This is a genomic window from Streptomyces sp. TLI_053 (genome assembly GCF_900105395.1).
Classification (GTDB): Bacteria; Actinomycetota; Actinomycetes; order Streptomycetales; family Streptomycetaceae; genus Kitasatospora.
This window is the reverse complement of record NZ_LT629775.1, coordinates 6546317-6602970: the sequence shown is the minus strand read 5'-3', so window position 1 is coordinate 6602970 and position 56654 is coordinate 6546317. Positions and strand designations below refer to the sequence as shown.

Genomic DNA, 56654 nt, shown 5'->3' with positions numbered 1-56654 from the left:
TCCCTGTTCCTGGGGATGGTCCCGGAGGTGCTCCGGGGCGGAGCTCAGGTCGGTTGCGGCTCCGACTACTTGTTGTAGTTGATCCGCGGGCCGTCCTGCTGCTGCGGCGCGGCGTCCTGCGGGCGACCCTGCTCGATCGCCTGCGGGGCGGCCGGGGAGCCCCCGGTCAGCTCGGCCTTCATCCGGGCCAGCTCCAGCTCGACGTCGGAACCGCCGGCCACCCGCTCCAGCTCGGCCTCGATGTCGTCCTTGCGGCCGAGACCGCTGGCGTCGTCGAGCGCGCCGGAGGCCAGCAGCTCGTCGATCGCACCGGCCCGGGCCTGCATCTGCGCGGTCTTGTCCTCGGCCCGCTGGATCGCCAGACCGACGTCGCCCATCTCCTCCGAGATACCGGAGAAGGACTCGGCGATCCGGGTCTGCGCCTGCGCCGCGGTGTAGGTGGCCTTGATCGTCTCCTTCTTGGTGCGGAAGGCGTCGACCTTGGCCTGCAGCCGCTGGGAGGCGAGCGTGAGCTTCTCCTCCTCGGCCTGGAGCTGCTGGTACTGCACCTCCAGGTCGTTGATCTGGGACTGCATGTTCGCCTTGCGGGTGAGGGCCTCGCGGGCGAGGTCCTCCCGGCCGAGCGAGAGCGCCTTGCGGCCCTGGTCCTCGTACTTCGCCGACTGCTGCTGCAGCTGGGTCAGCTGGAGCTCCAGACGCTTGCGCGAGGTGGCCACGTCGGCGACGCCACGACGCACCTTCTGCAGCAGCTCGAGCTGCTTCTGGTACGAATAATCGAGCGTCTCACGCGGATCCTCCGCCCGGTCCAAGGCCTTGTTCGCCTTGGAGCGGAAGATCAGCCCCATACGCTTCATGATTCCGTCGCTCATGGGCCTCGGGTGCCCCCTTCTCCGGCCTGCGGTATCAGTCTCTTACCAGACACGACGAGTGTAGTTGCAGCGAGCCCGTCGCCGCAGTGCACCTGCCTGCAACAAGCCTGCTACAGGTCGGTCCCGGGAAGCCTCATCCGCGGGGTGGATCCCGCCCTCATTCCACCCGCCGGTCAGCGGAGTGATCCCCTACGGGACTCCCCCCGTGGCTCCCCCCGCGGTCCCCCCGCGGTCCCCCCCGGGAGCCGTCGCGGCCGGTCCGGGACGCGATCGATACGCGTTCGGTTCCCGGGGGGCCCGGAGAAGCGTCGCCGCACCCCGTAGGCTGGTGGTGTGTTCCGACGCCGTTCAGATGATGCCGCCGCCTCCGCCACCGTGCTGGAGAAGCAGGACGGCAAGACGCAGACCCGCGACCCGCAGGCGAAGAAGGGACGGCCCACGCCCAAGCGCAGTGAGGCCGAGACCAACCGCCGGACCAGGGTCACTGTGCCCAAGGACCGCAAGGAGGCCTCCCGCCAGGCCCGCGAGCGGATGCGCTCCGAGCGCGAGAAGCAGCGCCAGGCGCTGATGGACGGCGACGAGCGCCACCTGCCGGCCCGTGACAAGGGCCCGGTGCGGAAGTTCACCCGCGACTACGTGGACGCCCGCTGGTCGCTCGCCGAGTTCTTCCTGCCCGCCGCCGTGCTGATCCTGGTGCTCAGCATCGTCAAGGTGCCGGCCCTGCAGCTGCTCTCCACGCTGCTGTTCCTGCTCTTCTTCGTCCTGGTGATCCTGGACTTCGTCCGGCTCGGCTTCGGCCTGCGCAAGCAGCTCGCCGAGCGCTTCGCCGGGCAGAACACCCGCGGCGCGGTCGCGTACGGCCTGATGCGCATCCTGCAGATGCGCCGGCTGCGACTGCCCAAGCCGCAGGTGCGGCGCGGGGAGAAGCCCTGACCGCCGAACCGGTGGACTCCGGCTGGGCCCCTCCCCTGTGGGACGGGCCCGGCCTCTACGCGCTCCCCGGCCAGGGGGGCGGCGGCCACGACCGGATCGCGCAGGAGCGCGACGGGTACGAGCGGCACGGCCACGAGCGGCGGCTGCCCTCGCGCAGCGGCTCCTTCGCCGGCGGCACCGGCCCCGCTCCGGGACGCTCCGGCACCCTGCGCAACCTCGTCCGGCAGGAGATGGTCGCCCGGCAGCTCGCCGAGCAGCTCACCGGACGGGCCGCCCAGCGCGTGCTCGACATCGGCTGCGGCCAGGGCACCCAGGCGCTGCGGCTGGCCCGGGCCGGCCACTACGTCACCGGCATCGACTCCGACCCGGCCGCGCTCGGCGCCGCCCAGGAGACGCTGGCCGGGGAGCCCGACGCCGTACGCGAGCGGATCCAGCTGCTGATCGGCGACGGGCACCAGTGCGGGCGCTGGTTCGGGGCGCGCAGCTTCGACGTCGTGCTCTGCCACGGCGTGCTGATGTACCTGCCGGACCCCGATCCGATGATCGCCTCGCTGGCCCGGCTGCTCGCCCCGGGCGGGCTGCTCTCGCTGGTGGTCCGCAACCGCGACGCGCTCGCCCTGCGGCCCGCGGCCGCCGGCGACTGGCGCGCCGCCCTGGAGGCCTTCGACAGCGACCGGTACTACAACCGGCTCGGTCTGGCCGCCCGTGCCGACCGGATCGGCGACCTCGCCGTCACCCTCTCCGAGGTGTCCGTGCCGCTGCGGCACTGGTACGGCGTCCGGGTCCTCACCGAGAGCACCCCCGACGACGCGCCGCCCGTGGACGGCCGGCAGCTCGCCCAGCTGCTGGAGGCCGAGGAACGCGCCGGGCGCACCGACCCGTACCGGCAGGTCGCCGCGCTGCTGCACGTCGTCGGGATGAAGTAGCCCCGCCGGGGCGGGCCCGGCGGGGGCCGCCCGCGCACCGGCGGGCGACCCTCGCTCCTTCGGACCGGATCAGCCCTCGTGCAGGCTCATCGTGTAGATCTCGCGGTCGTCGTCCAGCAGGACCGCGCGGTCCACCCCGTCCTCGGCCAGCTGCTTCCAGTTCTCCCCGATCCACGTCTCCGCGTCGCCCTGGCCGGCGAACTCCTCCGCCTGCCCGCTGCCCGGGGCCACCACCGTGCCGTCCGCCTTCTCGTACCGCCACGTCCAGACCATGCCCGGCTCCTCCCGCCGACGACCAGCGATGCGCTCTGTGCTGCGCACCCTAAGCCCTCAGGTTGCCCGGCCGGATCTTCGGTATGCGCCGTGCGCGAGGATGGGTGCATGACACCAGACGCACCGCTCCCCCGCACCCTGCTCCTCGGCGGCGCGCGGTCCGGCAAGTCGACCCGGGCCGAACAGCTGCTGGCCCGGTACGACGACGTGCTGTACGTGGCCACCGGCGGCACCCGGGACGGCGACGCGGAGTGGGCGCAGCGGGTCGCCCTGCACCGGGACCGGCGCCCGGCGAGCTGGCGCACCGCCGAGACCTGCGAGTTGGAGGCCGTCCTGGCGGACACCGCCGACCCGGCGCCGGTGCTGGTCGACTGCCTGGCGCTGTGGCTCACCTCGGTGATGGACGAGTGCGGGGCCTGGGACGACGCGGTCTGGGCGGACGGCGGCGAGGCCGGGGTGCAGCGGCGCTGCGCGGCGCTGGCGGCCGCCTGGGCGGGGACCCGGCGGCAGGTGGTGGCGGTCAGCAACGAGGTCGGTATGGGCGTCGTCCCGGCCACCGCGGCCGGCCGCCGGTTCCGCGACACCCTGGGCCGGCTCAACATGGCGGTGGCGGACGCCTCCGAGCGTGTGCTGCTGGTGGTGGCGGGGCAGGTCCTCACCGTCAAGCCCGCCGCCGGGTGAGGACCTGCCGCCCGGTTCCCTCCGGGACGCTCGGCCCGGCGCCGACGGTCGGCGGGCACGGCGCCGCCTCCTTCGTCGGGGGCTCCGGGCCCTGCTCCCTTTCGGCACCGGCGCCCCTCCGGTGAACACGTACGGCGTGTAGCCTTCCGGACGATGGACACGACCGTGGATCTCGATACGTTCTCCTCGCTCGTCGAGCGCCCCGACGAGAGCGCCCGGCGCGCCGCCGAGGAGCGGTGGCAGGAGCTGGACCGGCCGCCGGGCGGCCTCGGCAAGCTGGAGGAGCTGGGCGCCTGGCTGTCCTCCGTGCAGGGGCGCTCCCCCGTGCGGCCGCTGTCGGCGCCCAAGGTGGTGCTGTTCGCCGCCGACCACGGGGTGGCCCGGGTCGGGGTCTCCCGGCTGCCCGCCGGGGGCGGCACGGCCGCGCGCGTGCGGGCCGTGCTCGACGGCACCGCGCCGGTCGCGCTGCTCGCCCGGCGCTTCGGCGCCGAGGTGCGGGTGGTGGACGTCGCGGTCGACGCCGAAGCCGCGGACTTCCCCGACGAGGTGACGGCGCACCGGGTGCGGCGCGGCTCCGGGCGGATCGACGTCGAGGACGCGCTGAGCCCCGAGGAGACCGCTGCGGCGTTCCGGGCCGGGATGGCCGTCGCCGACGAGGAGGCCGACGCCGGGACCGACCTGGTGGTGCTGGGCGACCTCGGGGTCGGTTCGACCACGGTGGCGGCGGTCCTGGTCGGCGCGCTCTGCGGGACGGACGCGGCGGCGGTCACCGGACGCGGCTCGGGCATCGACGACCGGGTGTGGATGGTCAAGTGCGCGACCGTGCGCGACTCGCTGCGGCGGGCCCGGCCGGTGCTGGGAGACCAGTTGGCGCTGCTCGGGGCCACGGGCGGCGCGGACTTCGCGGCGATCACCGGCTTCCTGCTGCAGGCCGCGGTGCGGAAGCTGCCGGTGGTGCTGGACGGGGTCGTCTCGGCGGCCTGCGCGCTGGTCGCGCAGCGGATCGCGTTCCGGGCGCCGGAGTGGTGGCGGGCCGGGCAGACCAGCGGCGAGCCGGCCCAGGCCAAGGCGTACGACCGGCTGACCCTGACGCCGCTGCAGGAGCAGGGGATCACCATGGGCGAGGGCGTCGGCGCGCTGATGGCGCTGCCGCTGCTCCAGGCCGCGGCGGACACGCTGGCCGACGAGCCGCCGACGGCGTACGTACCGGCGGCGCCGAAGGAGCCGGCCCGGCTGCCGACGGCGGCGGAGCTGCTGGGCAAGCTGTAGCGAGTACGTCAGGAAGGGCCGGGGGCCCGGGATCCGTCGCGACCGACGGGCCCCGGGCCCCCGGCACGCGCGGTGCCCGGCCGGGCACCGGACGGGAGTGGGTGGTTGACGGTGCGGGACGGGCTGCGGGAGGGACTGCGGGACGGGCTGCGGTTCGCGTTCGGGACCCTGTCGGTCCTGCCGGTGCGGGTCGACCGGTGGGACCGGGCGTCCGGGGGGCGGGCGATGGTGGCCGCGCCGCTGGTCGGGGCGGTGCTCGGGACGCTCGCCGGGGCGACGGGGGCACTGGTCGCCTGGCGGGCGGGCGGGCCGCTCGGGGCGGTGGCGGCGGTCGCCCTGCTGGCGGTGCTCACCCGGGGACTCCATCTGGACGGCCTGGCGGACGTCGCGGACGGCCTGGGCAGCGGCAAGCCCGCCGAGGACGCGCTGCGGATCATGAAGCAGTCGGACATCGGCCCGTTCGGCGTGCTCACCCTGGTGCTCGTGCTGCTCGCGCAGGTGGCCGCGCTGGCCGGGCAGTTCGCGCATTCCCCGCTGCGGGGCGCGCTCGCGGTGCTCCTGGCGGCGGTGGCCGGGCGCTGCGCGCTCGCCTGGGGCTGTCTGCGCACGGTGCCGGCGGCCCGGCCGGGCGGACTGGGCGCGATGGTGGCGAGCACCGTGACGCCGGGTGCGGCGCTCGCCTCGACCGGGGCCGCGGCGGCCCTGCTCGGCCTCGCCGGACTGCTCGACGGATGGTCAGCCCTCCTGCTGCCATTGGCCGTTGTGATCGGAACCGCCGCCGCCGGGCCACTGCTGCTGCGGTGCGTGCGGCGGTTCGGCGGGATCACCGGGGACGTGCTCGGCGCGACGGTGGAGACCGCCGCGACGGGTGCGCTGCTGGCACTGGCCCTGCTGCGCGGATGACGGCGCCGGAACCCCGGCGTCGAAAGGCGACGGACCGGGCGGCGCGTGATCCCACCATGCGGACTACCATGCGGGGAGCACCGCAGCCCTGCACCGTCGCAGGTCCTGCCCGTCCGGCGCCCGTCGCGGCGCCGGGGCCTCTGGTGTGCGCGACCGCCGCGGCGGTGGGCGCGCGCAGCCAGGGGTCCCGGGTCCGACACCGTCGGCCGGTCGGCCTCGCCGGCGGTTCCGGGCTGCGCCGGTGCGGCATTCGCGCCGCGACCGGTCGTGGACCGCGAAAGAACAGGACGCATTACGTGACTGCATTGTCTGTGAGCACCTCCGCCGCCGCCTCGCTGCGCGCGGACGCCCTGGTGATCGGCGTGGCGAAGGGCTCCAAGGGCATCGTGCTGGCCCCGGGCGCCGAGGCCGTGGCCGAGGCGTTCGAGGGCAAGCTGGCCGAGGTTCTGGCCACCCTGGGCGCGACCGGCGCCGAGGGCGACGCCGTCAAGGTGCCCGCCCCGGCCGGCCTGAAGGCCTCGCTCGTGCTCGCGGTCGGCCTCGGCGACGCCGTCGAGGGCGCGTACGGGCTGGAGGCCCTGCGCCGCGCCGCCGGTGTCGCCGCCCGCACCCTGGCCGGCAGCAAGAAGGTCGCGCTGGCGCTGCCGGCCGAGTCCGCCGAGGAGGTCGAGGCGGTCGCGCTGGGCGCGCTGCTCGGCACCTACGCGTTCGGCACCTACAAGCAGAACGGCAACGGCGGCAAGGAGCCGGTCGGCGAGCTGCTGGTGCTCTCGGCCCGCAAGGGCAGCAAGGAGGCCAAGGCGGCCGTCGAGCGCGCCCTGGCCGTCGGCGAGGAGATGAACCGCGCCCGCGACCTGGTCAACACCGCGCCGAACGACCTGACCCCGAAGTCCTTCGCGGCGATCGCCCAGGCGGCCGGCAAGGAGCACGGCCTCAAGGTCGAGGTGCTGGACGAGAAGGCCCTGCTCAAGGGCGGCTTCGGCGGCCTGCTGGGCGTCGGCAACGGCTCGGCCAACCCGCCGCGGCTGGTCAAGGTGGCCTACACCCACCCGAAGGCGAAGGCCACCCTGGCGTTCGTCGGCAAGGGCATCACCTACGACTCGGGCGGCATCTCGCTGAAGCCGGCCGGCCACAACGAGACCATGAAGTGCGACATGGCCGGCGCCGCCGCGGTGTTCGCCGCCGTGGTCGCCGCCAAGCGCCTCGGCCTCCAGGTCAACGTCACCGCGTGGCTGGCGCTGGCCGAGAACATGCCGTCCGGCACGGCCACCCGCCCGGGCGACGTGCTGCGGATGTACGGCGGCAAGACCGTCGAGGTGCTGAACACCGACGCCGAGGGCCGTCTGGTGCTGGCCGACGCCATCGTGCGGGCCGGCGAGGAGAACCCGGACGTCATCGTCGACGTGGCGACCCTGACCGGGGCGATGATCCTGGCCCTGGGCAACCGCACCTTCGGTGTGATGGCCAACAACGACGAGCTGCGCGCGGACCTGCACGCGGTCGCCGGCGAGGTCGGCGAGCCGTCCTGGCCGATGCCGCTGCCGGCCGAGCTGCGCAAGGGCATGACCGAGTCGACCATCGCCGACCTGGCCAACATGGGCGACCGGATGGGCGGCGGCCTGGTGGCCGGCCTGTTCCTGAAGGAGTTCGTGGCCGAGGGCATCGACTGGGCGCACCTGGACATCGCCGGTCCGGCGTTCCACGAGGCCGCGCCGTTCGGCTACACCCCGCGGGGCGGCACCGCGTCGGCGGTCCGCACCCTGGTCCGCTTCGCCGAGCAGAAGGCCGCCGGCGGCAAGGCCTGACGGACGGGTACGACCGAGGACGGGGTCCGGCGCGCACGCGCCGGGCCCCGTCCGGCTTCCACCGCCGGTTACCTGCCGGTAGGGGACGCGGGCGCGCGCCGCACCCGTGTTCGCTGCGGGCGAAACTTTGTTCCACAGTGCGGAACCGCCGGCCGCAGGGGTCCCGGAAAACCCCCTCCCGGCCCCTGTCAACCCCGCCCTGAGCTGCGACGATGCCCCTCCGTCCGGGGTATTCCCACCCCTGCGACCACCACTCGGGACGCCTCCGGGGCGGACCCGGACATCAGTCGCCGCGAACAAGTGCGAAGATGTATTTCCGGCACGACTGGGCGCCCCACAAGGGCTACCGACCCACCGGACCGCGACCGGCCCGGCGATCCACATCCCATTGCATGGAGGACGTGACGTGGCGAACGACGCCAGCACCGTTTTCGACGTAGTCATTCTCGGAGGCGGAAGCGGCGGTTACGCCGCGGCGCTCCGCGGCGCCCAGCTGGGCCTGAGCGTCGCCCTGGTCGAGAAGGGTGAGCTCGGCGGCACCTGCCTGCACCGCGGCTGCATCCCGACCAAGGCGCTGCTGCACGCGGCCGAGATCGCCGACGAGACGAAGGAGGCCGCCGAGTTCGGCGTGCTGGCCACCTTCCAGGGCATCGACATCAACGGCGTCCACAAGTACAAGGACGACGTCGTCGCCGGCCTGTACAAGGGCCTCCAGGGCCTGGTGGCGTCCCGCAAGGTGACGTTCGTCCAGGGTGAGGGCAAGCTCTCCTCGCAGACCTCGGTGGACGTCAACGGCCAGCGCATCGAGGGCCGCCACATCCTCCTCGCGACCGGTTCCGTGCCGCGCTCGATCCCGGGTCTGGAGATCGACGGCAACCGCGTCATCTCCTCGGACCACGCCCTCAAGCTCGACCGCATCCCGAAGTCGGCCGTCATCCTCGGCGGCGGCGTGATCGGTGTCGAGTTCGCCTCGGTCTGGAAGTCGTTCGGCGTCGACGTCACCATCGTCGAGGCCCTGCCGCACCTGGTCCCGCTGGAGGACGAGAACTCCTCCAAGCTGCTGGAGCGCGCCTTCCGCAAGCGTGGCATCAAGTTCGAGCTCAAGGCCCGCTTCTCCGGCGTCGAGTACACCGAGACCGGTGTGCGCGTCTCCACCGAGAACGGCAAGCAGATCGACGCCGACCTGCTGCTCGTCGCCATCGGCCGCGGCCCGGTCTCGGCCGGCCTCGGCTACGAGGAGAACGGTGTCGCGATGGACCGCGGCTACGTCCTCGTCGACGAGTACATGCGCACCAACGTGCCGACCGTCTCGGCCGTCGGCGACCTGGCCCCGACCCTGCAGCTGGCCCACGTCGGCTTCGCCGAGGGCATCCTCGTCGCCGAGCGCCTGGCCGGCCTCAAGCCGGTGCCGATCGACTACGACGGCGTCCCGCGCGTGACCTACTCCAACCCCGAGGTGGCCTCCGTCGGCATCTCCGAGGCCAAGGCCGTCGAGCTGTACGGCAAGGAGAAGGTCGTCACCGTCAAGTACAACCTGGCCGGCAACGGCAAGAGCAAGATCCTGAAGACCGCCGGCGAGATCAAGCTCGTCCAGGTCAAGGACGGCGCCGTGGTCGGCGTCCACATGGTCGGCGCCCGCATGGGCGAGCAGGTCGGAGAGGCCCAGCTGATCTACAACTGGGAGGCTCTCCCGGCCGAGGTCGCGCAGCTCATCCACGCGCACCCGACCCAGTCCGAGGCCCTGGGCGAGGCGCACCTGGCGCTGGCCGGCAAGCCGCTGCACGCGCACGACTGATCGCGCCCCCCACACCCCCCATCTTCCAGTTCGCAAGACTTGAATAGGAGTCGCTGAAACCATGGCGGTCTCAGTAACACTGCCCGCGCTGGGCGAGAGCGTTTCCGAGGGCACCGTCACCCGTTGGCTGAAGGCCGAGGGTGAGCGCGTGGAGGTCGACGAGCCGCTGCTCGAGGTGTCGACCGACAAGGTCGACACCGAGATCCCGGCCCCGGCCTCCGGCATTCTGGCCTCGATCAAGGTCGCCGAGGACGAGACCGTCGAGGTCGGCGCCGAGCTCGCGATCATCGACGACGGCTCGGGCGCGCCGGTCGCCGCCGCGGCTCCGGCCGTCGCTGCCCCGGCCCCGGTCGCGGAGGCCCCGGTCGCCGCTCCGGCCCCGGTCGCCGAGGCACCGGCCGCTCCGGCCGCCCCGGTCGCCGCCGCTCCGGCGGCCCCGGCCGCCGACGCCACCCCGGTGCTGCTGCCGGCCCTGGGCGAGTCGGTCGCCGAGGGCACCGTCACCCGCTGGCTGAAGGCCGAGGGTGACACGGTCGAGGTCGACGAGCCGCTGCTCGAGGTCTCCACCGACAAGGTCGACACCGAGATCCCGTCGCCGGTCGCCGGCACCCTGGTGAAGATCCTGGTCGGCGAGGACGAGACCGCCGAGGTCGGCGCCCAGCTCGCGCTGATCGGTGCCGCGGGTGCCGTCGCCGCTCCGGCTGCTCCGGCTGCTCCGGCCGCTCCGGCTGCTCCGGCTCCGGTCGCCGCTCCGGCCCCCGTTGCCGCTCCGGCTCCGGTCGCTGCCCCGGCCCCCGTTGCCGCTCCGGCTCCGGTCGCCGCTCCGGCCCCCGTTGCCGCCCCGGCTCCGGTCGCCGCTCCGGCCCCCGTTGCCGCCCCGGCTCCCGTTGCCGCCCCGGCCCCGGTCGCCGCTCCGGCCGCTCCGGTGGCCGACGCCGGTGACGCCTACGTCACCCCGCTGGTGCGCAAGCTCGCCGCCGAGCACGGCGTCGCGCTGACCGCTGTCACCGGCACCGGTGTCGGCGGCCGCATCCGCAAGCAGGACGTCCTGGCCGCCGCCGAGGCCGCCAAGGCCGCGCCGGCCCCGGTCGCCGCCGCCCCGGTCGCGGCCGCCGCCGCGCCGAAGGCCGCCGCCGCCCCGTCGGCCCTGCGCGGCCAGACGGTCAAGATGACCCGCATGCGCAAGGTCATCGGCGACAACATGATGAAGGCCCTGCACGAGCAGGCGCAGCTCACCAGCGTGGTCGAGGTGGACGTCACCCGGATCATGTCGCTGCGCGCCAAGGCCAAGGACTCCTTCCTCGCCCGCGAGGGCGTGAAGCTGTCCCCGATGCCGTTCTTCGTCAAGGCCGCCGCCCAGGCGCTGAAGGCCCACGCGGTCGTCAACGCCCGGATCAACGACGCCGAGGGCACCATCACCTACTTCGACACCGAGAACATCGGTATCGCGGTGGACTCGGAGAAGGGTCTGATGACCCCGGTCATCAAGGGTGCGGGCGACCTCAACATCGCCGGCATCTCGAAGAAGACCGCCGAGCTGGCCGGCAAGGTGCGCGACAGCAAGATCACCCCGGACGAGCTGTCCGGCGCCACCTTCACCATCAGCAACACCGGCTCGCGCGGCGCGCTCTTCGACACCGTCATCGTGCCGCCGAACCAGGCCGCCATCCTGGGCATCGGCGCGACGGTCAAGCGCCCGGTCGTCATCGAGGCCGACGGCGGCACCGCCATCGGCATCCGTGACATGACCTACCTGTCGCTCTCCTACGACCACCGCCTGGTGGACGGCGCCGACGCCGCCCGCTACCTGGTGGCGGTCAAGGAGATCCTCGAGGCCGGCGAGTTCGAGGTCGAGCTCGGCCTGTAGGGCTCCCGCCCGAGGGTCTCCCTCCGGCAGCACCGGAACCCCGCGTCGTCCCCGGACGGCGCGGGGTTCCGCGCGTCCGGGGCGGGGTGACGGTGGGCGGGGTGACGGTGCGCGGGGGCGGACGGCAGGAGGGGGCGGACGGCGGGCATCTTCGCGCCGTTCCGGGTTTTTCGTACCGTTCCGGGCGATTCACCCGCTCTTCGCATGCGCGCGTGCGACCGAACAGGGATGCTGGAGCGGTGATGGACGAGACCGACTTCTGGCAGATCATCGACGACACCCGGGAGGACGCCGAGGGCGACCCGGACGAGCAGGCGGACCGTCTGGTGGAGCGGCTCGTCGAGCTGACCCCGGACGACGTCATCGACTTCGCCCGGCTCTTCGAGGCCCGGTTCCAGCGCGCCTACCGCCACGACCTGTGGGGCGCGGCCTACCTGTTGCTGGGCGGGGCCTCCGAGGACTCCTTCGACTACTTCCGGTGCTGGCTGATCGGCCAGGGCCGGGACGTCTTCGAGGGCGGGCTGCACGAGCCGGACGACCTGGCCGACCTGCTGCCCGGCTTCGACGAGGAGGAGGACGGCGAGGCCGAGGACCTCGGCTACGCGGCCGACGAGGCGTACGAGCAGCTGACCGCGCTGCCGCTGCCCGAGGTGGGCGGACGCCAGCCCGCGCAGCCGTTCGGGGCCGGGTTCGACTTCGACGACCCCGAGGTCATGGCGAAACGGTTCCCCAAGCTCTGGGAGCGGTACGGGGACTGACCCGCCGGAGCGGAGCGGGCGGGCCGGGGAGGGGCGGGAACGCACCGGCCGGAGCCGGGGCGGGCGGGCCGGGCGGACCCGGGTCGAACAACCCCGGTTGCCGCCGGCCCACCCGCCCGGGCGGGGGCTCAGGTGTCGGAGCCCGCCGCCGCGCTGGTGTCCTGCTTGATGCCCTTGAGGATCTGGTCCAGCACGGACGGGTCGGGCGCGCCCGCCGCGTCGTCCACCCCGCCCTCGAAGGCCACGAAGCCGCCGCCCTTGGCGGGGACGGCCACCATCAGGATGTAGCCCTTGCTGCCGTCCGAGGTGGTGATGTGCCAGCGCACCGCGTAGCCGGAGATCCCCGCGACGGTGGTGCTGGACGAGCCCGCGTCGGTGTGCCCGGTGATGTTGTTGAAGATCGCCGCCGCGTAGGTCGGCATGGCCGCCTCGGCCGCCGCCCGGGCGGTGGTGCCGGCGATGGTGTCCTTCTCCACCGAGAACTGGCCCCGGATGCAGTTGCCGCCACCGGGGCAGGTGTACTGGCCGCTGCCGAGGAAGACCGTGGAGTGGGACCCGCTGGTGTTCGCCTCCCAGCCCTCGAACACCGGCACGGTGATGGCGTGCTGCGGGTCCGCCACGGTGTCCTTGAGCACCGGGCTCGGCTTCGGCGGCGTGGTCGGCGGCGGCGGGGAGGACCTGGTCGGGCTGGGGGTGGTGGCGCTCGGGCTCGGCGTGTCGGTGACGGTGACCGTGGTCACCGGCGGGGTCGGCTTGGCGATGGGGCCGTCACCGCCGCTGTTGAGTGCCACGGCGGCCACCACACCGACCACCGCCAGCACGCCGACCACGATGCCGACGGCCGTCCCGGTCCTGATCCGGTTCGGCCGCTCGGGCGGCGGATAGGCGGCCGGCGGGTAGCCGTAGGCCGGCGGGTTCTGCGCCGGGTAGCCGTACCCGGGCTGGCCCTGCTGCGGGGCTCCGTAGCCGTAGGCCGGCGGCGCGGGCGCGGAACCCCCCGAGGGGTTCTGCCAGGCGACCTGCGTCGGGGCGTCGGCAATCGGGCCGCCGCCCGCCTGGACGGGGCGCACGTCACTGGTCCAGGCCGCGCCGTCCCACCAGCGCTCATGACCGGCCGTGCCGTCCGCACCCGGTACCGGGTACCACCCGGGAGGCGTCGAGTTGCTCACGGCCGTAACCTACCCGTCCGGGTGACGCTCCAGACAGGGCGGGTCTGTCACGACTCTGCACCACCCGCGCACGTGATCTGACGGTGCGTCAGTGAAGCGGAACGGGTCGTGCGGGAACGGTCCGGCGGGCTGCTCGGCCGGACGGTCGGGCGGTCGGGCGGTCGGGCGGTGGCTCAGCCGGTCGGCCGGTCGTCGAGGGACCGGGCCATCCAGATGTCGTCGACGTAGGTGCCGTCGATCAGGAACTCCTCCTTGAGCGAACCCTCGACCACAAAGCCGCAGCGCTCGTAGAGGGCGCGGGCCGGGACGTTGTGGCCGAGCACCCGCAGGGTGATCCGGCGGGCGCCCTGCTCCCGGGCGATCCGGCAGGCGGCCTCGACCAGTGCGACGCCGATGCCCCGGCCGCGCACGGCGGTGTCGACCGCGAGGCCCTGGATCTGGCGCACGTGCCGGTTGCTGGCCAGCGGGGTCGGCGGCACGACCCGCACGTAGCCGACCGCTCGGCCGTCGAGCAGGGCCAGCAGGAACTGGTCCGGGGTGTGCCGCTCGTCGAACACCTCCGCGTCCTCGTCGGGCCTGGGGGCGACCTCGGCCAGCGCGGTCCAGGTGGCGCGGTTGAGGGCGGAGAGTTCCTTCTCGTCCTCGGCCCGGGCCGGACGGATGATCAGCTGATCGTTCTCGTGCATGCGCCGCATGCTAATCACCCCCGGCCGGGACGTGCGCGGCATTTCCCGCGGCCCCGCCGGACCGCCGCTCCCCGGAAGGCCTCCGGCCGACTGCGAGGATGGGCCCATGAGAATCGCGGTCACAGGATCCACGGGACTGATCGGCGCGGCACTCGTCGGCTCGCTGCTGGCGGACGGGCACGAGGTGGTGCGGCTGGTCCGGCACCGCTCGCGGACCGGGCCCCGGCCGGACGGCACCACCGCCATCGGCTGGAACCCGCTGCTGGGCCAGATCGACCGGGCCGGGCTGGCCGGGGTCGAGGCGGTCGTGCACCTGGCGGGCGCCGGTGTCGGCGACCGCCGGTGGAGCGAGTCCTACAAGCGGGAGATCCGGGAGAGCCGGGTCCTGGGCACCGAGACCCTGGCGACCGCCCTGGCCGGACTGGCCGAACCGCCGAAGGTGCTCGTGAGCGCCTCGGCCGTCGGCTACTACGGGCAGACCGGGGACGAGGTGATCGACGAGTCCTCGCCCGCCGGGGACGACTTCCTGGCGGAGGTCTGCGTGGAGTGGGAGGCCGCCGCCCGGCCGGCCGAGCGGGCCGGGATCCGGGTGGTGCACCCGCGCACGGGGCTGGTCCTCTCCGCCGCCGGCGGCGCGGGCGGGCGGCTCTTCCCGCTCTTCCGGCTGGGCCTCGGCGGCCGGCTCGGCGACGGCCGGCAGTACTGGAGCTTCATCTCGCTCGCCGACGAGATCGCGGCCCTGCGCTTCCTGATCGACCGGGAGGACATCGACGGGGCGGTGAACCTGACCGCTCCCGAGCCGGTAACCAACGCCGAGCTCACGGCGGCGCTCGGGCGGGTGCTGCGCCGACCGACGCCGTTCCCGGTGCCGAAGGCCGTACTGGACACGGTGCTGGGCGAGCTGTCGGTCGAGGTGGTCGGCAGCCACCGGGTGGTGCCGCGCCGGCTGCTGGACGCGGGCTTCCGCTTCGCGCACCCGGACGTCGACTCGGCCGCTCGGGCGGCCCTCTGACCTTCGGGGCGGCTCCCTGGCGCTCGGGCCCTCTGACGTTCGGGGCGGCCCCCTGGCGCTCGGGGCGGCCCTCGAGTCCGGGAGTCCGACCCGGGCGGGGCCGGGCGCGCGCGGTCGCGTCCGGCCCCGTCGCGTAGACGCGCTACGACGTCCGCCCTGGCCAGGGGCATATGCGCGGCGGACTCCGGGCGACCGCGGCGCAGGGCTCCGAAAGGGGGCGCACGGGAGCACACGGCGGGCGCGCTGCGCGCCCCTGGTGACCGTGCGCGCCCGTCGGACGGAAACACGGGCGAGGAGGATGACAGTCCGTGACCGCGCCGCCACCGGATGCGGCCACTCCCCTTCCCCACCGGGTTCGGGGTCCGTGCGCCTGTCTGACGCTCGTACTGACTGGGCATCACACCGGTCGGACCGTGTCCCAGCACCCTGCTGCCTGCACCGGCCCGAAATCCCGGGACCAGGGAGGGAGCCACCCGTGCCCACGTACGACTTCACTCGCCGCACCCGCCGACAGTCCGACCCGGACGTCGTCGTGGTGGGAGCCGGCCTCGCGGGCCTTGCCGCCGCTCGCGTACTCACCGCCCACGGCCTCGCCGTTCAGGTCCTGGAGGCCGCGGAGCGGATCGGGGGCCGAGCGGCCTCCCACGAACTCGACGGCTTCCGGCTCGACCACGGCAGCCATCTGCTGAACACCGCCTATCCCGAGCCCCGCCGCGTGCTCGACCTCGACCGCCTCGATCCGCGCCCGCTCACCTCGGGCGTGCTCGTGCACAACGGCGGGCGCCGGTACCGGGTCGGGGACCCGCAGCTGACCACCGCCCGGCAGGCCGCCGCCCGGGCACCGCTGGGCAGCCCGCTGGACAAGGCGCGGCTCGGCAGCTGGCTCAACCGCCTCGCCAACACCCCGCCCGCCCGGCTGAAGGCCCGGCCGGAGACCACCGCCGCCCGGGCCCTCGGCGACCGGGGCCTCGCCCCGCGCACCGTCGACGGCCTGCTGCGGCCGCTCCTCGGCGCCCTGCTCAGCGACCCCGCGCTCGGCACCAGCAGCCGGGTCGCCGACCTGGTGCTCCGCTGCTACGCGCGCGGCCGGCTCTGTCTGCCCGCCGGCGGGATGGCGGCCGTGCCGGCCCAGCTGGCCGCCGCGCTGCCCGCCGGCACCGTCCGCACCGGAGTGCGGGTCACCTCGATCGCGGCCGACGGTGTGGAGACCGCCGGCCACGGGCGGATCGGCGCGCAGGCCGTGGTCGTCGCGACCGACCCCCGCTCCGCCGCCGACCTGCTGCCCGGTCTGCGGCTGCCGGACTTCCACCCCGTCACGACCTTCTACCACGCGGCCGACCGCACCCCCCTGGGGGAGGCGGCCCTGCTGCTGGACGGCGACCGGCCGGGCGGGCAGCCGTCCCTGGTGTCGCACTCGCTGGTGCTCAGCGAGCTGCACCCCTCGTACGCCCCGACCGGACAGGCGCTGATCGCCACCACCGTGCTCGGCCGCCGCACCTTCGACGCCGGCGGCCCGGCGGCGCTGGAGCCCGCCGTCCGGGCCCGGCTGGCGGAGCTGTACGGCACACCGACCGGTGGCTGGCACTTCCTGAGCGTTCGGCACCTGCCGGACGCGGTGCCCGCCATGCCGCCGCCGCACAACACCCGGCGACCGGTCCGGCTGCTCGCCGGGCTCTACGTCTGCGGCGACCACCGGGACACCAGCAGCGTGCAGGGGGCGCTGGTGTCGGGGCGGCGCGCGGCCGAGGCCGTGGCGCGCGACCTCGGGCTGCCGATCGCCGTACGGGAGGCGGAGGCGGCCTGAGGACGGACGGTGCCGGGGGGTGTCCTGTGCGGGTCACCCCCCGGCACCGCTCGGCGTGCACGCGGGCGTGCGGTGCCGGGGGGTGCATGCGGTGCGTGCGGTGCGTGCGGTGCGTGCGCCCGGACCGCGGCACGCGGCCCGGCTGCCCGGACGGCGTCGGTCCGCGTGCCAATATGCCGATATGACCGCTGATCGGACGATCTCCGCACCTCCGTCGGCCGCCCGGTGAGCGCCCGGTGAGCGCCGACTTCGAGGTCCAGCCGCTCTCGCTGATCCTGGTCCCCGCCGCCGCGGTGGCCGCCCCGCTGATCGCCGACCGGCTGCTGCGCTGGCTCGCCGTCCCCACCGTCGTGTTCGAACTCCTGCTCGGCGTGCTGATCGGCCCCGACCTGCTGAACTGGGTGCACGTGGACGACCTGATCGACGCGCTGTCGCAGTTCGGTCTGGCGATGCTGATGTTCCTGGCCGGCTACGAGATCGACTTCGCCGAACTGCGCGGCGGACCGCTGCGCCGGGCCGGCACCGCGTGGCTGATCACCGTGGCGGTCGCCCTCGTCGTGGGCGCGATCGTCAACCCGGACCCCCTGGACGGCGCCTTCACCGGGCTCGTCCTGACCACCACCGCGCTCGGCACCATCCTGCCGATCCTGCGCGACGCCGGAGAACTTCCCACCCCGTTCGGCGCGCTGGTCATGGCCACCGGCGCGGTCGGCGAGTTCGGGCCGATCATCGCCGTCGCGGTCCTGCTCAGCGGCAACAGCGCGGGCCGCACCGCCCTGATCCTGGCCGCCTTCGCGGTCATCACCGCCGTCGCCGTCGGCGGCGCCCGGCGGCCGCGACCGGCCTGGATGACCCGGCTGATCCGCCGCACCCTGCGCACCTCCGGCCAGTTCGCCGTCCGGACCGTGATCCTGGTGCTCGCGACCATGGTGGCCGCCGCCATCTGGCTGGAACTCGACATGCTGCTCGGCGCGTTCACCGCCGGCATCGTCTCCCGGCTGCTGCTCTCCGACATCCCCGAGGAGGCCGAGGAGGTGATCGAGGCCAAGCTGGAGGGCATCGGCTTCGGCTTCCTCGTCCCGGTGTTCTTCGTGGTCAGCGGGATGAACTTCGATCTGGACGCGCTGCTCGGCGATCCGGGCACCCTGCTGCTCGTCCCGGTCTTCCTGCTCCTGCTGCTGGCCGTGCGCGGGCTGCCCGCGGCGCTGCTCGCCCCCGCCGGCCTGGGACGGCGCGACCGGGGAGCACTCGGCCTCTACGCCTCGACGGCGCTGCCGCTGGTCGTGGTGATCACCACGATCGAGGTGGACGCCGGCCATCTGCCGTCCTCCACCTCGGCGGCCCTGGTCGGTGCGGGCATGTTCTCCGTACTGCTGTTCCCGCTGGCCGCGCAGCGGCTGCGCGGGGACGTCCGGCCGCCGGCCGCCGTGGAGGGCGACCGGCCGCGGGTGAACGCCGAGAGCTGGTGACTCCGCCGGTCCGGTCGGAGCCCCCGGTTCAGATCACCCCCGCCTGACGGGCCGTCTCCTCGAACGCCCGGGCCACCGGGCTTCCCCGGTAGGGCGTGAGGCGGCGGTGGAAGTCGCGCACGTACTCCAGCGACCGGGCCGAGCGCATCTCCCCCGCCGCCCGCAGGGCGTCGGTCGCCATGCCGCAGGCCTCGTCGAGGTCCCCCATGCCGAGCCTGGCGGTGGCCAGCACGAGCCGGCAGAAGATCCGGCTCCGGGCATAGGCGGGCGAACGCAGCCGCAGCGACTTCTCGGCGTGCTGGGCGGCCGTCCGCCACTGCTGGAGGTCCCGGTAGCAGTGCGCGAACTCGTCCGAGAGCTGCGCCTCGTCGAAGAACCGCGCCCAGGCCGGCAGTTCGTCGCCGGTGCGGGCCGCCGCCAGCGCCCGTTCGGCCCGGACCAGCGCCGTGGTGCAGGAGCGGACGTCGCCGAGCAGCCCGTGCCCGCGCGCCTCGGCCGCGTGCAGCAGCGCCTGCACGGTCGGCGGCACCGCCGTGCCCACCCCCTGCTGGGCCACCCGGGCCAGTTGGACGGCCTCCCGGCCGTGGCCGAGGTGCACGGCCTGCTGGCTCATCGTCACCAGGACGTACCCGCCGAGCGCGCGGTCCCCGGCGGCCTGGGAGAGCCGCAGGGCCTGGACGAAGTAGCGCTGGGCCAGACCGTGCGCGGCGATGTCGAAGCTCGTCCAGCCGGCCAGCCGGGTCAGGTCGGCGACCGCGCCGAACAGGGCCCGGCCGATCTGCTCGCCGTAGCGGCCGCGCAGCATCGGCTCGGCCTCGCTCTCCAGGTAGCGGACCAGCGCCTGGCGGGCGTGGCCGCCGCCGTAGGCGTGGTCCAGCGCGCGGAACAGGTCGCCGACGGCGCGGATGGCGGCGATGTCGCCCCGGCCGACGCGCAGGGCCGGGCGCGGGTCACGGGCCGGGTCCTGGAACGGCGGCTCGACCGCGATCGGCGGGCGGCGGCTCTGGGTGGGCACCCGGGCCCCGAACGCGGCCGCCCCGGCGGCGGGGCCGGTCGTCGGGCCGCCCGCGGGCGCGGCGACCGGTCCACCGGCGGGACCGGCCGCGGTGGCGGCGGTCCGGGCGGCCTGGGCGCCCGGGGCGGCCTGGCCGCGCGTCGCGGGGCCGGCCGGCGCGTCCGTCCCCGGGTCGGGCCGGGCCAGGGTGGAGCCGTCACGGGCGACCCGTTCGTCGGTCCGGCCGATCAGCCAGTCCCGGCTCGGCACCACCAGGCCGGCCGGGGTGAAGGCGATCCGGCGCAGCTCGGACTGCGGTCCGTTGTCCTTGCGCCACATGCTCGCGACGATGTCCACCGCTTCCTGCGGCGTCTCGGCGAACTCCAGGCCCGCGTAGACCGGGGCACAGGCGTCCAGGCCGAGGTCCTGCGCGGTGAGGCGGCGGCCGAGCCGTCGGGTGAACACCTCCGCGATCAGGGCCGGGGTGGCGCCGCGGGGCTGCTGGCCGCGGAGCCAGCGGGTCACCGAGGTCTTGTCGTAGCGCAGGTCGAGGCCGTGCTCCAGGCCGAGCTGGTCGACCCGGCGGGCCAGACCGGCGTGCGAGAAGCCGGCCTCCTCGATCAGGGCGGCCAGGTGGAGGTTCTGGGTGCCGGCCGTCTGGTGCCGTTCGGCGGGCGCCCGCTCGGGGACGTGGCGCTCGGGCCGGGCGGGAACGGTCCGGGCCGGCGGTGACTGGCCGGGCGCGTGCCGCTCCGCTGCGGGCGTGTGCCGGTCCGGACCGGGCCGGTCGAGGGCGTGCCGGTCGGGCGTGGCCTGCTCGGGCAACCGCAGTTCGTCGGCGGCCGGGGCGTCGGGGGCGTCCGGAAGGGCCCGGCCGACCGGACCCCGGTGCTGGTCGAGCGGGTCGAGCGGTCCGTACGCCGGGCTGTCGGTTGCAGGCCTTTGGGGCATAGTCAGTCAACACCTCTCGGACGCCGCACCGGCTCCACCAGCGGTTCGGCTGCCTGTGGCGACGCCCCCTGTCGGGAATCGGCGTGAATGTAGCGAGCATTCGGGCGCTATGGGTGGTTCTGACCGAGCAATCCTCCGAACGGGTGAAGCATCCGCGCCCATTGTGGGGAAGACCCCTCAGAGCGGGTTTGGCTTTCGGGGCGTCTTCCGGCCGTCGACCGTCATGGCGGAGAACGCCACTGTTCTCCCTGGTGCTGTGGAGGACCACCACATGGGAGCCCGGCCGTCGGGTTCCTACCGTTCTCGGCCATGGACACCACTTCAGCCCGCCCGCTCGACGGCCGCACCGCCCTGGTCACCGGGGCCGCCTCCGGCATCGGCCGGGCCTGTGCCGAGGTCCTCGCCGGGGCCGGCGCCCGGGTCCACGTGGTCGACCTCGCCGCCGACCCCGCCCGCCGGCTGGCCGAGCGGATCGGCGGCGTCGCGCACGTCACCGACCTCGCCGATCCGGAGGCCGTGGAGGCCCTGCCGGCCGACGCCGACATCGTGGTCAACAACGCCGGCCTCCAGCACGTCGCCCCCGTGCACGAGTTCCCGCCCGAACGCTTCGTCCAGATCCAGCGGGTGATGGTCGAGGCCCCGTTCCGCATCCTGCGCCGCACCCTCCCCCACATGTACGCGCGGCGGTGGGGCCGGGTCGTCAACATCTCCTCCGTCCACGGGCTGCGGGCGAGCCCCTTCAAATCCGCCTACGTGACCGCCAAGCACGCCCTGGAGGGCCTCAGCAAGACCGTCGCCCTGGAGGGCGCGCCGCACGGCGTCACCAGCAACTGCATCAACCCCGGTTACGTCCGCACCCCCCTGGTGGAGCACCAGATCGCCGCCCAGGCGGTGGCGCACGGCGTGCCCGAGGAGGAGGTCGTCGAGCGCGTGCTGCTCGAACGCACCGCCGTCAAGCGCCTCATCGAGCCCGTCGAGGTCGCCCGGCTCGCGCTCTACCTGTGCCTCCCGCACGCCGCCTGCCTCACCGGCGCCTCGCTCCCGCTCGACGGCGCCTGGACGGCGCACTGAGCGGAAGAGGTGATGGTTCCTCCGACCATGTCGGCAGAGCCGGGTATGTCGGCCGGTCACATAGTCCGGGACACCGCGGCTCCCTACCTTGTGGCGACGTCCCCGCTCCTCCCCCGCTGTCCCTCCCCCGTCCTGTCCTGTCCCCGGCCCGGAAGTGGTGACCCCATGACAACCGCCGTCTCGGATCGAGCACGGAGCCGCTCACTGCCCAGAGTCGTGGCGGCGAGCCTGATCGGTACCACCATCGAGTGGTACGACTACTTCCTCTACGGAACCGCCGCGGCCCTGGTGTTCGGGAAGGTGTTCTTCCCGAACAGCGACCCGCTGACCGGCACGCTGCTGTCGTTCCTCACCTACGCGATCGGGTTCGCGGCGCGCCCGCTCGGGGCGCTGGTCTTCGGACACTTCGGGGACCGGGTCGGCCGCAAGCGGCTGCTGGTGGTCAGCCTGCTGCTGATGGGCGGCTCGACCACGCTGATCGGGTGCCTGCCGACCTACTCGTCGGTCGGGGTGACGGCGCCGGTGCTGCTGACGCTGCTGCGGCTGGTGCAGGGCTTCGCCCTCGGCGGCGAGTGGGGCGGCGCGGTGCTGCTGGTGTCGGAGCACGGCGACGCCCGGCGGCGCGGCTTCTGGGCGTCCTGGCCGCAGGGCGGTGCCCCGGCCGGGAACCTGCTGGCGGCCGGTGTGCTCTCGCTGCTGACGGGCATCCAGTCGGAGGCGACGTTCCTGGCCTGGGGCTGGCGGGTGCCGTTCCTGCTCTCGGCGGTACTGGTCGGGGTCGGCCTGTGGATCCGGCTGGCCGTGGACGAGTCGCCGCTGTTCAAGGAGGCACTGGCCCGGGCGGCCGCACGCGGCAAGGCCGAACAGCCGCCCCTGGTCGGGGTCCTGCGGCACCACTGGCGCGAGGTGCTGGTCGCGATGGGCGCACGGATGGCGGAGAACATCTCGTACTACGTGATGACCACCTTTGTGCTCGCGTACGCCGTCTCGCACGTGCACTTCCCCAAGCAGACCGCCCTGAACGCGGTCCTGATCGCCTCGGCGGTCCAGTTCGCGCTGATCCCGGTGTTCGGGGCGCTCTCCGACCGGGTCGGGCGCAAACCGGTGTACCTGGTGGGCGCGGTCGGCGTCGGGGTGTGGGCGTTCGTCTTCTTCGGGATGGTGGACACCGGCTCGTTCGGCTCCCTGGTGCTCGCGGTGACGGTCGGACTCGTCTTCCACAGCGCCATGTACGCGCCCCAGGCCGCCTTCTTCTCCGAACTGTTCGCCACCCGGATGCGCTACTCGGGCGCGTCGATCGGCGCGCAGTTCGCCTCGGTGGCCGCCGGCGCCCCCGCACCCCTGATCGCCACCGCGCTGCTGAAGGACTACGGCAGCTCGACCCCGATCTCGGTGTACGTGGCGATCGCCGCCGCGATCACCGTCCTGGCGGTGCTGTGCGGGCGGGAGACCCGCGGGCACGACCTGGCGGAGGTGACGGGCGCCCGGCCGGCCGAGGACGGCGCGGAGCCGGGAGCGGCGACGGTGGCGAAGGCGGCCACCGCCTGACGCACCGTCCGGCCCGCCGGCGCCCGTCACGGTACGGGCGCCGGCGGGCTACGGCCGCCCGGGCCGAGCGGCTAGCATCGCGCTTCCCTCCCCGGGACACGAACACCCACTGCCGATTGGCGGCCGTACCATGAACGACCTCCACGCCGGCTCGGCGCCGGCACTGCGGCGGCTGCTGGACCTGCTCGCCTCCGGCGCCGCCACCGAGGACTTCGCCGACGTACTGGCCGACGCGCGCCGCCGGGGCGCACCCGCCGACGTACTGGGCGAGATCGACGACGCGACCTGGCAGGCGCTGCGGGTCCACCGGACCCTGCGCCAGCACCGGCGCCGGGAGGCCGAACTGACCGCCCTCTTCGACACCGCCGGCGACCTCGCGGCCTCCCGCGACCTCGACGCCGTCCTGCAGGCGATCGTCCGCCGGGCCCGGATGCTGCTGGGCACCGACACCGCCTACCTCACCCTCCCGGACGAGGCCGCCGGCGACACCTACATGCGGGTCACCGACGGCTCGGTCTCGGTCCTCTTCCAGACCCTGCGGCTCAGCCTCGGAGACGGCCTCGGCGGCCTGGTCGCGCAGAGCGCCCGTCCGTACGCCACCCCCGACTACCGCAGCGACGACCGCTTCCACCACACCGACGTCATCGACGCGGGCGTGGTCGACGAGGGCCTGGTGGCGATCATCGGTGTCCCGCTGCTGCTCGGCGGGCGGGTGATCGGGGTGCTGTTCGCCGCCGACCGCTCGCCCCGCGCGTTCTCCCCCGACGAGGTCGCGCTGCTCTGCACCCTGGCCGCGCACGCCGCGATCGCGCTGGACACCGCCAAGGCGCTCGCCGACACCCGGGCCGCGCTCGCCGAGCTGAACAGCGCCAACGAGCTGATCCGCGCCCACTCCGCCGCCGTCCAGCGGGCCCAGCGGGGCCACGACCGGCTCACCGACCTGGTCCTGCGCGGGGCCGAGGTTCCGGACGTCGCCGCGGCCGTGGCCGCCCTGCTCGGCGGGGGGATAGCCGTACTGGACGCCGAGGGCGAGCCGCTCGCCGGCCGGGCCGCCGCGCCCGGCGCCGGGCCGGCCGAGGCGGCGGCGGCGTCCCGGGCCGAGGGGCGGGCGGTGCGCCACGGCGGGGCGTGGGTGTGCGCCGTGCTGGCCGGGCAGGAGCAGCTCGGCACGCTGGTGCTGCGCGGCAGGCCGGACCTCGACGACGCCGACCGCAGGCTGTTCGAACGGGCCGGGGTGGTGACCGCGCTGCTCCTGCTGCTGCGGCGGTCGGTCGCCGAGACGGAGAACCGGGTCCGCGGCGAGCTGCTGGCCGACCTGCTCACCGCTCCCGACCGGGATCCGGCCGGGCTGACCGCGCGGGGGCGCCGACTGGGAATCGATCTCGGCCGGCCGCACCTGGTGCTGGTCGCCGAGCCGGGTCGCGGCGGGGCCGGCGGGGGTGCGGGTGCGGGTGCGGGTGCCGTTCGCTCGCGGCTGGCGGGGGCGGCAGGGCGGTACCTGTTCGGCGCGCGGGGCATCAGTGCCGAGCACGGCGAGGCGGTGGTGCTGCTGGTGCCGGACGGGAGTGGCGGCGGGGCCGGGGACGGGACCGCGGCCGACGTCGGGGCGTCGCGGGAGCCCGGGGCGTCGCGGGAGGCCGGGGCGTCGCGGGAGGCCGGGGCGTCGCTCGGGGCGGCGACGGCAGGCCGGGCCGCGGCCGGGGACGTCGCCCAGCGGGCGGCGGAACAGGCCGCCGAGCGGCTGGCCCGGCTGGCGGGCTTCCCGGTCACGGTGGGCGCCGGCCGCCCCGCCGCCGGGCCGGTCGCGCTGGCCACCGCGTACGCCGAGGGGCTGCGCTGCGTCCGGGCGCTGCGGGTGCTCGGCCGGGACGGGGAGGGCGCCTCCGCGGGGTCGCTCGGTTTCCTCGGGGTGCTGCTCGGCGACGGCCACGACGTCTCCGGATTCGTCGCCGCGACGCTGGGGCCGCTGCTGGACTACGACGCCCGGCGCGGCACCGAACTGGTCCGCACCCTGCGCGCGTACTTCGACTGCGGCGGCAGCCTCACCCGGGCGAAGGACGAGCTGCACGTCCATGTGAACACCGTCGTCCAGCGGCTGGACCGGGTCGAGGTGCTGCTGGGCGGGGACTGGAACGGTCCCGAGCGCTCGCTGGAACTCCAGCTGGCCCTGCGGCTCCAGCTGCTCTCCGGGGCCTGAGCGGGGACCTGGACGGTCCGTACGGGCCGGGGCGTACAGTGGCGAGGTTGGTCTCGAACGCCTGGCAAGGAGCAGCAGCGGTGAGCGAGAACGTTCGGTTCGTCCGGATGGGCATCGGCGAGGGTGCCGTCCCGTACCAGGAGGCCTGGGAGGAGCAGCAGCGGCTGCACGCCCTCCGGGTCGCCGACGAGATCCCCGACACGGTGCTGCTGCTGGAGCACCAGCCCGTGTACACCATGGGCAAGCGCACCAATCCGGCGGACCTGCCGCTGGACGGCACCCCGGTGGTCGAGGTGAACCGGGGCGGCGAGATCACCTGGCACGGCCCCGGCCAGCTGGTCGGCTACCCGATCGTGAAGCTGCCCGACCCGATCGACGTGATCGCGTACGTGCGGCGGCTGGAGGAGGCGCTGATCCGGGCCTGCGGCGCGTTCGGCGTGGAGACCACCCGGGTCGAGGGCCGCAGCGGTGTCTGGGTGCTGGGCGGGGACATCCCGGACGCGGTGGTGGACCCCGCGCAGGTCGTGGACATCGGCAGGCTCACCCTGCGGATGGGCCTGCCGCTGGGCATCGACCCCCGACTGGCCGGTCCGGAGTACGCGCCGTCCAACGCGGGCCAGCGCGGCGACGACCGCAAGCTGGCCGCGATCGGCGTCCGGGTCGCGCGCGGGGTGACCATGCACGGCTTCGCGCTGAACTGCGACCCGGACATGACCTGGTTCGACCGGATCGTGCCCTGCGGCATCCGGGACGCCGGGGTCGCGTCGCTGGCCGGCGAGCTCGGGCGGGCCCTGCCGGTCGCCGAGGCGCTGCCGCTGGTCGAGAAGCACCTCGCCGAGGTGCTCGCCGAGCTGCCGGAGCCGGTGGCCGGGCGCTGAGCCCGGACGCCGGGCCGGATCCCGGGTCCGGATGTCCGGTTCGGCGCGTTCGCGCGTCCGCGCGCTCGCGCCCGGGAATCTACTTGCCGGTAGCCCTGTTGCCCTGCGATTGCGGGGTCACCGCCCCGGCGAAGGCCGTACAAGCACAGGCGTACCCTGGGGGTACCCCGTCTAGTTCTAGGAGTCGCACGTGTCCGCTGTCGCGCCCGACGGCAGGAAGCTGCTCCGCCTGGAGGTCCGCAACAGCGAGACCCCCATCGAGCGGAAGCCCGAGTGGATCAAGACCCGCGCGAAGATGGGGCCGGAGTACAACGCCCTCCAGTCGCTGGTGAAGAAGGAGGGGCTGCACACGGTCTGCCAGGAGGCCGGCTGCCCCAACATCTTCGAGTGCTGGGAGGACCGCGAGGCGACCTTCCTCATCGGCGGCGACCAGTGCACCCGCCGCTGCGACTTCTGCCAGATCGACACCGGCAAGCCCGCCGACTTCGACCGGGACGAGCCCCGCCGCGTCGCCGAGTCCATCGTCACCATGGACCTCAACTACGCCACCATCACCGGCGTCGCCCGCGACGACCTGCCGGACGGCGGCGCCTGGCTGTACGCGGAGACCGTGCGCCAGGTGCACGCGATGACCGCCTCCCGCGAGGCCGGACGCACCGGCGTCGAGCTGCTGATCCCGGACTTCAACGCGGTGCCGGAGCAGCTGGCCGAGGTCTTCTCCTCCCGCCCCGAGGTGCTGGCGCACAACGTCGAGACCGTGCCGCGGATCTTCAAGCGGATCCGCCCGGCGTTCCGCTACGAGCGCTCGCTGAACGTCATCACCCAGGCGCGCGAGGCCGGGCTGGTCACCAAGTCCAACCTGATCCTGGGCATGGGCGAGACCCGCGAGGAGGTCAGCCAGGCGCTGGCCGACCTGGTCGGGGCCGGCTGCGAGCTGATCACCATCACCCAGTACCTGCGGCCGTCGCTGCGCCACCACCCGGTGGAGCGGTGGGTCAAGCCGCACGAGTTCGTCGAGCTGCAGCAGGAGGCCGAGGAGCTCGGCTTCGCCGGGGTCATGTCCGGACCGCTGGTCCGCTCCTCGTACCGCGCCGGGCGGCTGTACCGGCAGGCGCTGGAGCACCGTGAGCGCCAGAACGGGACCGCCGCCGCGGCTCCTGCCGCCACGACCCCCGTCGCGGCGGTCTGACGGGCAGCGGCGACGGTTTCACGCCATCGGAGGGGCGGGGCTTCGGCTCCGCCCCTTTCGCTTCACCGGACTTTGACCACCTGGTCACGGACTGGTAACACGGAGTGGGGACGATGGCGTCTCCAAGAGTGTTCGATTTTTCTCGGCCACACCTCCGAGCACGACCGCACCTCCGCGCGCATCCGGTCACGGGTCCGCCCGCGCGTCCGCTCGGTCCGAGGGGAGCTGTTTCGGCATGCGGGTCGATTTCCGGGTGGAACTCCGGTCGGTGGGCACCGCGCTCCGGCTGGCCGAGAGCGTGCTGCTGGCGGGCGGACAGCGCCAGGCGCGGCGGAACGCCTGGGCCGCCGTCTGCGAGAACCGCAGGCACGCGGCGGCGCGGGAGCTCGACGGCGGACCGGTGGGCGCCCCGGCGGGGGGACCGGCGGGCGCCCCGGCGAAGGCCGCGCGCCGCTGACGAGGGCGGGCGGGCCGGGGCGGGCGGGCCGGGGCGGGCGCTCCGGGGACCGATCGGAGGTCGTTCGGGGGTGTTCCGGGGGCACTCCGGGAGCACTTCAGGCGCACTCCGGGGGGCCGGAACACCGGGCGGAACAGGGGCAGCCGGGTCACGGTTCGGGGCGAACGGGTACCCGGGCTTGGATATCCCGTACCCGCGCCACGTACCATGAGCGTTATGGCGAGGGAAACATCCGAGAACCCCGGGCGACTGAAGCAGATCCGCCTGGCATACACCATGACCAAGAAGGTCGACACCAAGATCGGCCTGATCATCGCCGGCGTCGGCCTGCTGACCTTCGGCGTGTTCCTGGCCATCGGTTTCGCGATCGAGCACCCCGTCTACCTGGGCATCCTGGGCTTCATCGTGGCCTTCCTGGCCATGGCGATCGTCTTCGGGCGCCGGGCGGAGCGCGCGGCGTTCGGGCAGATGGAGGGGCAGCCGGGTGCCGTCGCCGCCGTGCTGAACAACATCCGGCGCGGCTGGAGCGCGAGCTCCACCCCGGTGGCCGTCACCCGCAGCCAGGACGCGGTCTACCGCGCCGTCGGCCGGGCCGGCATCGCGCTGATCGGTGAGGGCAACCCGAACCGGGTCCGCCAGCTGCTCGCGTCCGAGAAGAAGAAGATGGCCCGGGTCGTCGGCGACGGCGTGCCGGTGCACGACATCGTGGTGGGCGACGGCAAGGACGAGGTCCCCCTCAAGAAGCTGCAGATCCACCTGATGCGTCTGCCGCGCGCCATCACGCCCGCCCAGGTCACCGAGACCAACGACCGGCTGCGCGCGCTCGGCGACCTGCTCTCCAAGGCGCCCATCCCCAAGGGCCCGATGCCCAAGGGCGCCCGGATGCCCAAGGGCGGCCAGGTTCGCTGAGCCCCTCCCCCGTCGACACCAGAACGGCCCCGCCGCGGAGCTTCCGCGGCGGGGCCGTTCGGCGTTCCGGCCCTCGCGGCCGGCTCGGGCCCGGGCCCGGAGGCTCTCAGACCCGCACCTCGACGGTGCCGACCGCCTTGTCGTGCAGCCCCCGGGTGTCGCGGTCCCAGACCAGGGCCGGCACCACCAGGAAGAGCAGCGCCGTCCGCAGCAGCACCTGCGGGATGGTCGCCCGGCCGCCGTCGAGCCGGACCACCCGCAGGCCGAACAGCCGCTTGCCGAAGGTCGTCCCGGTGGTCGAGAGCAGCAGCACGATGACGGCGAAGAGCAGCGGAGTGGTCCACATGTTCGCCGAGCCCGCGGAGCCGTTGCCGAGCAGCCCGTAGGCGACCAGGGCCACCAGCCAGCCGTCGACGAACAGGGCACCCAGCCGGCGGCCCGGGCCGGCGATCGAGCCGGGACCCTCCTTGGGCAGTCCGAGGCGCTCACCGCGGTAGCCGAAGTCGGCTCCCATCTTCTCGGCGGCCGCCTTCGGGCCGTCGATCCACGATCCCAACGCTTCTCTGGTGTCCACGAATCCACATTAACCGGGCGAACGCCGGGAGCGGCCACCGCCTCCCCGGCCCGAGCCGTGCCGCCCGCCACCGGAGAGTGAATCGGCCGCCCGCGGCTTTCCCCCGGCGCTCCCAAGTGGTCCAGACCACTTCACCTCCCCCACCTGGCCGGGCAAGGCGTTTTGTCCATGACCGTACGGCTTTGCCACCCGCACGACCACGCCGGTTAACATTCAGGAAACGACTGGGTCACCGGCCGGAAACGGCCCATTCCTATGGTGAGCCCCATTCGCTACGCCGAGGAGGATGGATGTTCAACAACGCCGCCGAAGTGAAGCAGTTCATCCAGGACAACGACGTGAAGTTCGTCGATGTCCGCTTCTGCGACCTGCCAGGCGTCCTGCAGCACTTCTCCGTACCCGCGGCGACGTTCGACCCGTCCGAGATCCTGATGTTCGACGGCTCGTCGATCCGCGGCTTCCAGGCCATCCACGAGTCCGACATGGCCCTGGTCCCCGACCTCGCCACCGCTCGGCTCGACCCGTTCCGCCAGGAGAAGCACCTCAACATCAACTTCTTCATCCAGGACCCGGTGACCGGCGAGGCCTACAGCCGCGACCCGCGCAACGTCGCCAAGAAGGCCGAGGCCTACCTCGCCTCCTCCGGCATCGCGGACACCGCGTTCTTCGGCCCGGAGGCCGAGTTCTACGTCTTCGACTCGGTCCGGTTCGACACCAGCGCCAACGCCTCGTACTACCACATCGACTCCGAGGCCGGCGCCTGGAACTCCGGCTCCACCGAGGGCGACGTCCGCGGCTACAAGGTCAAGTACAAGGGCGGCTACTTCCCGGTCCCGCCCGTCGACCACTTCGCCGACCTGCGCGCCGAGATGTCCCTGGAACTCGCCAAGGCGGGCCTGGAGGTCGAGCGCCAGCACCACGAGGTCGGCACGGCCGGCCAGGCGGAGATCAACTACAAGTTCAACACCCTGCTGCACGCCGCCGACGACCTGATGCTGTTCAAGTACATCATCAAGAACGTCGCCTGGCGGGCCGGCAAGACGGCCACCTTCATGCCGAAGCCGATCTTCGGCGACAACGGCTCGGGCATGCACGTCCACCAGTCGCTGTGGACCGAGGGCGTACCGCTCTTCTACGACGAGCAGGGGTACGCCGGGCTCTCCGACACCGCCCGCTACTACATCGGCGGCCTCCTCAGGCACGCGCCGTCGCTGCTCGCCTTCACCAACCCGTCGGTGAACTCCTACCACCGCCTGGTCCCCGGCTTCGAGGCCCCGGTCAACCTGGTCTACTCCCAGCGCAACCGCTCCGCCGCGATCCGGATCCCGATCACCGGCTCCAACGCCAAGGCCAAGCGCATCGAGTTCCGCGCCCCCGACCCCTCCTCCAACCCCTACCTCGCCTTCGCCGCCATGCTGATGGCCGGCCTGGACGGCATCAAGAACAAGATCGAGCCCCTGGAGCCGGTCGACAAGGACCTCTACGAGCTGGCCCCCGAGGAGCACGCCAACGTCCCCCAGGTCCCGTCCTCCCTCCCCGCCGTCCTGGAGGCCCTCGAGGCCGACCACGAGTACCTCCTCGCGGGCAACGTCTTCACCCCGGACCTGATCGAGACCTGGATCGACTTCAAGCGCACCAACGAGATCGCCCCCATCGCCCTCCGCCCCCACCCGCACGAGTTCGAGCTCTACTACGACCTGTAGGTCTCCTGCGGGGTGGCCGGCACCTGGTGGCGGCCACTCGGCGAAACGGCCCGGGCTCCTGTCGTTCCTCGACAGGAGCCCGGGCCGTTTCGCCGGGCCGGGGACCGTCGCGGGCCGGGCGGGACTCTCCTCCGTCGCTTCCGCGGGGAGCTTCGGACCACACCCGCCGCCCACCGGCGCGCCCTCCGCGCGAAGCGGTCCGGGTCAGGCGGTCGCGGTGGTGAGGAGGGCGGTGATGCGGGCCTCGGTGGCGGGGGTGAGGGCGGTGAGGGCGAAGGTGGTGGGCCACATGGCGCCGTCGTCGAGGGTGGCCACGTCGCTGAAGCCCAGCGTCGCGTAGCGGGACTTGAACTTCTGGGCGCACTGGAAGAAGCAGAGGACCTTGCCGTCCTTGGCGTAGGCGGGCATGCCGTACCAGAGCCTGGGGGTGAGGGCGGGGGCGGCGGCCCGGACGAGGGCGTGGACGCGTTCGGCGAGGGCGCGGTCGGCCGGCTCCATCTCGGCGATCTTGGCGAGGACTTCCTGCTCGGCGTCCGCCTTGGCGGTGCGCGGGTCGCGGCGGGCCGCGGCCTTGAGCTCCTTGGCGTGCTCCTTCATGGCCGCGCGCTCGTCCTCGGTGAAACCGTCGAAGGGCTGCGCGGCGGCCTTGGCGGTCGTCGTCCTGGCGGTCGTGGTCTTCGCGGTGGCGGTCATGGTGGGCTCCTCGGTGGGGCTGGTGGGGCTGGACGGTTTCATGGTGGCGCGACGGCGCCGGGGAAGGCTTCTCAGGAACTGACCGGTTCGTCGAGCCAGCGGCCGTCGCGCATCAGCTCGCGGCCGGCCAGCTCGTTCTCCTCGCGCCAGGCCTGGACGCGGCGGGGCACGGCCAGGAACCAGCCGTACCGGACGGCCGAGGCCCGCGGGTCGAAACCGGTGCGGGCGGCGAAGCGGTCGCCCCGCTCGCTCGGGAGGGCGTCGAGGTCGAGGGCCCGGACCTCGGCCTCGATCATGCAGACGTCCCGGGTGTGGCCGAGGGCGAGGCGGACGGTGCCGGCCGCGGCGAGGTTGCGGCCGGTCGGGCTGCCGACCGGGGTGGCGAGCAGCAGGGCGCCGCCCTCGTACGCGAAAGAGAGCGGCACGAGGTGGGGCACGCCGTCCGGCGAGGCCGTGGCCACCCACACGTCGATGTCCTCGGCGAGGCGGCGCTCGATGTCGTCGCGGCGCTCGGCGGGGGTGCGCGGTCCGGTCATGCTCTCTCACTCCTGTGCTCGTCCTCGGCGTTGGTCACAGCCTCCCTCGAGCGGGGTGGGGGCCACATCCGTGGCGAGCACGGAACGGGCCACGGAACGGGCCACGGAACGGGCCACGGAACGGGCCACGGAGCGGGCCACGGAACGAACCGCGGAGTCGCCCCGCATAATGACGCGGTGCCGACTCCTGTGATCTCGCCCCGTGAAGCCGATGTGCTCGCGCTGCTCGGCGAACACCTCAGCAATGCCGAGATCGCCGCTCGGCTGTTCATCTCCGTGCGCACCGTCGAGTCCCACACCTCCTCGCTGCTGCGCAAGTTGGACCTGCCGGACCGGCGGGCGCTGTCCCGGCGGGCGGTCGAACTCGCCCGCACCGAGCGGCCCCGGCCGGTGCCCGCGCTGCCGGCGCCGCTGACGGCGTTCGTCGGGCGGGAGCGCGAACGCGCGGCGCTGGCGGCGCTCCTGGCGGACCATCGGCAGGTGACGGCGGTCGGACCCGGTGGTGTGGGCAAGACCAGGCTGGCGCTGGCCGTCGCCGCCGCGGCGGCCGGTGGGTTCACCGACGGGGTGTGGTTCGTCGACCTGGCCCCGGTCGCCGCCGCGGACCGGGTGGCAGCGGCGGTCGCGGCCGTCCTGGGGGTCGGGGAGCAGCCGGGGCAGGGCCTCGACGAGGCGGTGTGCGCCGCGCTGGCCGAACGCCGGACGCTCCTGGTGCTGGACAACTGCGAGCAGGTCAGGGAAGGTGTCGCGCCGTTCCTGGAGCGGTTGTTGGCCGCCTGCCCGGAGGTGCGGGTCCTCGCGACGAGCCGGGCCCGGCTGCTGGTTCCGTTCGAACGGGTCTTCCCCGTACCGCCGTTGTCCCGGGACGGCGGCGGGACGTCGGAGGCGGTCGCGCTGTTCGTCGAACGGGCCACCGCGGCGGCCGGGGCGGCCCCGGACCCGGCGCTCCGGGACGGCGTCGCGGCCCTCTGCGAGCGGCTCGACGGGATGGCGCTGGCGATCGAGCTGGCGGCCGCCCGATGGCCGACACTCGGGCTGGACGGGCTCCGGGCCGGGCTGTCCGACCAGTTGCGGATCCTGGCGGGCGGCCCGCGCGCCGACGACCGGCATCGCTCGGTGCGGGCGGTCCTGGACTGGAGCCACGAACTGCTGGAGCCCGCCGACCGGGCGCTGCTGCGGCGGGTGTCGGCGTTCGTGCTGCCGTTCACGGCCGGGGCCGCGGTCGAGGTGGCGGGCTTCGCTCCGCTCGACGCGGGCGCCGTCGCCGACGGACTCGGCCGGCTCGCCGAGCAGAGCCTGCTCACCGCCGTGCCGTCCGCGCACGGCACCCGCTACCGGGCGCAGGAGACGATCCGGCAGTACGGCGCCGAACGGCTCGACGGGGCCGGGGAGTCGGCGCGGACGCGGGGGCGTCACCTCGACTGGTGCCTGAGCGGCGCGGACGGACTCGCGCGGGCGGCGGACGAGGAACCGCGGGTGCGGGAGGTCGATCGGCAGACCGGGTTCGACGCGCTGGCCGAGGAACTGCGGGCCGCGCTGGCCTGGGCCGCCGAGCGCCCCGAGCGGCGGCCCGACGCCCGCCGCCTCGCCCTCGGCCTCGCCGGTCTCGCCTTCGACCGCCATCTGCTCGGCGAGGCCCAGCAGCGGCTCGAACAGGCCGCCGCCCTCGCCGACGGCTCCCCGGACGACGGCTCCCCGGGCAGGGGTTCCAGCACCGACGACTCCCCCGCGGACGGCGCCGCCGCGCTGCGGGAGGCCGCCCGGGTGGCCGGGTGCCGTCGCCTCGGCGACGACATGTACCGCCTCCACCGCGCCGCCGCGGCGGCCGCGCTCGACGCCGGGGACCGGGCCGGGGCCGCCTGCGACCTGGCGGCCGCCGCCACCGTCGCCCACCGCTTCTCCAGCACGTTCGCACGCCTCCCCGCCGCCGCGGAGGTGACCGCCCTGCTGGCGCGGGCCGGTGAACTGTCCGACGGCTCCCCGGCGGCCTCGGCCGCCCTCGCCCTCGCCGAGGCGGCCGTGCTCGCGGACGCCTACGGCTCCGTCCAGGGCAGCCCGGACAACACGGCCCGGGAGACGGTCGGGTACGCCGAACGGGCCGTCGCCCTGGCCCGGCGCACGGGCGACCCGGTGGCCGAGTCCGCCGCCCTGGACGCCCTCTCCGGAGCGCACAGCTGGGCCGGGCAGCCGTTCGCGGCCGCCGAGGCGGCCCGCCGCCGGGTCGAGCTGCTGGCTCTGGCACCGCGCACCCCGGCCACCGCGCACGAACAGGTCGACGCGCTCGCGATGGCCGCCGCGACCGCGATCGGCGTCGGCGAACCGGACCGGGCCCGGCAGTGGGGCCGGCAGCTCGCCGAACACCCGCTGACGGCCGAGGTGGGGCACCACGCCACGTCCTGGCTGCTGGTCGCGGACGCGTTCGCCGGGCGGGAGGAGAACGTGCTCGCGGGCGGGGCGCGGTTCCTCGAAGCCTGGGAGCGGGGCGGGCGGCCGCGTTCGTTCTCGCTCGGCCCGGCGGCCGCGGCGGTCGCCATGGTCCACGGGCTGCGCGGCGACGACGGTGCCCGGGCCTCCTGGCTGCGCGTCGTCGGCCGGGCGGGCACCGAGGAGGAGCACCGCCACGGCTACGGCGCGGTGTTCGACGCCACGGTGCTGCTCCACCGGGGGGAGGCGGGGGCCGCGCTGGAGCGGCTCTCGCCCGCTCCGGAGGAGGTCTGGAAGTGGGTTTCCTGGGTCTGGCTGCACTGGTACGCGGCGGCGCGGGTCGAGGCCTCGGTGCTGGGCGGCCACCCGGAGGCGCGCGAGCGGCTCGCCGGGGCCCGCGCCACGGTCGCGGGAAACCCGGTCGCCGTGGCCCAGCTCGACCGGGCGCAGGCGCTCCTGGACGGCGACCCGGCCCGGGTGCGGGCCACTGCGGCCGCCTTCGCCGCGGCCGGCTGTCACTACCAGTCGGCCCGCAGCCTCCGACTCGCCGATGCGGCCGGGGGCGGGGACGGGAGCGTGGGTGAGGACGGGAGCGGGGACCGGCGGCGGCCCAGCGGACGGTGACGGCTCAGCGGACGGTGACGGGGAGGGACTCGTAGCCGCGCAGGACGAGGCGGTCCCGGCGGACCGGAACACCGGCCGGGGCCAGCCGGGGGAACCGGTCCAGCAGCGCCGGGACGGCGATCTCCGCCTCGAGGCGGGCGAGTTGGCTGCCCAGACAGAAGTGCGGGCCGCCGCCGAAGCTGAGCGGCTGGCTGTCGGTGCGGGTCGGGTCGAACCGGTCCGGGCCGGGGTAGCGGGCGGGGTCGTGGTTGGCCGCGCCCAGCATCACCAGCACCACGGTGCCGGTCGGCGCGGGCAGGCCGGCCACCGTGAGGTCCGGGGCGGAGGAGATCCGCGAGGTGAGCTGGACCGGGGAGTCGTAGCGCAGCACCTCGTCCGTGAACAGCGCCGGGTCGAGCCCACCGGTGCGCAGGCCGTCGGCGGCACCGGGGTGGCGGAAGAGCAGGCCGAGGCCGTTGCCGAGGAGGTTGGTGGTGGTCTCGAAGCCGGCCACCAGGAGGAGGGCGAGGTTGCTGAGCAGTTCCTCGCCGGAGATCCGGTCCGGGGATTCGGCGGCGGTCCGGGCCAGGTCGCTGATCAGGTCACCGGTCGGCCGGGCCAGCCGTTCGGCGACCAACTCCGCGAAATAGGACTCCAGTTCCTCGGCGGCGGTGTCGGCGGCGGCCAGTTCGCCGAGGTCCTGGACGAGTTCCAGGGCGATGGTGAGGTCCGAGGCGAGAGCGCGGAAGCGGTGGCGGTCGCCGGCGGGGACGCCGAGCAGTTCGCAGACCACCTCGACCGGCAGGCGGAAGGCGAAGGCGTCCATGAAGTCGACGGGCGAGCCGTCGGCGCCCCGCGCCTCCAGTTCGTCGAGCAGCCGGGCGGTCGTCGCCTCGATCGCCGGGCGCAGGGCGGCGACCCGGCGGGCACTGAAGGCCGAGGCGACGAGCGAGCGGACCCGGCCGTGGTCGGGAGCGTTGAGCTGGAGCACCGAGCGGCCCAGCAGCAGGACGGACGGATGGGCGAGCAGGTCCGCGTTGTCGAAGGTGAGGGCCCTGGTGTCCTCCACGACGAAGGCGGGGTTGCGCAGGACCTGGTTGGCGGCGGAGTGCCCGACCACGAGGACCGCCGCGGGGCCGGCCGGGACGGCGGCCCCGAGTTCGTGCGCCCGCGCGTAGAGCGGGTAGGGGTCGAAGCGCCCCTCGGCGGTCATGAGACGTTCGATGATCGACGCACCGTCCATGCGGAATTCCCCTCCTGCTGATCCAACTCCCGCACGGACAACTGTCGGTGGACGGAGGGGAGTTCCCGGACCGGGCGGCGGACCCGGGCGGGGCCCGGCGGCGCCGGTCCCGGGCGACGGCCGGCGCGGGGGCCGGGGCAACGGCCGGGGCAACGGCCGGCCGGGCGGCGCGGGCGGCCGGGCGGAGTGGGCCCCGGTCGGTAGGCTGGTGGGATGGAGATCTGGATCAACCCGCGCTGCGGGAAGTGCCGCAGCGCACTGAACGAGCTGACCGGCGCGGGCGCCGAGTTCACCGTCCGGCGCTACCTGGAGGACCCGCCGACCGTCGCCGAGCTGGAGCAGGTGCTGGTACGGCTGGGCCTGGAACCGTGGGACATCGCCCGGACCGAGGAGCCCGTGGCGAAGGACCTCGGCATGAAGCAGTGGGGCCGGGAGGCCGGTGACCGGGCTGGCTGGCTGGCTGCGATGGCAGAGCACCCGATCCTGATCCAGCGCCCGATCATCACCGCGGACGACGGGCACGCCGTGGTGGCGCGCACCCCGGAGGCGGTCCGCTCCGTCCTGCCGTAGGGGCGACGGCGGCCGGAACCGGGCGGTACCGGCCGCCGGGTGTCAGCGGCGCTCGAACCGCCGCACCGGCTCGCCCGGCCGCCAGGAGGCGATCCGCACCGCGTCCCCCTCGACGGTGGTGTGCACGACCTGCTCCAGCTCCAGCCGGAAGGCGTCGTAGGGGCCGGGCGGCGGCTCCGGGAGCTCGGCCTCGTAGGCGGCGCGCTCGGCCTCGTCGGTGATCTCCACGGCGTGGCCGGAGAGCTTGGAGTCCCCGCCGGCCAGCGTCTCGTCGCTCGGGTTGCTGTGCAGCGCGAAGCGGGCGTCGCGGCGGAGGTCCCGCACCTTCATCGCGTCGCGCATCGAGCCGAGCAGGACGTCCGCCCCGAAGAAGTTCACCTCGATACCGCTCACCCGGGGTGACCCGTCGCTGCGCAGCGTCGCCAGGACGTGGTGCTTGTTGGCCTCGAAGCGGGCCCGCACCGCGGGGGCGAGGTCCGGCGCCTCCTGCTCGAAATCCTGCCAGGTAGCCATGCCGCCAGTGTGGCACCGGGCACCGACAACCGCCGGGCGTGCCGTCGCGCGGCGCCGCCCTCCGTTCCCGTCGTCCGACGTCGCGCGCCCTCACCCGGCGTCGCGCGGCGCCGCGCGGTGTCGGTGCCCGGTGCCACACTGGCCGGGTGACCACTACGACCACCTACATCGCCTTCCTGCGCGCCGTGAACGTGGGCGGCCGGACGGTACGGATGGAGCGGCTGCGCGCGCTCTTCGCCGAGCTGGGCCTGGAGCGCGTCGGCTCCTACATCCAGAGCGGCAACGTGTTCTTCACCGCCGGGGCCACCGACGCGGCGGCCCGGGCCGCGCTGACCGGACGGATCGAGCGGCACCTGGCCGAGCAGCTGGGTTTCCCGGTGCCGGTGCTGCTGCGCACGGTGGACGAGGTCCAGGCACTGCTGGACGCCGAACCGTTCGCGGGGGTGGAGGTCACGCCGGACGTCCGGCTCACGGTGAACTTCCTCTCCGAGCCGCTGCCCGCGGACTTCCCCCTCCCCTACACCTCGCCGAAGGGCGACTACGAGGTGCTCGGCGCCGATCCCGGCACCGCGTTCGTCGTGGTGCACCTGAGGAACGGGAAATGGGTCACCCCCGCCAACCTCTTCGGGAAGTCCTACCAGGGGTCGGCGACCGCGCGGTTCCTGCACACCACGGTCAAGATCGTGGCGGCCGCGCGGAAGACCTGAGCCCCGCGGCGGACCGGCGGCGCCGGTGGCGAAGCGACGGACCGGTGGCCCGGGGAATCTGGACAGCCCGGGCGGGGGCGGCCGAGAATCGGTCCATGATGTCGCGTGAGAACCGGACACAGGTGGTCCGGCCGTCGGAGGCCGAGCGGGAGCGGGCCCTCGACGCGTTGCGGGAGGGCGCCGGGAACGGCCGGCTGTCGCACGACACCTTTCTCGGCCGGCTGGACCTCGTCCTCCGGGCGAGCAGCCGCGCGGAGCTGAAGTCCGTGATGGCCGACCTGCCGGCCGGGAACCCGGTCGGACGGTTCGTGCTGCGCGCGGTGGGCCGGGTCTCCGCGTTCGGCGTGCGGCTGGGCGGGGCCTGGCGGGCCGAGCGGCTGCCCGGCCTGAGCCTCCCCCACACCGGGGGCGGGCAGTTGACGATCGGCCGGTTCCCCGGGTCCGGGCTGCGGCTGAACGACGCGTCGGTCTCGCGGCACCACGCCGAGCTGCGCCGGGAGGGCGACGGCTGGGTCCTGTACGACCTCGGTTCGACGAACGGCACCCATGTGAACGGGTACCGGATCGTCGGTGGCATCCGGGTCCGCCCCGGCGACCAGGTGCGCTTCGGCAACCTGGAGTTCCGCCTCGCCGGCGGCTGACCTCCGGCCGTCCCGCCCGGGACGGGACGGGACGGTCGCGCGGGCCCGGCGGCCGGCCCCGGGGGGCGTCAGTGGGGGAACTGCCGCGGTGGCCGCCGGACGGGCAGCGATTCCTGGAAGTCGCTGATGACGGTGGCGACCTGGCGCATCAGTACCGTCGGTTCGAGCCGGTCGAGGTAGCGGTGCTCGGCGGCCAGCGCCTCCACGGTGACCCCGAAGTAGAGCGTCATCAGCGGATTGACGAAGAGCTTGCCGCCCCTGGTGCGGTCGGTGAACCGGACGTCGCCGAACAGGCCGCGCAGCGCCGCCGCCACCGAGCCCTGGACGATGCTCGGGTGCTCGGGGAACGCCGCCCGGGCGTGCTCCACGGCGTCCAGGTAGAGCTTCCCCTCCCGGCTGTCGCGCGGGACGGAGAAGGCGCCGAGGTAGCCGCCGGCCCGGTCGATCGCGGCGAGGTTCTCCAGGACCAGGGAGTGGTTCACGCCGTGGTAGGCGTCGATGCCGAAACCGAGGCAGGCGACCAGCCGTTCGGGGATGCCGGTGAGCCCGGCGACGGCGGCGAGGCTGGTCATGTCCTCCTCCGGTGTCCCGAGGCCCACCTCGTCGCCGCGCATCAGGATGTCGGTGCCGCCGTCGACCAGCAGGACGGCGTCGACGCCGAGGCGGTCGACCAGGGACCGGTAGGCGGCGCGCAGCGGCTGCACCCCGGTCCGGGGGAACGCCCAGACCTGGTCGGGCATGCCGTGCAGCCGGAGCCAGCGGGCGAGCGTCCGCTCGGGGAAGTAGCCCTCCGGGGCGGGGGTGTCGGGCCGGACCAGAGCCAGGTCGGGCTCCTGCCAGACCTCGGCGGGAAGGGCGTGGAGCTCGCTGAAGGAGAGGTTGGCCAGGTGCACCTCCTTGCCCGCGGACCGCAGGGCGAGGGCGAGCGGCAGGCCCGCGTAGACGTCGAACCCACCGCCGGCTCCGGCGATCAGGACGCGTTCGGCGGCGAGCAGACGGGTGATCAGCGGAGGCTGCAGAAGCGAGGTCACCGGGGGACGGTAGCAGCGGTCCGGACGCGGCGGCCGTTGTCGGAGGCGGGTGCTTGGATGCGGGTATGGACCAGCAGACCGTACAGAGCACCCTTGCCGACGAGGTACTGCGGGACGCCGGGGAGCGGGCCCGCGAACTGATCCGGTGCGGCTTCCAGGAGCCGGACGAGATAGCCGAGTCCCTGGTCGAGGTCCTCGACGACCAGGGACTGACGATGGAGGAGGCGGAGCGGATCGTCGCTCCGCTGTGGCGGGAGCGGTTGGAGGAGCAGGCCACCTGGCCGGGGACGACCGACGTCGACCGGCTGGAGGCCGCCTTCGACGCCCTGGAGGAGCTGGGCATCGTCGCCGCGATGGACTTCACCTGCTGTGCGAGTTGCGGTTACGCCGAGATCGGGGGCGAGGCCGAGGAGGACTCGCGGGGGTTCGTGTTCTTCCACCAGCAGGACACCGAACGGGCCGCCGAGGGTGGTGCGTTGATGCTGCGGTACGGCGGGTTCCAGCTGGACGGCGAGTCGACGGAGGCCGCCGTGCGGCGCACGACCGAGGTCGGGCGCGCGGTGGTGGCGGCACTGACGGCGGCCGGGCTGCCCGCGGAGTGGGACGGTACGCCGGAGACGGCGATCGCGGTCACGCCGATCAGCTGGCTCAACCGACTGCCGGAGTAGCGGCACTCCGCGGCACCCCGCGGGCGCCCCGGCCCGCACCGGCCCGACGGCCGGGTGCCGCCCGGGCCGACGGGCGGTCAGCGGACGACGTGGAGTTCGGCGGTGTGGTCGTGCGCATCGGCGTGGCGCAGGGTGATCCTCGCGGAGCCGACGGTGGTCTCGACGTCCTCGGTGAGGGTCCTGGTCTCCTCGCCGAGCTTGACCTCGGCCGTGGTGTCGGTGATCCGGCCCACGGTGAGGGTCACGGCCTTGTCGCCGCCGAACACCTCGACCGTGTGGGTGCCGTCGGCCTTGTCGGTGCGGACGGCGACATCGCAGCTGTCGTCGTGGAGGCAGAGCGAGACGCCGCCCTTGCAGGCGGTGAGGCCGCTGCCCAGCAGCAGCGCGGCACCGACCGCGAGGGCGGCCGACCGGACGACCGGCCTCCGACGGCGGCCGGTGGGAACACCGGCGGAAGAGCCGATGGGAAGACCGCTGGGAAGACCGGCGCGAAGGCCCGCGGATCGGCGAGCAGGCCGGCCGGCGGGCAGGTCGGTGGAGCGGGGTCCGGGGCGGTGCTCCGGGGGCGGGTTCGCGGGTGCACTCGTCATGGTTCCGACGGTAGGCGCGGGCCGCCGACCGGCCATCGGCCGTCGGCGGTACCCGGCCCCTGGCCCTCCCCCGACCCTCCGGCCCACCGCCACCCGGACGCCGTGCGGGGTCAATCCCCTAGGGGAAAGCGGGAGTTGCCGGTCAGGACGGTTCCATCGACGATGACTCCGGGCGGAGCGTGGCCCCGATGCCGGCCACGACGATCGCCAGACCGCGCTCGAAGCGCCGCTCGAAGTCCCCGAAGAGCGCCGGGCTCGCGGCCGCGGCGAGCGGGTGCCCGGGGTCGATGGCGGCGGCCCGCCGGTCCGGGTCGTAGCCGGGGGCCCGCTCCCCCGGCACCGGGTGGACGGCCTGCTCCTCGATCACGAACCCGACCGTGAACGCGTACGCGGTGGTGAAGGCCAGGACGGCGTCGGCGAGTTCGAACCCGGCCCGACGGAACGCGGTCAGCAGCACCTCCTGCCCCTCGGCGTGCCCGTAGTCGGTGAGCCGGGTGCCGCTGAAGACCTTGGCGCCGTCCCGGTAGCCGAGCAGCCCGCTGCGCAGGGTGCGACAGGTGGCGGTGATCGCCTCCTGCCAGTCCGCCGGGACGGCGACCGGCCCGGCGTGCATCCGGCGGAGCATCTCGGTGGCCATCTCGTCCAGCAGCGCCTGCTTGTTGGCGAAGTGCCAGTACAGCGCGGGTGCCTTGACGTCCAGCCCGGTGGCGATCCGGCGCAGGGTGAGCCCCTCCAGCCCGGTCTCGTCGAGCAGCCGCAGGGCGGCGTCGACCACCTGGGCGCGGTCCAGCTTCGGCGGCATGTCGCGCCCTTCCTTCCGTGGTGGCCGGCCGCCCTCGCGACGACGGGGCGTCCGGTACGACCGCCCGGTACGACCGTGCATTTCGACCGTGCGGCACTGCCGTCCGGTTTCGACCGCGCGGCATTGACAACTTAACACCGTTAAGCCCATGCTTCCGGACGTCAGCAACTTAACGACGTTAAGGAGAGTGTGCGATGGCGCACGCCCCGACCCGGACCGACGTGCTCGTCGTCGGCGCCGGCCCGACCGGCCTGACCCTCGCCTGCGACCTCGCCCGGCGCGGAGTCTCCGCACTGCTGGTCGAGCAGGCCGGAGCGCTGTTCCCCGGCTCGCGCGGCAAGGGGCTCCAGCCCCGGACCCAGGAGGTCTTCGAGGACCTCGGCCTGCTCACCGCCGTCCGTGCCGCCGGCCGCCCCTACCCCCGGATGCTGAACTGGGAGGACGGCGAGCGGCAGGGCGAGTGGGACCTCGTCGGGGGCCCCGGGCGGGCCGAGCCGGACCCGACCGTGCCGTACCCGTCGGTCTGGATGCTCCCGCAGTGGCGCACCCAGGAGCTGCTGCACGAGCGGCTGCGCGAACTCGGCGGCGAGGTCGTCCTCGGCACCGCGCTGAGCGGCCTCGAGCAGTACCCGGACCGGGTCGAGGCCCGGCTGACCGGCCCCGACGGCGCCGAACGGACCGTCTCCGCCCGCTACCTGGTCGCCGCCGACGGCGGTCGCTCCACCGTCCGCCGGGCGGTGGGCATCCCGATGGCGGGCGGACCGGTCGACCCGCACCCCGCCCTGGTCGCCGACCTGGAGATCGACGGCCTGGACCGCGGGAACTGGCACGTCTGGCCGAAGGCACCCGGCGGCCCGCTGCTGCTCTGCCCGCTGCCGAGCACCACCGCGTTCCAGCTGTTCGCCCGGTTCGACGGGGGAGGCGCGGCAGCGGGCGGAACGGGGGGCGGCCGGGAGAACAGCCGGGAGAGCGGCCCGGAGGAGCCCGACACCTCGCCGGAGGGCGTGCGACGGACCGTCGTGGCCCGCACCCACCTGCCGGAGTCGGCGCTCGGCCGGGTGCACTGGGCCTCCGGCTTCCGGCCGCGCACGGCGCTCGCCGAGCGGTTCCGGGAGGGCCGGGTCTTCCTGGCCGGCGACGCCGCGCACATCCACTCCCCGGCCGGCGGCCAGGGCCTCAACACCAGCGTCCAGGACGCGTACAACCTGGGCTGGAAGCTCGGCCAGGTGCTGCGGCACGGCGCCGACGAGGCCCTGCTGGACAGCTACGAGGAGGAGCGGCTGCCGATCGCCGCCGACGTACTGGAGATCTCCACCCGGCTGCACCACGCGGGCGGGGTCCGGGCCGGCGGACTGCGGCGCGGCCCGCGCACCGAACAGCTCGGGCTCGGCTACGAGGACGGCCCGTTGACCGTCGAGGCACGCCCCGGCCTGGCCGAGGGCGCGCTGCGGGCCGGGGAGCGGGCCCCGGACGCGCCACTGGGCGACGCGGCGGACGACACCGCGAACAGCACGGCGGACGACGGCTCCGGGCCGGCACGACGGCTCTTCGAGCTGTTCCGCGGCCCGCACGTCACCGTGCTCGCGGTCGGCCGCGCCCTGCCCGAACTGCCCGCCGGCGTGCGCGGGCACCGGATCGACGGCGGCGTCACCGAGCGGGTGTACGGACCGGGCCTGTTCGTCGTCCGGCCGGACGGCTACCTGGGCCTGGCCACCCACGACCCCGCCGACCTGCCGGGCTACCTGGGCCGCCTCGGCCTGCACTGAACCCGCCGCACCGGACGGCCTGTCGGGGGCGGGTGCGGAGGCGGGACGACGGCATACGCCAGAGGCACCTGCCACGCGCGTAGACCGAAGCGCCGCAAAAGCCCCGGGGCTCACTCCCCGGCCGCGTCCCAGGCCTCGGGCGGACCCCACAGCGGCGCCGTGCACCGCTGGTACGTCGCCTGCCAGTGCGGCCAGTGCCGGGCCACGAGGTCGTCGCAGTCGGCGAGCAGCCGCTCGACCAGCGCCGGCTCGACACCGTCCAGCAGCCAGGCGAGCGCGTCCGGCGTGCCCGGGCCGTCGGCGGAGTGCATCACGTCGAGCAGCTCGGGCAGGCTGCCCACCCGCGAGTTCTCCGTGAAGACCAGCTCCATCCGCGGCAGCAACTGGCGCTCCTCGACCCGCAGATGGGTCTCCAGCCGGGCGGCGAGGTCCTCGATCGCGTAGGCCACCGGCCACACCGAACCGGTGTCCCGGCTGGCGATCCGGACCAGGGTGGTCACCCGGGTGAACGAGTGGTCGAGGTTGTGGTGGTCCGACTCCAGCCAGTTGAGCAGCAGCCGCAGCTCGGGGGCGAACCGGCGGACGATCGGCCAGATCCGGGTGTCCTGCTGCTCGTGGTGGCAGGACAGCACGGCGGTGACGAAGGTCCAGTGGCGCAGCAGCGCGGCGCCCTTCTCGTCCTCGCCGGGCTGCAGCAGCCGGAGGGCGTTGGGCAGCCTGGCGAGGTCGCGGCGGAGTGCGGAGTGCACCAGCCGCAGGCCGGCGAAGCGGAAGGCCTGCGGCTCCTCGTCGGCGGTGCGGTCGTGCACGGGGCCGCCCTGGGTGGGCACGGCCGGGGACACCGGGGACGCTACGGGCAGCAGGTGGCTGGGCATGGAACTCTCTTCACGTCTCGGGCAGGGCTGGCACGACCTGGCGGAAGTGGTGGGCTGGCACTCCCACCAGGGTGATGAGAGGACATCAGAGGCGAATCAATGTCCGATTGACGTGCAGCTCAGCGGCCGTTCGACCCGCTTCGGTGGGCGCGGCGGCGAACGCGGCGCAACATTCCGCCACGACCGCCACGACCGCCACGACCGGCGCGGGACGACGCCGGGACGGCGCGCCGGAAGCGGCGGCAACTGGCAGCCGGCGGCGGGAAGCCGCGGCGAGCCGAAAACGGCGGAGCGGACCGGCCGATGCGATCGGCCGGTCCGCTCCGCTCCTGGTCCGGGCCCCGAGCACCCCGAGTGCCCCGAGCTCCCGGTGCTCCAGGTGACCCCGCTGCTCCTGACGCCCCAGGTGCCTCAGTCGCTCTGCGGCCCCGCGAGGTTCTTGGTGAGCCACTGCAGGGTGTCCGGGATCATCTTCTTGAAGTCGGTGGTCAGGTGCTTCCCGCCGGGCTGCTCGTAGTACTCGACGGTGAGCGGCGGCGCGGCCTTGGCGACCCACGCCTTGACCAGCTTCATCTCGTACGCGTTGGCCCCGCCGGCGGTCGCCAGCATCCTGACGTCGGCCTTGCCCTGGGCGACCAGCAGGTCGGGGCTGTTGGCCTGGCGGTCGTTCTCGTAGCCCTTCCAGAGCGGCGAGTCGGGGTTGAAGTAGCCGTCGATCGGCACGGCGGCCTTGAACTTGTCCGGGTGCTGCAGAGCCAGCTTCGCGCTGCAGAACGCACCGGTGGAGGCACCCATCAGACCCCAGCCGTCGCGGCCCTTCACCGTGCGGAAGTTGGCGCGCACGAAGTCGGGGATGTCCTCGGCCATCCAGGTGCCGATCTTGGGCTGGCCCGGGATGTCGGCGCACTCCAGCGCCTTGGCCTCGTTGGAGTCGAGGTTCTGCACCGGCATGATCATGATGAAGGGGTGGGCCTTGCCCTGCTTGGCGAGGTCGGCGTCGACCTCCTGGATCGGCAGCTGGTTGTCGGTCCAGGTGTTGTAGCCCGCGCTCTGGCCGCCCGCGTACAGGGTGAGCACGGGGAAGCCGGTCTTCGCGTACTTCGGGTCGTTGTACTCCGGGGGGAGCCAGACCCAGACCTTGCCGGAGACCCCGGACTTGGGACCGGCCAGGGTGGTCATCATGATCTGGCCCGCGGCGGTGTCCCTGGCCTTGCCGAACGCGGCCTGCGGGCCGGTGGGCATCAGCACCTTGCCGGACCCGGCGGCCGGGACCGGCGCCGCCGAGGTCGAACCGGCCGCCGGGGAGCCCGGGGCGGCGGACCCGGGCGCGGAGGAACCGGGCGCCGAGGTGCCGGGCGCCGAGGAGGCCGCGGACGAGGACGCGGAGCCGGTGGCCGTCGCCGCGCCCTTGCCGCCGGCCTTCGCAGAATCGCCCTTGTTCCCGCCGTCCGTACTACCGCAGGCCGCGAGCGCGGCGGCCAGGGTGAAGGCGGTGGCACCGGTCAGCACGGCGCGGAAACGGAAGGACTGCGGCTGCACGGTGAGAACTCTCCGACCGGTGTCGCGCCCGCTCCACGGAGCCGGGCGGTGGCCCCCGGGTGGGGCCGGACAGGCCCGGGGCGCGACTGTCTGCGGGACCCCCGGGAGGCTGGGCGCCGCCCTGCGCGGCGGCGTGCCGTCCTGCGATCTTATGACGTGGGCCGCCCCCGGCCGGTTGCGCTCCGGCCTGCACCGATCCAATGTTTGTTCCCGATCGAGTAAAGCCTCCACCGGGCCCTGCCGACCGGCGGGGTGGCACCCCCCGCCGGTCGGCGGGGATGCGCCGGGCCGGGGCCGGACCCCTCCCCCGGGACCGCCCTCAGGACCACCGCGGGCCCGTCCACCGCCGACCGCCGGAACCGCCCGAACGAGCGAGCGGCGACCGCGCGGCCCGGGTCTTGGACACTCGTACCAGTGACGCCGGGGGCGGGGATCGGGAACGATCGGGCCAGCCGCCGCGAGCCCGAGGAGTCCGCCATGCTGGAACAGATCGCCGTTGTCACCGGAGCCGGGAGCGGCGTCGGCCGGGCCGTCGCGCGGGAACTGGCCGCCGGTGGCTGGCGACTGGTGCTCGCCGGCCGGCGGGCGGAGCCGCTGCGCGAGACCGCCCGGCTGAGCGGCGTCGGGGCCGGGGCCGGAACCGGGACCGAGGCCGCCGTGGTACCGACCGACGTCACCGATCCGGCGGCCGTGGACGCGCTGTTCACGGCGGCCGTCGAGCGCTTCGGACGAGTGGACCTGCTGTTCAACAACGCCGGTACCTTCGGTGCCCCGGCCGCCGTGGACGAGCTGGACATCGCCGAGTGGCGGGCCGTGGTGGACCTCAACCTGACCGGCGCGTTCCTGTGCGCCCGCGCGGCGTTCCGGCAGATGCGGGCGCAGCGTCCGCAGGGCGGCCGGATCATCAACAACGGCTCGATCTCCGCGCATGTGCCGCGCCCGCAGTCGGTGGCCTACACCGCGACCAAGCACGCCGTGACCGGGCTGACCAAGTCGCTGTCACTGGACGGCCGCCCGTACCGGATCGCCTGCGGGCAGATCGACATCGGCAACGCGGCCACCGACATGACGGCCGCGATGAGCCTGGGCGTCCGGCAGGCGGACGGGCGGATCGCGGTGGAGCCGACCATGGACGTCGCCGATGTGGCCCGCACCGTGCGGCACATGGCGGAACTGCCGCTGGAGGCCAATGTGCAGTTCGCCACCGTGATGGCGACCACCATGCCGTACGTCGGCCGCGGCTGAGCCGGCGACGAGGGCCGACGACCGGAGGCGACACCCCAGAGCCGACGGCCCGGAGCCGACGGCCGGACCGACGGCGGGGAACCGCAGCCGGTCGGCCCTCGGCCGACGACCGGCCCCGCCCTGACGGCTACTCGTCGTGGGAGTGCCGGTAACGACGTCCACCGCCCTCCTCGACCAGCAGGTAGACGCTGGTGGTCGGCCAGTACTCGCCCGCCTCGGCGGCGGGCAGTTCGGTCCGCAGCGCCATCCGCAGCGAGGGCGGCGGGGCCGCGGCGTGGACGCGCTTGCGGTGGCCGTCCCAGCGGCCGCCGCAGAGTTCGAGGTCGAGGACGACGGGGGTGGTGCTCATTCCGCGATGCTGACAGCGTTCACCCGCCGAAATGGGTTTGAGGCCACCGGTCCACTCGTAGGGGGGATGCCCGTCGCACCAGGCTGACGGGCGCCCCCACCGCGGCACGTCCCGTGCCGCCGCGTCCCGTGCCGCTACGGGCGCCAGGTGTCGTTCAGCACCACCTTGCCCGAGGCGGGCACCGTCGCGGTCCGGTTGGCCCCGGACTCCCAGGTGACCGCGCCCGAGGCGTCCTTGCGGACGTACTTGTAGGCGAAGGCGGTGCCGGCGGGCAGCGGGAGGTCGAGCTTCCAGACCGGGTAGGCGGCCGAGGAGAGCGGCAGCGCGGCGGCCGGGTCCCAGGCACCGAGGGCCGGGTTGTCCCCGACCACGTAGAGGTTCTGCCCCCAGCTGGTGGTCGCGTTGACGGCGAAGGACGCGCCACCGGTCACCGCGGTGCCGCCGCCGGGCGCTCCGACGTACAGCGCGACCGCGTCGCCGGCGCCGACGGTGGCGGTGAAGCGGCCGTCCGTGCCGACGGTGTAGGACGGTCCGGTGCACCCGCCGGCCGCCGGGTCGCCGTGCTGGACGTCGCAGTACGAGCCGGCCGGCAGCGAGGTCTGGAAGGTCCGGCTGATCGCGCCGCCCTCCCGGTTGATCACCACGAAGCCCTTGCCGCCGCGCCCGAAGGCGATCGCGTTGCTGCCGTCGGACCACCAGTCGGTGAGACCGGTGCCGGCCACCGCGTTGCGGAAGCCGACCATGTTGGCCACCTGCCGCCAGGCGTGGGTGCAGTTCCAGCCGTCCTGGTAGCAGGCGTTGACGCTGCCGCCGTTCGGCGGACCGTCGTCGTGGCCGGTGAAGGCGTAGCCGGAGTAGACGTTGGGCGAGCCGTAGGGGTGGGCCAGCACGAAGACGTTGGCCAGGGTGTAGGCGGAGCCGTCCTTGTAGGTCAGCGTGGACCCGTTGCGCTCGGTGTCCCAGTTGTCGACGAAGGTGCGGGCCTTGTCGGTGGGCAGCAGGCCGCCGCCCCAGCCGGACAGGTCGGCGATCCGGCCGCCCTGGAAGGCGCTCTTCAGCCAGGTGCCGGAGCGGAACTCGTCGACGTCGCCGGTGCCGGTGTACTCGGACGGCTGGACCGGCTCGCCGGCGCCGTAGATGACCTCCTGCACCCAGTAGGCCTGCGGGTTCGCCGTCCTGGCCTTGATGGCGGCGAGGTCGGCGGCGGCGATGTGCTTGGCGGCGTCGATCCGGTAGCCGTCGACCCCGAGCGAGGCGAGGTCGTTCAGGTAGGCCGCGATCGTCCGCTGGACGTAGGCGCTGCCGGTGTCCAGGTCGGAGAGGTTGACCAGCTCGCAGTTCTGCACGTCGGAGCGGTCGTTGTAGTTGGCGATCGCCCGGCGGCAGGAGTGGAAGTCCTGGTCCTGGTAGTACCCGGGATAGGTGTACTTGCCGTACGCGGTGCCGCCGGTGCCTGTGCCGGAACCCGCCGACATGTGGTTGATCACCGAGTCGGCGATCACCTTGACGCCGGCCGCGTGGCAGGTGTCGATCATGTTCTTGAAGGCCGTCCGGTCGCCGAGGCGCCCGGCTATCCGGTAGCTCACCGGCTGGTAGGAGGTCCACCACTGGCTGCCCTGGATGTGCTCCTGGGGCGGCGAGACCTCGACGAAGCCGTAGCCCTTCGGGCCGAGGGTGTCGGTGCAGGCCTTGGCGACCGAGTCGAAGCGCCACTCGAAGAGGGTCGCCGTGACGTCCTTCCCGCCGCCGGGCGGAGCGGCCTGCGCGGCGGGGGCGGTGCCGAGGGTGGCGGTGAGCGAGAGGGCGAGGGCCGCCGAGGCGCCGAGAGCGCCGGCCGCGCGAACGGGCCGGGCGCTGCGGACGGGACCGGTTCTGCGGGCAGGCCGACGGGGAGCGGGAACGGTGGTGACCACGTTGTCTCCTGTGGGGGGTGGCTGGGGTGGGGCAGCCGGGGTACCGCTGATGAAAGCTTGCTGAAACTTTCAGGAAATGTGCTGCGCCGAACTTAGGGTCGCCACCAGGACCCGTCAAGGGGATGGGAGAAAGGTTTCCGCGGACATGAAAAGGTCGTGGACGAACTCCATGGCCGGACGACCGCCGCTCCGTCGGACCGTGGCCGTCGGGCCGTGCGCGCCAGACCGCGTCAGACCGCGTCGGGCCCGCGCTCGCCGGTGCGCACCCGGACCACGGTCTCCACCGGGACCGCCCACACCTTGCCGTCGCCGATCTTCCCGGTCCGGGCGGCCCGGACCACCGCCTCGATCACCAGGTCCGCGTCCTCGTCCTCGACGACGACCTCGATCCGCACCTTGGGCACCAGGTCGATCCGGTACTCGGCACCCCGGTACACCTCGGTGTGCCCGTGCTGGCGGCCGTACCCGCTGGCCTCGCTGACGGTCAGTCCGTGCACCCCGGCGGCCTTCAGCGCGCGCTTGACCTCGTCCAGCTTGAACGGCTTCACGATCGCGGTGACCAGCTTCATGCGGAGGACGCCTTGTCGGACGGGTGCGCGGGCGCACTGGTGGCGGGACGGGCCGGGACGGGCCCCTGCCCCAGCACACCGTGGCCCAGGACGCCGTGATCGTACGCGGTCTCGGCGTGCACGGCGAGGTCCAGGCCGGTGAGTTCGTCCTCCTCCCCGGCCCGGAAACCCATCACCCGCTCGATCGCCCGCCCGATGCCGTAGGTGACCGCGAAGGCGTAGACCGCGACGGCGGCGACCGCCACCAGCTGACGCCCCAACTGCCCGAACCCGCCGCCGTGCAGCAGTCCCGTGGCGCCACCGGTCATCGCGGCGGTGGCGAAGAGGCCGATCAGCACGGTGCCGATCGCCCCGGCCACGAAGTGCACGCCCACCACGTCCAGCGAGTCGTCGAAGCCGAAGCGGAACTTCCAGCTCACCGCGTACGAGCAGACCACGCCCGCCGCCAGCCCGATCACCAGGGCCCCGAGCAGGTCGACGCTGCCGCAGGACGGCGTGATCGCCACCAGGCCCGCCACCGCGCCGGAGGCCGCGCCGAGGGTGGTGGCGTGGCCGTCCCGGCGCTTCTCGACCAGCAGCCAGCCGAGCAGCCCGGCGCAGCCGGCCGCCTGGGTGTTGAGCAGGGCGGAGGCGGCCAGGCCGTTGGCGCCCAGCGCCGAACCGGCGTTGAAGCCGAACCAGCCGAACCAGAGCAGGCCCGCGCCGAGCAGCACCAGCGGCAGGCTGTGCGGGCGCATCGCCTCCTTGCGGAAGCCGATCCGGGGCCCGAGCAGCAGCGCCAGGGCCAGGCCGCTCGCCCCGCAGTTGACCTCGACCACGGTGCCGCCGGCGAAGTCCAGCGCGCCCAGCCGGGCCAGGATCCAGCCGCCGGGCGCGAACACCCAGTGCGCGACCGGCACATAGACCAGCAGCGTCCAGACGGCGGTGAACGCCACCCAGGCGCCGAACCTGGCCCGGTCCGCGATGGCGCCGCTGATCAGCGCGGCGGTGATGATCGCGAAGGTCAGCTGGAAGGTCGCGAACAGCACGGTGGGGACGGTGCCGGTGACGGAGGCGGGCGTGATCCCGGCCATCCCCAGGTGGTCGAGGCCGCCGATCAGGCCCCAGCCGCCGGCGTCCGGGCCGAAGGCGAGCGAGTAGCCGGCCAGCAGCCACACCACGGTGACCACCGCGATCGAGACGAAGCTCATCATGATCATGTTGAGCACGCTCTTGGCGCGGACCATGCCGCCGTAGAACAGTGCCAGGCCCGGGGTCATCAGCAGCACCAGTGCGGTGGCGGCGAGCAGCCAGGCGGTGTCGCCGGTGTCGATCCCCGACGGCACGTCGGCGGCCAGGGCCGCGGCGGGCGGAGCGGCCAGGGGCATGGGGTCCTCCGGAGGGCTGCGTACGGGAGCAGGTGCCGGAAGTGTGGCGGGGACGGATTTCGGGTCGCGGACGGACACGTTTCGCGGGTGTTTCGTGTTGCCCGCCGGTTGCCCCGGGGTGACCGCACGGTTTCCGGAACCTCACGGCCGCCACCACCGGAACCGGACACCCTCGGCAAGGACCCACCCCCGCACCCGCCCACGACACAGGGCCCGGCGGTCGCACCCGCCGGGCCCTGCCCTGTCTTACCTGGTTTCCGCCGGGTTCACCGGCGCCGGGTCAGCTCGTGGCGATCGAGGTGTCGTCGATCACGAAGCTGGTCTGCAGCGAGGAGTCCTCGGTGCCGGTGAACTTCAGGGTCACCGTCTGGCCCGCGTAGGCCGACAGGTCGAAGGTCCGCAGCTGGTAGCCCGCGGCCGCGTCCACGTTGGAGTAGGTCTTCAGCGTGGTGCCGTTGACCTGGACCGTCAGCTTGTCGTACTGGGTGCTGCCGGACTCACCGGTGTCGATGTGCAGGTAGAAGCTCAGCGTCGCCGTGCAGCCGGTCGGGATGGAGACCGTCTGGGACAGCGTGTCGGTGTGGGTGGAGCCGTAGCCGTTCAGCCAGGACTTCCAGGTGCCACCGTGCGGGGCCTGCGAGGCCGACTTGTCGATCACGCCGCTGGAGGCGGTCCACGGCGCGGCCGTGCCCGTCTCGAAGCCCGCGTTGCCGAGCAGCTGCGCCGGGGTGCAGGTGCTGGTGGTGTCGGTGACCGCCCAGGTGAAGCTGGCCGAACCGGTCTTGTTCGCCGAGTCCTTCGCCGTCACGGTGACGTTGGAGGTGCCCTTGGTGGTCGGGGTGCCGGTGATCACGCCGGTCGAGGCGTTGATCGACAGGCCGGCCGGCAGACCGGTGGCCGAGTAGCTGAGCGGGGCGGTGCCGCCGCTGGCCTTGATCGCCAGGTTGACGGCGGTGCCGATCTTGGTGCTCTGGTTGCCCGGGCTGGTGACGGTGACGCCGCCCGGGTTCGGGGGCACGGTGCCGACGTTGACGCCCGCCCAGGCGGTGCCGACCGCGATCAGCTCGGGGCTGCCGTCGCCGTAGAGGGCCTTGGCGGCGTTCTCCGTGGCGGTGCGGGCCTGGGCGAAGTTGGTGGTGGAGGTCATGTACGAGGTCAGCGCCTTGTACCAGATCTGCAGCGCCTTGTCCCGGCCGATGCCGGTGACGGTGATGTTGTTGGTGGTCGGGCTGTTGTAGCTGACGCCGTTGATCACCTTGGCGCCGCTGCCCTCCGCCAGCAGGTAGAAGAAGTGGTTGGCGACACCGGACGAGTAGTGCACGTCCAGGTTGCCGACGCCCGAGTACCAGGAGTCGGCCGAGCCGCCGTCCTTGGAGGGCTTGTCCATGTAGCGCAGCGGCGTGCCGTTGCCGTTGATGTCGATGAGCTCGCCGACCAGGTAGTCCGGGTTGTCCTTCGGCAGGTTGGCGTAGAACTCGACCGCGTTGCCGAAGATGTCCGAGGTGGCCTCGTTGAGGCCGCCGGACTCGCCGGAGTAGTTGAGGTTGGCGGTGGCGGAGGTGACGCCGTGGCTCATCTCGTGGCCCGCGACGTCCAGCTCGGTGAGCGGGTGGGTGTCGCCCTGGCCGTCGCCGTAGGTCATGCAGAAGCAGTCGTCGTCCCAGAAGGCGTTGACGTAGCCGGTGTCGTAGTGGACCCGGCTGAAGGCGCCGACACCGTCGTTGCGGATGCCGTTGCGGCCGAAGGTGGCCTTGTAGAAGTCCCAGGTGGCGGCGACACCGTACTGGGCGTCGACGGCGGCCGACTCGCGGTTGCTGGCCTGGCCGTTGCCCCAGGTGTCGGTGGAGCGGGTGAACAGGGTCCCGTTGCCGGTGGTCCGGTTGCCCATGTCGGTGGTGTACTGCCCGCCGCGGCTGGCGTCCTTGAGCTGGTACGTGGAGCCGCTCTGGGTGGTGGTCAGCGGGACGTTGCCGACGAAGACGCCGGTGCCGGTGCCGGTCTTGATGGCCTCGGTCTTGCCCAGCACGGCGCCGGTGGTGGCGTCGGTGACGACCCGGAGGCGGCTCGGGGTGCCGTCCGACTCCTTGCCGGTGACGGTGGTCTGCCAGGCGAGCTTCGGGGTCCCGTCGCCGGCCCACACGACCAGGGTCGGGGCCTTGTCGAGCGCGGAGCCGGCCTCGGCGGCCAGCGCGGCCTCCTGCGCCTTCGGGGCGGCGAGCTTCGGCGTGGTCTCGATGCCGGTCAGCACGGCCTCGCTGGCCTTGGTCACGCCCGTGGTGGCACCGGTCGCGTCCTGGTGGACGATCAGGTCGCCGCCGAGCACCGGCAGGCCGGCGTAGGTGCGCTCGTAGCGCAGGTGGCGGGCACCGTTGGTGTCCTGGACGACGTCCTTGGTGACCAGCTTCTCGTTCGCGCTCAGGCCCAGGGCCTGGGCGAGGCCGGCGGTCTGCTGGTTCGCCGAGGCGATCAGCTCGGCGCGGCTCGCCTGCTGCGCGGCAACGGCGGCCGGCGCGTCCGGGGTGACCGCCTGCGCGATGACCGGGAAACCGGTGACCAGCAGCGCGGTGGTGGCGGCCATGACAACCGCTGCCTTCCGGGCGTGGGCGTAACGGGACATGCGGACTCCTTTTCCGACCGCCGCGGGGTTCGCGGGCGGTGGACAGAACCTGGTCGCAGGGTTGCGACTCAGTGGGGGCCCCCGCCGCCGGTGCGCGGCGCGGGTGCGGTTGCGGAGCAAGGTGGTCGAGCGTTTCGGCAGGGGGATCGCGCTGTTCCTGACCTCGGACAGCTGCACCGGGGGGTGGGGCCCCCTCGTCTGCAGCCGGAGGAATCGTGGCAGCAAACGAGCCGTTAATGACAGATGCATGCCATGGATTGGCCGATTAGCTACCGGGCCGTACATCTGCCGGAAGGTCAGGAGTGTTACACCCGTACTAACATCCGACGATCGTTTTCATATCGGCCAAAAGGTTTGCTCACCCCCCGCAGGCACTGACCAGCGCTCAGGGTGCGGCCCCGCCCCGGGGGACCCGCTCCGGGGCCCGACGGGGGCGACACCTCTCCTTTCCGGCCGTGCCACGGGCGGTTTCCGGCCAACTCCATACATTGAATGGAACCGGAAACCCTGTGGATCAGTCCCGGGCCCCGCCCGTCGGTGACGGAACGGGGCCCGGGCGACGACGCTGCGTCAGCTCTGCACGAACACCGCCACCGTGCGGCCCGGCACGGTGAAGGTCCCGGTCGCCGCGGCGAAGCCGGACCGCTTCACCACCGGGTCGGCGCCGGCGGCCTGGACCGGGTGGAGCGCCTGCGCCGTCCCGGCCAGCGCCCCGACGGTCTGGCTCCGCTCGGTGGGCGTCGCGTTGAACACCACCGTGATCCCCTTCTCCGCGCCCGGCAGCCCGGTGCCGTCCAGACGCAGGGTGAGCACCCCCGGGACCTCGCCGGGCGTGCCCGACAGCGGATAGCCGAGCCGCTGCTGCACGGCCGCCAGGGTCGGCAGCGCGAACAGCGGCGAGGAGCGCTTGATCCGCAGGAAGTCCTGGTACTGCGCGCCCGCCGCCGCGATGTCGGCCGGTCCCACGGTCAGCCGCGGGTCCGCCAGCAGGGCCTTCGCGGTGGGCCACAGCTCCTTGTTGTCCGCGGCCGGCGGCAGTCCGCGGCCCCAGCCGTTGCCGTCCCGCGGGTCCCAGTGGATCGCGTTGAACCAGTCGCCCGAGTCGTAGGAGTTGGCGTCCAGCGACTTGGAACGCAGCAGGTCGCTGCCCGCCTGGACGAAGCCGGGGCCCTGCGACAGCGTGGTCAGCGCGAGCGCCAGCGCCTGCATCCGGGCCCGGTCGGCGGGCGCGGTGCCGACCGGCAGCTTGTACGCGAGCGCGTCGAACAGGTCGGCGTTGTCGTGCGCGTCCACGTAGGCGAGCGCCTCGCCGGGCCTGGCCGCGTAACCGGTCGGGGCGCCGTTGTAGTCGACGTCCTTGCCGGTGACGGTCCGTCCGGAGCTGTCGGTGAAGGAGTAGCCGGCCAGGTTGCCGGTCAGCCCCACCTTGAGCCGGTCCGTCTGCTGGAGCAGCCGGGCCTTCTGCTGCTCCGGGGTGCCGTTCGCGGCCGAGCCGTTCGGATCGGTGAACAGACCCGAGGCGAAGCCCTGCTGGGGCGCCGAGGAGAGCTGGAAGTTGCCGCCGCGCGCGGAGTCCCGGAACCGGTCGTCGAAGGTGGCGATGCCGGTGCCGGCCAGGTTGAGCTGGGTGGCCTGCTCGAACCGGGCGTTGTCCGCCACCACGCCGAAGTTCCAGCCCTCGCCGTAGAGCAGGACGTTCTTCCCGTCCACGCCGTCCGAGTCCGGCGTCATCCGGCGCAGCGCGGCCTGCACGTCCAGCATCGTGGACTTCGGGTCCAGGCCCATGAGGTCGAAGCGGAAGCCGTCCACCTTGTACTCGCGCGCCCAGGTGGTGACGGAGTCGACCACCAGGCGGTTCATCATGGCGTGCTCGGGCGCGGTGTCGGCGCAGCAACTGTCGGTGGTCACCTTGCCGTTGGCGTCCAGCCGCTGGTAGTAGCCGGGGACGACCCGGTCCAGCACCGAGTGCTCGGCCTGGCCGCTCGCGGCGGTGTGGTTGTAGACGACGTCGAGCACCACCCGCAGGCCGGCCGCGTGGATCGCCTGCACCATCCGCCGGAACTGCACGGTGCGCGCGGTCCCTTCGGGGTCGGTGGCGTAGGAGCCCTCCGGCACGTTGTAGTGGAGCGGGTCGTAGCCCCAGTTGTAGGCGTCCTGGGCGGCGACGGCCGCCACGCACTCCTGCTGCTGGTCGCTGTCGGCGGCCAGGGCGGCGAGGTCGCAGGCGGGCAGCTTCTGCTCGGCCCGGTTCTCCCTGACGGTGGCGATGTCGAAGGTCGGCAGCAGGTGGATCGTGGTGACCCCGGCCGCGGCGAGCTCGCGCAGGTGCTTCGCACCGGCGGCCCCGGACTCGGTGAAGGCCAGGTAGGTGCCGCGCTCGGCGGCCGGGACGGTGTCGTCGGCGACGGAGAAGTCGCGGACGTGCAGCTCCTGGATCTGCTCCCGTCCGAGCGGGACGGCCGGCGGGACGGCGTGGTTCTCCCAGCCCGGCGGCTCGAGCTCCTTCGCGGCGAGGTCGGCGACCAGGCTGCGCCGGGAGTCGGTGGAGAGGGCGACGGAGTAGGGGTCGGTGACGGTGTTGACCACCAGTTGCTGGACCGTCGGCGCCCACACCTTGACCTGGTACAGGTAGTACTTGCCGTCGAGTTCGGCCCGGTCCCGGACCACCTCCCAGACCCCGGTCCCGTCGTCGCGCTTCAGCGG

At 73.9% G+C, this 56654-nt stretch carries 47 protein-coding genes and 1 pseudogene (1 of these 48 cut by a window edge); 27 read left to right on the top strand and 21 right to left on the bottom strand.

The genetic code is table 11. The annotated features are described in order from the left end of the window. Window positions 1-65 precede the first annotated feature (65 nt). On the bottom strand, window positions 66-869 hold the full coding sequence (locus tag BLU95_RS27375; RefSeq protein WP_078879583.1) for a PspA/IM30 family protein: 804 nt from the start codon (window positions 867-869) through the stop codon (window positions 66-68). Window positions 870-1202: 333 nt separating this feature from the next. Here BLU95_RS27375 and BLU95_RS27370 point away from each other — a divergent pair, with 333 nt between their 5' ends. Then, on the top strand, window positions 1203-1802 hold the full coding sequence (locus tag BLU95_RS27370; protein WP_093862312.1) for a DUF3043 domain-containing protein: 600 nt from the start codon (window positions 1203-1205) through the stop codon (window positions 1800-1802). Between the two features lie 230 nt (window positions 1803-2032). After that, window positions 2033-2728: a class I SAM-dependent methyltransferase gene (locus BLU95_RS27365; protein WP_093865167.1), complete on the top strand. Its 696-nt coding sequence runs from the start codon at window positions 2033-2035 to the stop codon at window positions 2726-2728. A 69-nt stretch (window positions 2729-2797) separates the two neighbouring features. Here BLU95_RS27365 and BLU95_RS27360 read toward each other — a convergent pair whose 3' ends face one another. Then, window positions 2798-3001: a hypothetical protein gene (locus BLU95_RS27360; protein ID WP_030391529.1), complete on the bottom strand. Its 204-nt coding sequence runs from the start codon at window positions 2999-3001 to the stop codon at window positions 2798-2800. Window positions 3002-3115: 114 nt separating this feature from the next. Here BLU95_RS27360 and cobU point away from each other — a divergent pair. From cobU to BLU95_RS27325, 7 genes and pseudogenes are all read left to right on the top strand, one after another. Next, window positions 3116-3682 (top strand): annotated as a pseudogene (gene cobU / locus BLU95_RS27355) (bifunctional adenosylcobinamide kinase/adenosylcobinamide-phosphate guanylyltransferase); the annotation flags it as partial. 153 nt (window positions 3683-3835) lie between these two features. Beyond that, a complete protein-coding gene (locus tag BLU95_RS27350; protein WP_093862310.1) occupies window positions 3836-4951 on the top strand; it encodes a nicotinate-nucleotide--dimethylbenzimidazole phosphoribosyltransferase in 1116 nt (371 codons plus the stop codon). 105 nt (window positions 4952-5056) lie between these two features. After that, window positions 5057-5854: an adenosylcobinamide-GDP ribazoletransferase gene (locus BLU95_RS27345; RefSeq protein WP_231977810.1), complete on the top strand. Its 798-nt coding sequence runs from the start codon at window positions 5057-5059 to the stop codon at window positions 5852-5854. Between the two features lie 296 nt (window positions 5855-6150). Then, the gene (locus tag BLU95_RS27340) at window positions 6151-7659 is read left to right on the top strand and encodes a leucyl aminopeptidase (protein WP_093862309.1); all 1509 of its coding nucleotides are present in this window, start codon (window positions 6151-6153) and stop codon (window positions 7657-7659) included. Between the two features lie 388 nt (window positions 7660-8047). Further along, complete coding sequence (lpdA, locus tag BLU95_RS27335) at window positions 8048-9454, top strand: dihydrolipoyl dehydrogenase (protein ID WP_093862308.1); 1407 nt, start codon at window positions 8048-8050, stop codon at window positions 9452-9454. Window positions 9455-9515: 61 nt separating this feature from the next. Beyond that, window positions 9516-11321 carry a 2-oxoglutarate dehydrogenase, E2 component, dihydrolipoamide succinyltransferase gene (sucB, locus tag BLU95_RS27330; RefSeq protein ID WP_093862307.1) on the top strand — a complete coding sequence of 602 codons (1806 nt, stop codon included), beginning with the start codon at window positions 9516-9518 and terminating at the stop codon, window positions 11319-11321. A 242-nt stretch (window positions 11322-11563) separates the two neighbouring features. Then, window positions 11564-12079 (top strand): DUF4240 domain-containing protein, encoded by a 516-nt coding sequence (locus tag BLU95_RS27325; RefSeq protein ID WP_045944233.1) that lies wholly within the window; start codon window positions 11564-11566, stop codon window positions 12077-12079. A gap of 128 nt (window positions 12080-12207) precedes the next feature. Here BLU95_RS27325 and BLU95_RS27320 read toward each other — a convergent pair whose 3' ends face one another. Beyond that, window positions 12208-13248, bottom strand: a complete 1041-nt coding sequence (locus BLU95_RS27320) for a DUF2510 domain-containing protein (protein WP_093862306.1) — start codon at window positions 13246-13248, stop codon at window positions 12208-12210. A 173-nt stretch (window positions 13249-13421) separates the two neighbouring features. Continuing rightward, complete coding sequence (locus tag BLU95_RS27315) at window positions 13422-13943, bottom strand: GNAT family N-acetyltransferase (RefSeq protein ID WP_400741913.1); 522 nt, start codon at window positions 13941-13943, stop codon at window positions 13422-13424. Window positions 13944-14040: 97 nt separating this feature from the next. On the opposite strand from BLU95_RS27315, the gene BLU95_RS27310 reads away from it, so the two are divergent. From BLU95_RS27310 to BLU95_RS27300, 3 genes are all read left to right on the top strand, one after another. After that, window positions 14041-14946, top strand: coding sequence for a TIGR01777 family oxidoreductase (locus BLU95_RS27310; RefSeq protein ID WP_093862305.1), 906 nt, complete (start codon window positions 14041-14043; stop codon window positions 14944-14946). Between the two features lie 475 nt (window positions 14947-15421). Then, a complete protein-coding gene (locus tag BLU95_RS27305; RefSeq protein WP_231977809.1) occupies window positions 15422-16750 on the top strand; it encodes an NAD(P)/FAD-dependent oxidoreductase in 1329 nt (442 codons plus the stop codon). A 236-nt stretch (window positions 16751-16986) separates the two neighbouring features. Continuing rightward, a complete protein-coding gene (locus tag BLU95_RS27300; protein WP_093862303.1) occupies window positions 16987-18219 on the top strand; it encodes a cation:proton antiporter in 1233 nt (410 codons plus the stop codon). A gap of 28 nt (window positions 18220-18247) precedes the next feature. On the opposite strand, the gene BLU95_RS27295 is transcribed toward BLU95_RS27300, so the two are convergent. Then, window positions 18248-20164, bottom strand: coding sequence for an NsdA family TPR-like regulatory protein (locus BLU95_RS27295; RefSeq protein ID WP_231977808.1), 1917 nt, complete (start codon window positions 20162-20164; stop codon window positions 18248-18250). A gap of 309 nt (window positions 20165-20473) precedes the next feature. On the opposite strand from BLU95_RS27295, the gene BLU95_RS27290 reads away from it, so the two are divergent. The 7 genes from BLU95_RS27290 (at window position 20474) to BLU95_RS27260 (ending at window position 28413) form a co-directional block, all read left to right on the top strand. Further along, window positions 20474-21235, top strand: coding sequence for a 3-hydroxybutyrate dehydrogenase (locus BLU95_RS27290; RefSeq protein WP_093862302.1), 762 nt, complete (start codon window positions 20474-20476; stop codon window positions 21233-21235). A 165-nt stretch (window positions 21236-21400) separates the two neighbouring features. After that, the gene (locus tag BLU95_RS27285) at window positions 21401-22783 is read left to right on the top strand and encodes an MFS transporter (RefSeq protein WP_093862301.1); all 1383 of its coding nucleotides are present in this window, start codon (window positions 21401-21403) and stop codon (window positions 22781-22783) included. 130 nt (window positions 22784-22913) lie between these two features. Next, on the top strand, window positions 22914-24980 hold the full coding sequence (locus BLU95_RS27280; RefSeq protein WP_093862300.1) for a helix-turn-helix domain-containing protein: 2067 nt from the start codon (window positions 22914-22916) through the stop codon (window positions 24978-24980). 107 nt (window positions 24981-25087) lie between these two features. Beyond that, the gene (gene lipB, locus BLU95_RS27275; RefSeq protein WP_093865163.1) at window positions 25088-25858 is read left to right on the top strand and encodes a lipoyl(octanoyl) transferase LipB; all 771 of its coding nucleotides are present in this window, start codon (window positions 25088-25090) and stop codon (window positions 25856-25858) included. 190 nt (window positions 25859-26048) lie between these two features. After that, window positions 26049-27047: a lipoyl synthase gene (lipA, locus tag BLU95_RS27270; RefSeq protein ID WP_093862299.1), complete on the top strand. Its 999-nt coding sequence runs from the start codon at window positions 26049-26051 to the stop codon at window positions 27045-27047. 235 nt (window positions 27048-27282) lie between these two features. Continuing rightward, window positions 27283-27504 (top strand): hypothetical protein, encoded by a 222-nt coding sequence (locus BLU95_RS27265; protein ID WP_093862298.1) that lies wholly within the window; start codon window positions 27283-27285, stop codon window positions 27502-27504. A gap of 207 nt (window positions 27505-27711) precedes the next feature. Further along, window positions 27712-28413, top strand: coding sequence for a DUF4191 domain-containing protein (locus BLU95_RS27260; protein WP_400741891.1), 702 nt, complete (start codon window positions 27712-27714; stop codon window positions 28411-28413). A 106-nt stretch (window positions 28414-28519) separates the two neighbouring features. Here BLU95_RS27260 and BLU95_RS27255 read toward each other — a convergent pair whose 3' ends face one another. After that, on the bottom strand, window positions 28520-28987 hold the full coding sequence (locus BLU95_RS27255; protein WP_093862296.1) for an RDD family protein: 468 nt from the start codon (window positions 28985-28987) through the stop codon (window positions 28520-28522). Between the two features lie 290 nt (window positions 28988-29277). Here BLU95_RS27255 and glnA point away from each other — a divergent pair, with 290 nt between their 5' ends. Continuing rightward, window positions 29278-30690, top strand: a complete 1413-nt coding sequence (glnA, locus tag BLU95_RS27250; protein ID WP_093862295.1) for a type I glutamate--ammonia ligase — start codon at window positions 29278-29280, stop codon at window positions 30688-30690. Window positions 30691-30894: 204 nt separating this feature from the next. Here the strand turns inward: glnA and BLU95_RS27245 are convergent, their stop codons facing one another. Together BLU95_RS27245 and BLU95_RS27240 are read right to left on the bottom strand one after the other, a co-directional pair. After that, window positions 30895-31383, bottom strand: a complete 489-nt coding sequence (locus BLU95_RS27245) for an iron chaperone (protein ID WP_093862294.1) — start codon at window positions 31381-31383, stop codon at window positions 30895-30897. A gap of 71 nt (window positions 31384-31454) precedes the next feature. Next, complete coding sequence (locus BLU95_RS27240; protein ID WP_093862293.1) at window positions 31455-31919, bottom strand: pyridoxamine 5'-phosphate oxidase family protein; 465 nt, start codon at window positions 31917-31919, stop codon at window positions 31455-31457. Between the two features lie 177 nt (window positions 31920-32096). On the opposite strand from BLU95_RS27240, the gene BLU95_RS27235 reads away from it, so the two are divergent. Then, window positions 32097-34967 (top strand): ATP-binding protein, encoded by a 2871-nt coding sequence (locus tag BLU95_RS27235; protein WP_093862292.1) that lies wholly within the window; start codon window positions 32097-32099, stop codon window positions 34965-34967. A 4-nt stretch (window positions 34968-34971) separates the two neighbouring features. On the opposite strand, the gene BLU95_RS27230 is transcribed toward BLU95_RS27235, so the two are convergent. Next, window positions 34972-36189, bottom strand: a complete 1218-nt coding sequence (locus BLU95_RS27230) for a cytochrome P450 (protein WP_093862291.1) — start codon at window positions 36187-36189, stop codon at window positions 34972-34974. A 213-nt stretch (window positions 36190-36402) separates the two neighbouring features. Between BLU95_RS27230 and BLU95_RS27225 the strand changes: the two genes are divergently transcribed. Continuing rightward, the gene (locus BLU95_RS27225; protein WP_093862290.1) at window positions 36403-36759 is read left to right on the top strand and encodes an arsenate reductase family protein; all 357 of its coding nucleotides are present in this window, start codon (window positions 36403-36405) and stop codon (window positions 36757-36759) included. 42 nt (window positions 36760-36801) lie between these two features. Here the strand turns inward: BLU95_RS27225 and BLU95_RS27220 are convergent, their stop codons facing one another. Continuing rightward, window positions 36802-37272: a pyridoxamine 5'-phosphate oxidase family protein gene (locus BLU95_RS27220; RefSeq protein WP_093862289.1), complete on the bottom strand. Its 471-nt coding sequence runs from the start codon at window positions 37270-37272 to the stop codon at window positions 36802-36804. Window positions 37273-37418: 146 nt separating this feature from the next. Between BLU95_RS27220 and BLU95_RS27215 the strand changes: the two genes are divergently transcribed. Further along, window positions 37419-37979: a DUF1697 domain-containing protein gene (locus BLU95_RS27215; RefSeq protein ID WP_093862288.1), complete on the top strand. Its 561-nt coding sequence runs from the start codon at window positions 37419-37421 to the stop codon at window positions 37977-37979. Window positions 37980-38074: 95 nt separating this feature from the next. Continuing rightward, entirely contained in the window at window positions 38075-38620 is a 546-nt protein-coding gene (locus BLU95_RS27210; RefSeq protein ID WP_093862287.1) for an FHA domain-containing protein, read from the top strand. A 68-nt stretch (window positions 38621-38688) separates the two neighbouring features. On the opposite strand, the gene BLU95_RS27205 is transcribed toward BLU95_RS27210, so the two are convergent. Continuing rightward, on the bottom strand, window positions 38689-39651 hold the full coding sequence (locus BLU95_RS27205) for a DUF1152 domain-containing protein (protein WP_093862286.1): 963 nt from the start codon (window positions 39649-39651) through the stop codon (window positions 38689-38691). A gap of 65 nt (window positions 39652-39716) precedes the next feature. Between BLU95_RS27205 and BLU95_RS27200 the strand changes: the two genes are divergently transcribed. Then, on the top strand, window positions 39717-40319 hold the full coding sequence (locus BLU95_RS27200) for a DUF6891 domain-containing protein (protein ID WP_093862285.1): 603 nt from the start codon (window positions 39717-39719) through the stop codon (window positions 40317-40319). A gap of 77 nt (window positions 40320-40396) precedes the next feature. On the opposite strand, the gene BLU95_RS27195 is transcribed toward BLU95_RS27200, so the two are convergent. Then, the gene (locus BLU95_RS27195; RefSeq protein WP_093862284.1) at window positions 40397-40909 is read right to left on the bottom strand and encodes a hypothetical protein; all 513 of its coding nucleotides are present in this window, start codon (window positions 40907-40909) and stop codon (window positions 40397-40399) included. A 142-nt stretch (window positions 40910-41051) separates the two neighbouring features. Continuing rightward, window positions 41052-41711: a TetR/AcrR family transcriptional regulator C-terminal domain-containing protein gene (locus tag BLU95_RS27190; RefSeq protein WP_093862283.1), complete on the bottom strand. Its 660-nt coding sequence runs from the start codon at window positions 41709-41711 to the stop codon at window positions 41052-41054. 194 nt (window positions 41712-41905) lie between these two features. On the opposite strand from BLU95_RS27190, the gene BLU95_RS27185 reads away from it, so the two are divergent. Further along, window positions 41906-43477: an FAD-dependent monooxygenase gene (locus BLU95_RS27185; RefSeq protein ID WP_093862282.1), complete on the top strand. Its 1572-nt coding sequence runs from the start codon at window positions 41906-41908 to the stop codon at window positions 43475-43477. Between the two features lie 110 nt (window positions 43478-43587). Here BLU95_RS27185 and BLU95_RS27180 read toward each other — a convergent pair whose 3' ends face one another. Both BLU95_RS27180 and BLU95_RS27175 read right to left on the bottom strand, forming a co-directional pair. Beyond that, on the bottom strand, window positions 43588-44352 hold the full coding sequence (locus BLU95_RS27180) for a hemerythrin domain-containing protein (protein ID WP_093862281.1): 765 nt from the start codon (window positions 44350-44352) through the stop codon (window positions 43588-43590). Between the two features lie 411 nt (window positions 44353-44763). Then, window positions 44764-45891 (bottom strand): alpha/beta hydrolase, encoded by a 1128-nt coding sequence (locus BLU95_RS27175; RefSeq protein WP_231977807.1) that lies wholly within the window; start codon window positions 45889-45891, stop codon window positions 44764-44766. A 477-nt stretch (window positions 45892-46368) separates the two neighbouring features. Here BLU95_RS27175 and BLU95_RS27170 point away from each other — a divergent pair, with 477 nt between their 5' ends. Beyond that, the gene (locus tag BLU95_RS27170) at window positions 46369-47136 is read left to right on the top strand and encodes an SDR family oxidoreductase (protein ID WP_093862280.1); all 768 of its coding nucleotides are present in this window, start codon (window positions 46369-46371) and stop codon (window positions 47134-47136) included. 127 nt (window positions 47137-47263) lie between these two features. Here the strand turns inward: BLU95_RS27170 and BLU95_RS27165 are convergent, their stop codons facing one another. The 6 genes from BLU95_RS27165 to pulA all read right to left on the bottom strand — a co-directional run. Further along, window positions 47264-47485 (bottom strand): hypothetical protein, encoded by a 222-nt coding sequence (locus BLU95_RS27165; RefSeq protein WP_030391569.1) that lies wholly within the window; start codon window positions 47483-47485, stop codon window positions 47264-47266. A gap of 134 nt (window positions 47486-47619) precedes the next feature. After that, window positions 47620-49398, bottom strand: a complete 1779-nt coding sequence (locus BLU95_RS27160) for a carbohydrate-binding module family 20 domain-containing protein (RefSeq protein ID WP_093862279.1) — start codon at window positions 49396-49398, stop codon at window positions 47620-47622. A gap of 230 nt (window positions 49399-49628) precedes the next feature. After that, complete coding sequence (locus BLU95_RS27155) at window positions 49629-49967, bottom strand: P-II family nitrogen regulator (RefSeq protein ID WP_093862278.1); 339 nt, start codon at window positions 49965-49967, stop codon at window positions 49629-49631. Further along, entirely contained in the window at window positions 49964-51334 is a 1371-nt protein-coding gene (locus BLU95_RS27150) for an ammonium transporter (protein WP_093862277.1), read from the bottom strand. Before BLU95_RS27150 ends, BLU95_RS27155 begins: the two co-directional genes overlap by 4 nt. 280 nt (window positions 51335-51614) lie before the next feature. Then, window positions 51615-53951 carry a M4 family metallopeptidase gene (locus BLU95_RS27145; RefSeq protein WP_093862276.1) on the bottom strand — a complete coding sequence of 779 codons (2337 nt, stop codon included), beginning with the start codon at window positions 53949-53951 and terminating at the stop codon, window positions 51615-51617. A gap of 570 nt (window positions 53952-54521) precedes the next feature. Beyond that, window positions 54522-56654 carry the end of a pullulanase-type alpha-1,6-glucosidase gene (pulA, locus tag BLU95_RS27140; RefSeq protein ID WP_093862275.1) on the bottom strand. The gene runs 3396 nt beyond the window's last position, so 2133 of the gene's 5529 nt are visible here — the last part of the coding sequence; the start codon falls outside the window, past its right edge — the gene reads right to left on this strand; it ends in the stop codon at window positions 54522-54524.

Coding starts and splice junctions, on each gene's coding strand:
- BLU95_RS27375 (WP_078879583.1), bottom strand. CDS start 869: ATGAGCGACGGAATCATGAAGCGTATGGGGCTGATCTTCCGCTCCAAG.
- BLU95_RS27365 (WP_093865167.1), top strand. CDS start 2,033: ATGGTCGCCCGGCAGCTCGCCGAGCAGCTCACCGGACGGGCCGCCCAG.
- BLU95_RS27360 (WP_030391529.1), bottom strand. CDS start 3,001: ATGGTCTGGACGTGGCGGTACGAGAAGGCGGACGGCACGGTGGTGGCC.
- BLU95_RS27350 (WP_093862310.1), top strand. CDS start 3,836: ATGGACACGACCGTGGATCTCGATACGTTCTCCTCGCTCGTCGAGCGC.
- sucB (WP_093862307.1), top strand. CDS start 9,516: ATGGCGGTCTCAGTAACACTGCCCGCGCTGGGCGAGAGCGTTTCCGAG.
- BLU95_RS27325 (WP_045944233.1), top strand. CDS start 11,564: ATGGACGAGACCGACTTCTGGCAGATCATCGACGACACCCGGGAGGAC.
- BLU95_RS27315 (WP_400741913.1), bottom strand. CDS start 13,943: ATGCGGCGCATGCACGAGAACGATCAGCTGATCATCCGTCCGGCCCGG.
- BLU95_RS27310 (WP_093862305.1), top strand. CDS start 14,041: ATGAGAATCGCGGTCACAGGATCCACGGGACTGATCGGCGCGGCACTC.
- BLU95_RS27295 (WP_231977808.1), bottom strand. CDS start 20,164: ATGCCCCAAAGGCCTGCAACCGACAGCCCGGCGTACGGACCGCTCGAC.
- BLU95_RS27290 (WP_093862302.1), top strand. CDS start 20,474: ATGGACACCACTTCAGCCCGCCCGCTCGACGGCCGCACCGCCCTGGTC.
- BLU95_RS27285 (WP_093862301.1), top strand. CDS start 21,401: ATGACAACCGCCGTCTCGGATCGAGCACGGAGCCGCTCACTGCCCAGA.
- BLU95_RS27280 (WP_093862300.1), top strand. CDS start 22,914: ATGAACGACCTCCACGCCGGCTCGGCGCCGGCACTGCGGCGGCTGCTG.
- lipB (WP_093865163.1), top strand. CDS start 25,088: ATGGGCATCGGCGAGGGTGCCGTCCCGTACCAGGAGGCCTGGGAGGAG.
- BLU95_RS27265 (WP_093862298.1), top strand. CDS start 27,283: ATGCGGGTCGATTTCCGGGTGGAACTCCGGTCGGTGGGCACCGCGCTC.
- BLU95_RS27260 (WP_400741891.1), top strand. CDS start 27,712: ATGAGCGTTATGGCGAGGGAAACATCCGAGAACCCCGGGCGACTGAAG.
- glnA (WP_093862295.1), top strand. CDS start 29,278: ATGTTCAACAACGCCGCCGAAGTGAAGCAGTTCATCCAGGACAACGAC.
- BLU95_RS27245 (WP_093862294.1), bottom strand. CDS start 31,383: ATGACCGCCACCGCGAAGACCACGACCGCCAGGACGACGACCGCCAAG.
- BLU95_RS27240 (WP_093862293.1), bottom strand. CDS start 31,919: ATGACCGGACCGCGCACCCCCGCCGAGCGCCGCGACGACATCGAGCGC.
- BLU95_RS27230 (WP_093862291.1), bottom strand. CDS start 36,189: ATGGACGGTGCGTCGATCATCGAACGTCTCATGACCGCCGAGGGGCGC.
- BLU95_RS27225 (WP_093862290.1), top strand. CDS start 36,403: ATGGAGATCTGGATCAACCCGCGCTGCGGGAAGTGCCGCAGCGCACTG.
- BLU95_RS27220 (WP_093862289.1), bottom strand. CDS start 37,272: ATGGCTACCTGGCAGGATTTCGAGCAGGAGGCGCCGGACCTCGCCCCC.
- BLU95_RS27210 (WP_093862287.1), top strand. CDS start 38,075: ATGATGTCGCGTGAGAACCGGACACAGGTGGTCCGGCCGTCGGAGGCC.
- BLU95_RS27200 (WP_093862285.1), top strand. CDS start 39,717: ATGGACCAGCAGACCGTACAGAGCACCCTTGCCGACGAGGTACTGCGG.
- BLU95_RS27195 (WP_093862284.1), bottom strand. CDS start 40,909: ATGACGAGTGCACCCGCGAACCCGCCCCCGGAGCACCGCCCCGGACCC.
- BLU95_RS27190 (WP_093862283.1), bottom strand. CDS start 41,711: ATGCCGCCGAAGCTGGACCGCGCCCAGGTGGTCGACGCCGCCCTGCGG.
- BLU95_RS27185 (WP_093862282.1), top strand. CDS start 41,906: ATGGCGCACGCCCCGACCCGGACCGACGTGCTCGTCGTCGGCGCCGGC.
- BLU95_RS27180 (WP_093862281.1), bottom strand. CDS start 44,352: ATGCCCAGCCACCTGCTGCCCGTAGCGTCCCCGGTGTCCCCGGCCGTG.
- BLU95_RS27170 (WP_093862280.1), top strand. CDS start 46,369: ATGCTGGAACAGATCGCCGTTGTCACCGGAGCCGGGAGCGGCGTCGGC.
- BLU95_RS27165 (WP_030391569.1), bottom strand. CDS start 47,485: ATGAGCACCACCCCCGTCGTCCTCGACCTCGAACTCTGCGGCGGCCGC.
- BLU95_RS27155 (WP_093862278.1), bottom strand. CDS start 49,967: ATGAAGCTGGTCACCGCGATCGTGAAGCCGTTCAAGCTGGACGAGGTC.
- BLU95_RS27150 (WP_093862277.1), bottom strand. CDS start 51,334: ATGCCCCTGGCCGCTCCGCCCGCCGCGGCCCTGGCCGCCGACGTGCCG.
- BLU95_RS27145 (WP_093862276.1), bottom strand. CDS start 53,951: ATGTCCCGTTACGCCCACGCCCGGAAGGCAGCGGTTGTCATGGCCGCC.